This window comes from Citrobacter sp. FDAARGOS_156, assembly GCF_001559235.2.
Lineage (GTDB): Bacteria > Pseudomonadota > Gammaproteobacteria > Enterobacterales > Enterobacteriaceae > Citrobacter > Citrobacter youngae.
Genome location: NZ_CP014030.2, coordinates 2,248,053 through 2,304,651 on the forward strand (window position 1 = coordinate 2,248,053; position 56,599 = coordinate 2,304,651).

Sequence of the window (56,599 nt, forward strand, 5' to 3'; positions counted from 1 at the left end):
GATGTTCACTGCCACGGAGTGGGTCATTTCTGCATTATCGTCATCTTCTCTGACTTCTCTTAGCTTCTGTTGCGCCGAATGATCCTCGCGTAGCAATGTGCTGGTGGCGTCGACATTGGCTTCAATCTCATGAAAACCATTTGTCTTTAGCCAGTCTGGTTGAATACGTTGTACCAGCCAGGGTACGTCGCGTTGGGCCCAGAGCAGCTTACCGTTTTCATTATAAATCAGCGACATTGTAGGGCTTTGCATATCGAGATTTTCAGGTAGCTCGACATTGATTTTGCCGTTTTCCCATTTCGCCAGGGTATAGAACAGATTACTTTCGCCACGTAGCAGACGAAATGTTGTTTTATCAAAGCTGACGCTATAGCCAACCAAAGCCACCATGCCGTAAGCCAGCGAGAGGACCAGTACAACGCCTGCGGTTGCCAGCAAAAAGCGCAGCCGCAGTGATAACGGGAAAAAATGACGCAGTAATTTATTCATCAGCGCAGTTCAAAAAGATAACCTTGCCCACGTACCGTGGTGATCACATCGTCCGGATATTGCGCCTGAATTTTCTTGCGCAGACGTCCCATTAAGACATCAATGGTGTGACTTTCACGCAGTTCAGCATCCGGGTAGAGCTGTAACATAAGCGAATCTTTACTAACGACTTTGCCGCTATTACGGATCAGCGTCTCCATAATGGTGTATTCGAACGCCGTGAGTTTGATCACTTCATCGTTCACGGACAGTTCGCGGCGAGAAAGGTCCACCTGAAATGGCGGAAGCGAGATTATCTGCGAGGCCAGACCACTATTGCGGCGCATCAATGCCTGCATTCTTGCAACCACTTCTTCAATGTGAAACGGTTTTGTGACGTAATCATCTGCACCGGCACTGAGCACTTCCACTTTGTCCTGCCAGCCTTCACGGGCGGTTAACACCAGAATGGGCAATGAAACGTCATTACTGCGCCAGCGGCGGATCAGTGACAGTCCGTCTTCATCGGGGAGTCCTAAATCGACGATCGCAATATCCGGCAAGTGTTCATTAAGAAAATAGTCTGCTTCCTTTGCATCTTCTGCATCATCCACCTGGTGGCCTAAATCCTGTAGCTGAACCTTAAGGTGGTGGCGTAATAATGCATTATCCTCAACAACCAGCACGCGCATCATTGTTTCTCCCTAAATTCATGGTACGAATAGTTTAACGCTGATTATGTGGCAGTGGGGATAAACATTTAATAAACCGGGGGAAGGGATGTTAATGCGGCGATAAAAAGCCGGAATCGCTTACGCTTATCCGGCTTCTGTTCAGCATCTGGCGGAGTGCAGATTACTTCAGTTCATCAACCATGGTGATGGCGCGACCAATGTAATTGGCCGGCGTCATGGCTTTCAGGCGGGTTTTCTCGTCTTCCGGCAGCGCCAGACCATCGATAAACTGCTTCATGCCTTCAGCGTCAACGCGCTTGCCGCGAGTCAGTTCTTTCAGCTTCTCGTACGGTTTTTCAATGCCATAGCGACGCATCACGGTCTGGATCGGCTCTGCCAGAACTTCCCAGTTATGATCCAGTTCATCCAGCAGATGATCGCGGTTCACTTCCAGTTTGCTCACACCCTTCAGCGTGGACTGATAGGCGATCAGCGCATAGCCAATGCCCACGCCCAGGTTACGCAGAACGGTTGAATCGGTCAGGTCGCGCTGCCAGCGGGAAACCGGCAGTTTGCTCGCCAGGTGTTGCAGAACCGCGTTAGACAGGCCCAGGTTACCCTCAGAGTTTTCGAAATCGATAGGGTTTACTTTGTGCGGCATGGTGGAAGAACCAATTTCACCGGCAACAGTTTTCTGCTTGAAGTGACCCAACGCAATGTAACCCCAGACGTCGCGATCGAAATCGATCAGAATGGTATTAAAACGGGCGATGCAATCAAACAGCTCAGCAATGTAGTCGTGCGGCTCAATCTGCGTGGTGTAGGGGTTCCACTGGATGCCCAGCGAGGTGACGAACTCTTCGCTAAACTGATGCCAGTCAACTTCCGGGTAAGCGGCGATGTGGGCGTTATAGTTACCCACAGCACCGTTGATTTTACCGAGGATTTCAACCTGGTTGAGCTGGCGATACTGACGTTCCATGCGGTACGCCACGTTTGCCATCTCTTTGCCCATCGTTGACGGGGTGGCAGGTTGACCGTGAGTACGGGAGAGCAGGGGAATATCGCGATATTCAACAGAAAGCGCGGTGATGCCATCAATCAGTTGGCGCCAGTACGGCAGGACTACTTCGTCGCGCGCCGTTTTCAGCATCAGCGCGTGAGACAAGTTGTTGATGTCTTCTGAGGTGCATGCGAAGTGGATAAACTCGGAAACAGCGTGCAGTTCCGGGATATCCGCCACTTTTTCTTTCAGGAAATACTCAACTGCCTTCACGTCATGGTTGGTCGTACGCTCGATGGTTTTGATACGCGCAGCATCTTCTTCATTGAAGTTAGCGACGATCGCATCAAGGTAACCGATTGCGTCGGCAGCAAAAGCAGGAACTTCCTTGATCGCTGCGTGCGCGGCCAGTTTTTGCAGCCAGCGTACTTCAACCTGTACACGGAATTTCAGCAAACCGTATTCGCTGAAAATCCCGCGCAGCGCGCTGACTTTATCGCCGTAGCGTCCATCGACAGGGGAAACGGCGGTCAGTGAGGATAATTCCATAGATCACAACTCCGGGGTTAAATGAGCAAGAATTTGTTTTGCCTGAGTCGTCAGGCGATTACGAGAAAACATGAGTTGCAGACGGCCGCCACCTACCTGATGCCAGAGCACGGTAGCGCGAATGCCAGCCAGCAATGAAGCGCGTACTTTGGCCTGAACCTGTGGGCTCTGCAGGATAGCCGGGGAGCCAGTGACCTGAATACGCGGGCCGAGTGGGCTGATGACGTCAACATAAATGCCGGCCATCGCACTCATCAGTGTTTCTGACTGCAAATCAAAATGGTCCAGTTGGCGCTGCAAGCCGTTGATACGGTCTCCCAGCGTGTCCATGGCGCCTTTGGCGGCTGAAAGCTTACGCTCCAGCACCATCAGGCTTAATGTATAGCGGGTAAGTTCCGCGTTCAGCCCCTGACGGCTGCTGGCGTTGAGCACACCGAGCATCGTTTCCAGACCGAGACGCAGGTTGGCCTCGCTGCCGCCAAACACGCCCAGCGTAGAGCTGGGATTCATGTCAATGACGCTGTTCAGTGAAACGTGTAATGCATCGGCATCACAATGCCCCTGGTGCGCCAGTTCTTGCACCAGGCGTGCCGACTGACAAATGCCTGCCAGGGCGAGGGTGATGTCATAATAATTCTTTGCCACGTTCACTGCTTCCTTGTATCAAATGTGTAAATAATTATACCGGCAGAGGCAATCGTTGTTCGATAATGCCGCCGCCGAGGCACACTTCGCCATTGTAAAAGACCGCCGACTGACCCGGCGTTACTGCCGCGACGGGTTCATCGAAAATGACTTCAATACGCTCGGCATCCAGTGCCTTAACGGTGCACGGAATGTCGGTCTGACGATAGCGGGTTTTCACCGTGCAGCGCATGGTGCCGGTGAACGGTTGACGGTCGACCCAATGTAATTGCTGTGCAATCAGGCCAACGGACATGAGGCGCGGGTGTTCATGACCCTGAGCGACAACCAGAATGTTGTTCTCAACGTCTTTATCCACGACATACCATGGATCTTCGGTACCTTCTTTTGTTCCGCCAATACCCAGACCTTTACGCTGACCCAGGGTGTGATACATCAGCCCCTGATGCTGGCCAATTTCTTCACTGTCAACGGTAATGATCTTGCCGGGTTGTGCCGGCAGGTAACGACCGAGGAACTCACGGAACTTACGTTCACCGATGAAGCAGATGCCGGTGGAGTCTTTTTTCTTCGCAGTAACCAGACCCAGATCTTCGGCAATTTTACGTACCTGCGGTTTTTCCAGTTCGCCAACCGGGAACAGGCTTTGCGCAATTTGCTCATGGCCGAGGGTATAGAGGAAATAGCTTTGGTCTTTATTGCCATCAAGCCCACGCAGCAGTCGACTTTTACCGTCGACATCCGCGCGACGCACGTAGTGACCGGTGGCGATGTAATCGGCACCTAAATCTTCAGCGGCAAATTCGAGGAAGGCTTTAAATTTAATTTCTTTGTTGCACAGAATATCCGGGTTCGGCGTACGGCCCGCTTTGTACTCTTCAAGGAACAGTTCAAAGACGTTGTCCCAATATTCTGCGGCAAAGTTGACGGTATGCAGCTCAATGCCGAGTTTGTCACAGACAGCCTGAGCATCCGCAAGATCGGCGGCTGCTGTGCAATATTCCTCGCCATCGTCCTCTTCCCAGTTCTTCATGAACAGGCCTTCTACCTGATAACCCTGTTGTTGCAACAGCCAGGCAGAAACGGAGGAATCGACACCGCCGGACATGCCGACGATCACTTTTTTTGGGCTTTCAGACATAGGAATACTCACGACATTGAACTTCAAGGCGGCATATTCTAGCACGCAGCCCCTTACTTGACACCCTCTGTAAACGGCCAGTTAAATTCACCGATCATCGCCAGCGGGTAGCGTTGTCCGCTCTGGTAGCAGCGAATGCTCTCCGCAACCAGCGGTGAGCGCAGGTTTGGCGCGCAGAGAACCTCTTCTGCGCTGACCCAGTGACAGCAATCTATATCGCTGTCATGAGGTTCGGTAGCGCACATATTGGCAAGCTCGATAGAAAACAGAAAACGTAAAAAGGGCGTTTTATCCGGCGCAATCCATTGATGCATTCGAATGAAATGTTGTGGCTGTGCGTGGATACCTGTCTCTTCCCAGAGCTCGCGCGCGGCGGCCTGCACTAACGTCTCATCCGCTTCCAGATGTCCTGCTGGTTGATTCCACAAGGCTTTGCCATTGATTGTTTCCTCAACGACCAAAAACTTATCTTCTGCATGCACAATGCAGGCGACCGTGACGTGCGGTTTGAACATACCTGTTCCTTATTCAGTTAGTTACATCCCGCCATTGACCATTGGCGAGATTATCCAGTGTGTAATCCCCCATGGCGTAGCGAATGAGACGCAGCGTCGGGAATCCAACGTGGGCTGTCATGCGGCGAACCTGGCGGTTGCGGCCTTCATATAAGATCACTTTCAGCCAGGTGGTGGGGATATTTTTCCGCTCCCGAATGGGCGGGTTTCTCGGCCACAGCCATGCAGGCTCTTCTACCACTTCAATACCTGCTGGCAGCGTGGGACCGTCATTGAGCGTTACCCCGGTACGCAGCGCATTCAGCGCTTCTGTCGTCGGCTCGCCTTCAACCTGGACGTAATAAATTTTCCCGGTGCGCTTTCCGGGTTGTGTTAAACGGGCCTGCAGCGCACCGTCATTGGTCAGCACCAAAAGCCCTTCACTGTCCCGGTCGAGTCGGCCCGCAGCATAGATTCCCGGCACGGGAATAAAATCTTTTAACGTGCTTCTGCCTGCCTCGTCCGTAAATTGCGGCAAAACATCGTAGGGTTTATTGAACAAAACCACGCGTTTTGGCTGGTTTTCTTTACGCTGCCTGGTGACTTGTCGTGAGCTGAATCGCTCAACCCGGTGATTTCTAAAAGAAGTTTTTTGCATGGTATTTTCAGATTATATCAATTGCCGCATTATAGCCTAAGAACGAGTGTCTTTCATGGCGGCAAACATTAGGGTAGTATTGACATGCTCATTACAAAACATTAACAAAAAATTGCTCTAACGCATTCGTGCAGCAGGACGCAAACGCACATGCAGCGCGATGACAGACGAGCAGAACCAGAAGCGCTCGAAGGAGAGGTGAATGGAAAGCAAAGTAGTTGTTCCGGCGGAAGGTAAGAAGATCACCCTGCAAAACGGCAAACTCAACGTTCCTGAAAATCCGATTATCCCGTTCATTGAAGGAGACGGTATCGGCGTTGATGTAACCCCACCGATGATCAAAGTTGTCGATGCTGCTGTCGAGAAAGCCTATAAAGGCGAGCGTAAAATCTCCTGGATGGAAATCTACACCGGTGAGAAATCCACTCAGGTTTATGGCCAGGACGTCTGGCTGCCTGCTGAAACCCTTGATCTTATTCGTGAATATCGTGTTGCCATCAAAGGCCCACTGACCACTCCAGTTGGCGGCGGTATTCGCTCTCTGAACGTTGCCCTGCGTCAGGAACTTGACCTGTATGTCTGCCTGCGTCCGGTGCGTTATTACCAGGGTACGCCTAGCCCGGTTAAACACCCAGAACTGACCGACATGGTCATCTTCCGTGAAAACTCAGAAGATATCTATGCGGGGATTGAGTGGAAAGCGGACTCCGCTGATGCTGAGAAAGTGATTAAATTCCTGCGCGAAGAGATGGGCGTGAAGAAAATCCGCTTCCCGGAACATTGCGGTATCGGTATCAAGCCGTGTTCCGAAGAAGGGACCAAGCGTCTGGTTCGTGCAGCGATTGAGTACGCCATCGCTAACGATCGTGATTCTGTTACCCTGGTTCATAAAGGTAACATTATGAAATTCACCGAAGGCGCGTTCAAAGACTGGGGTTACCAGTTGGCGCGTGAAGAGTTCGGTGGTGAACTGATTGATGGCGGTCCGTGGGTTAAAATCAAGAACCCGAAAACTGGTAAAGAGATCGTGGTTAAGGACGTTATCGCCGATGCGTTCCTGCAACAGATCCTGCTGCGTCCCGCTGAGTACGATGTTATCGCGTGTATGAACCTGAACGGTGACTACATCTCCGATGCGCTGGCAGCACAGGTTGGCGGTATTGGTATCGCACCGGGTGCCAACATTGGTGACGAATGTGCGCTGTTTGAAGCAACCCACGGTACTGCACCGAAGTACGCAGGCCAGGATAAAGTGAACCCAGGTTCCATCATCCTGTCTGCAGAAATGATGCTGCGTCACATGGGTTGGGTCGAAGCGGCTGACCTGATCGTTAAAGGTATGGAAGGCGCGATTAACGCGAAAACCGTAACCTATGACTTCGAACGTCTGATGGATGGCGCTAAGCTGCTGAAATGTTCAGAGTTTGGTGACGCGATCATCGAAAACATGTAATCCAGATTCTGGGTTGTGTGAGAACGGGAACCGGGTGGTTCCCGTTTTTTTTCAATGGAATTCGGTGGCGATTAAAACCGCTTTAAACCTGCCGGGGCTCTACGCCAGATTTGTATTTTTTACTCTCATGGTATTTGTGATTAGTGTTGGCGAACACAAATTGATATTTACGTCTGGTCTGTAAGCTCAATGACGCGGTTCTTGCCAGGATATCTCGACCCGACAAGCAATCATATTTTTTATAGATGAGCTGCAAAACCAGGTTCTGGTGATTCATTGCACAGCACTCATTCGATGAGAGGCGTGAAACCCTCTGCCGGAAAAACAATATCCTGCTGTTGCCTGAAAAAATAGACCTTTATATTTATGTGTGTTTATTTTTACTACTTAAACAGGTAGCTTATTTTTTGTACGGTGGTAGCGAAATTTACTGTGTCGCAAATAACAGTAATGGCCTTTTTTAAGCAATGTCAAAAAATAAATTTAGATTAACTCTTTGATTTTAATGGGCTAAAAGATGGGGAAGCTTACAGTATCAATAATCGCTGGGCAGCATGTGTAAATAGCATAATAACTAAATTATAATTCTCTTACATTCGATAGATTGGTGAGGTTAGAATGCGGTTAATTGTCATGTTGTTAAGCTTTGTCGTCACTACCCAGGTCTGGGCCGGTGAACTTTCCAAACCTGTCGGTAAAGTCCTTTTAACAGTATCCGGTAATATAGAAAATACCAATGAAGACGGGAAAGCCATTTTTGATATCGCCAGTCTCGAGAATCTGGGCACGGTAAGTTTCCAGACCTCCTCACCCTGGTATAATGGACGCACTACCTTTACGGGTATCTCGCTGCAAAAGCTCATGGATTATGTCGGGGCAAAAGGTTCTGTTGTTAAAGTCACTGCGCTCAATGACTACACCACCGTTATCCCACTCAGTGATTTCAAAAAATATAATGTTATTCTTGCTCTAAAAATCAACGGAGAATATATGCGCATCCGTGATAAAGGCCCACTATTCATCGTGTATCCCTATGACAGCATTCCTGAACTGAATAATCAGATTTTTTATTCAAGGTCAGCATGGCAGGTCAGCTCAATGAAAATTGAGTAGGGGTTCAGAGGACCATCATGAACAGAATACTGGCTGGCATTATATTCTTCCTTTTTATATCTACCGGATATATATCTTTTCTTGTGCACGAAAGACAACAAGAACTACAGAAACTGACTCACTACACCGACTCATGGTCTGCTGTTCAAATGGTATCAGAATATTACCGATTTGAATCGTGGCTTGGTCTCTACATTAGTGATGATACGATGACGCTCGATGCTGTGCGCCTGCGTCTCGATATTATGCTCAGCCAGAGCGATTTAATAAAGGAAGGTGATTTAGGGCATTATATAGAGAGCAATCAAGCGCATTATGAACTGGCTATACAGCTTGAAAAAATGCTTAATTATCTGGATGTTCATCTTGAGAAAATGAATCGTTCAGAACTCAAGGCATACCTGAAAGAAATGCATGCGCTTGATGCACCGCTAGCCCGTCTTTCATCCGGTGCGTTAGATAAAGATGTTAGCTCGATTAATAATACAAATATTAACATTCAAACCCTGTATTATATTTATTCAGCTATTTCAGTATTGCTTATAATATTGAGTGCGATACTGGGGGTTCTGATTTTTTTTCAGAACAGAAACATTTTGAGAGCACATCTCCAGGTTAAGTGCCTTGCTGAGGAACTTCAGGAATCTAAAGAAAAACTGCAGATCCAGAATGCAAAACTGGAGTATGACGTCTATCACGACTCTCTCACCGAGATGAACAATCGCCAGTTGTTCTGGGGGGATTTAAATAAAACCATCGAGATGGCAGAAAAAAACAATGACTCTGTGACGGTGATGTTGTTCGATTTAGATCGATTCAAAGAGGTAAATGATACGTATGGCCATGATGCCGGTGATATGTTATTACGTCAGATATCCCATCGTTTGATTTCTATGAGCCAGGGTTCCGACACGCTATATCGTTTAGGCGGCGATGAGTTTGCTTTTCTTTCGAGCGGTCTGACAGAGAGTCATGCTGTTTCCCGAGCCCAAAAAATATGTGATTTTATCAACCAACCCTACACTATTTATAACGCAATTATAAATATAACCACTTGTGTTGGTATTGTTATCTCTGAAACTGAACGCCGTTCCGACTATCTTTATAAATTTGCCGATCTGGCGCTTTATGAAGCGAAAAATGAAGGCTCGGGTAAAATAAAAGTCTTCCGACAGCGGATGTTAGAAAAGCTGCAAGAAAGCAGAACTCTTGAGCATGATATGGCAATGGCCATAGTGAATAAAGAATTCGTGGTTTATTATCAGCCTATTGTCGATTCTTTCAGCCAGGAAATTTACAGCTATGAAGCCCTTATTCGTTGGATACATCCTCTAAAAGGGCTTCTGTCGCCGGATAGTTTTATTCCTGTTGCAGAAAAAACAGGAATGATTAACGAGATGGGAAAATCTGTGCTTGAAATTGCATGCAGGGAAGCAGCGTCCTGGACCGTACCGGTTAAAATTTCAGTCAATGTTTCACCTGTCCAGCTAAGCAGCAAGGCCTTTGCCGGAATCGTGCTGTCCATTCTGAAAGAAACCGGACTTCCGGCAGACCGTCTCGAGCTGGAAGTGACGGAATCCTCTCTCTTTACGGAGAGCAATACGCCGATGAATACGCTTAACAAGCTCAGAGCTCTGGGGGTAAAAATCTCCATCGATGATTTTGGTACCGGATACTCTTCTCTTTCGCGACTGAGTCGGCTTGCTTTCGATAAAATCAAAATAGACAAGTCCTTTGTGCATTCGATATCTACGCAGGAAGACGCCCTTAATATCATCAGGCTTATTACTGGTATGGCGAAATCGCTGAATATGAAAGCTGTTGCAGAAGGTGTCGAAACAGAGGAACAGCTGGCGAGCCTTCAGGCTTTGGGCTGCGATTTCGCGCAAGGGTATCTGTTTGGTAAACCGCAGCCGGGTATCAATGGGAAAATCAGAAACGGTTAAATAACGCCCGTTCCTCGTGCCCTGGCGATATGCTAAATCAGCGTAACGACAACGTACTTGCCAGCGCTAAGACGTTGGCAATTGCCGCTTTCGCTTGCGGACTGTTTTTCCAGCATGTCGAGCCGACCATTGACGCCGCTTGCTGGGTAATATCGTCGACAGTAGAGTTTTTAAGATCGGCAAGCGAGTGGAAACCAAGTTGCTCAAGCCGCTCGATGACTTTGGGGCCAACGCCTTTTAATGACAGAAGTGCCTGACGCTCAGTGGTTGAAAAGGGCATTGTCTCTCCTTACGTATGCGCAATACTGACAATCCGCTTACGAATACACGCTGATAGCGGCCAGGCTATCAGTTATAGCCTGGCCAACAGAGGTAAGCAAAACTAGAACTGGTAGTTTAAGGATACCCAGTAGTTACGGCCCGGGTTGACGTATCCGGTCGTGGATTGTGCAGTCTGATAGTAGTCGCCTGCATAAGTACTATTGCGGCCAACCTGATACAGCGTGACGTCACTAAAGTCTTTATCCAGCACGTTGTTCACCGCCGTATTCAGCGTCAGTTCTTTGGTCAGTTTATAAGACATCCCCATGTCCAGAACGGTCCAGGCTTTTAAATTTGCACCTTTGTCGTCATACACCGCCTTTTGGACGGCGCTGAGGTTGTCGTAATTCTCCGTATAGCGTGGAGCCTTACCGCGGTAGCGAGCGCTCAGCCAGGCGTTCATATCTTCCGTTGCCTGCCAGTTCAGACGGGCGTTCGCCATGTGTTTCGGGGTATAACTCAGTGGCGCGCCTTTATTCTCGCCATCTTTTTGCTTGCTCTGGGTATAGGTGTAGTTGAGAGATAAACTCAGCGAGTCCGACCATAGCGGGAATGTACTGGCAAACTCGATACCATCGGTTCTTGCTTTACCGCTGTTGGTGTAGCTGTTGGTATTATCATCGATAGAATACGAAACGATTTTATTTTTGTATTCAGTATAGAAACCCGTGACGTTGGCGTTCAGCCCAGCGTCATTCTCATAGTAAAGCCCGGTTTCGTAACTGGTACTTTCTTCAGGTTTAAGGTTCGGGTTCCCGACGGTATTGACCGTCCCCTGTGCCGTTACGCCACTGATGCCATTATGAAGTTGGCTGAGCGATGGCGCTTTATAACCCGTTGTGATGCCGCCTTTGAGGGTCCACTCATCGGATACGTCCCAGACCATATAGGCACGTGGGCTGAGGTGCCCGCCAAAGACGTCATTATGTTCATAGCGAGTCCCCACGGTTAAGGCCAGAGAATCGAGGATATGCCATTCATCTTCAGCATAGGCCGACCATGTTTTCTGGTGGAATGTCTCGCCGGTATTGGCCAGCACGACACCGTCCTTCATGCGGGCATCCCAGTATTCTCCCCCGAGAGTCAACAGGTGCGAGTCACCTAACGGCGTCAGCAGCATGGAATCCAAAATAACGTTGGTGTTCTTCAGTTCACGTGCGTCGCCGGCCCGGCTCGCGTTCTCTGGTGTCAGTGCCGAGGAGACCAACTGGCGGCCTTTGTTCTCGGTTTCATTCCAGCCTACAGAGGATTTCCAGGTACCAAATGTTAATGCGGTATCGTGGCCGAGCGTCACTTTGTTACGCTCATAACGCAGCGTCTTATCATATCCGCCGGTCAGATTGCCAAGCTGTCCATCATCGTTATCGTAGCGTTGTCTGGCGGAATCGAGATCTAGCCACAACGTATTGCTGTCACTGGTTTTCCAGTCCAGGCGAGTGCCGATATTGTAATTCTCAGATTCCGTAGGATACGGCACGCGGGTGGAAGAGGTATCGCTCAGCGAAGTGACACTGGAGCCTTGACGCTGCGTGGTGCTGCCGCGAACTTGCATATCCAGTACACCGGCGATCAATGGGCCGCTTGACCAGAAGTTGGCGACAGTGCTGTTACCCCATTTATTACTTTCTTGCAGGTTAACGCCGGTATTAATGGACGTGCTCCATTTATCGGTGCTCTTTTTGGTGATGATATTGACAACGCCGCCAATGGCATCGGAACCGTATAACGTCGACATCGGACCGCGGATCACTTCAATATGGTCGATTGCCGCCAGTGGAGGCATAAAGCTGGTATTCATAGCTGAAAAGCCATTCGGTGTCACGTCGCTGCTACCATTTTGACGGATACCGTCAATCAAGAGCAGGGTATAGCTGGCGGGCATACCACGGATGCTAATTTCCAGACCGCCGGTTTTACCCGTGCTACTTTCGACATCCACACCTTCCACAGAACGCAGAGCTTCACCTAAATCGTTATATTTATTGGTTTGTAACTCTTGCTGTGAAATAACGGAAACGCTGGCAGCCGCATTGGTGATCTTTTTTTCGTAACCAGAAGCGGTTACTACCATCACGTCTTCAGCGAAGACAAAGGGGCTGGTAAACCCTATACAGGACAGAACGACAGAGGCAACAGGTTTTAAACGCATAGTCAAACTTCCTTTGTTAAAAATTCAAAGGCAGTAAGATAATTGATGAAAATGATAATACAAATAATTATCATTATATATTTACATAACTTGTCACTTACTGTGTCTTTCTTTAATAAATATACATAAATTGTCATGAATTTGAGGTAGGTAAAAACCGAAGCTGGTGAATAGTTTTTCCTGTAACTATTGCTTCTTATTTAATATAAAGGCGAGTAAATACGGTGATTTTGCTTAGGCACTTCAGCGAAGTGAGAGGTGAAAGTACCGGGTATTAGAAAGTCGTATGATGTTTTTTAAAAATCGTCATACTTTTCTGCGCTGCATCATTTTTTTCGACATTGCTGTCCGCCATAATCCCTTCCCCAGGAGACCGTCTAACGTAAATTGTTCGTTAAACGCGATAAAAATAACGTAAATCTGGATAAGAGAATGATTAAAGGCAAGCTGGCACTGCTGACGTGCGCACTGACTCTCGCATTAACCTCACCACTCCTCGCTGCGAAAAATGCAGACGAAGGCCAGACGTTAAAACTGGCCATTGGGCCCGAGCCGACGGAGGGATTTGACCCGATGTTGGGCTGGAGTCATGGCAGCTATCTGTTGTTGCATGCACCTGTGTTAAAGCAAAATGCGGATATGAGCTGGGGAAACCTGCTGACGGAAAAAGTGGTGACCAGTGCCGACGGCAAAACCTGGACGCTGACGCTTAAGCCCGATCTCAAATTCTCTGATGGTTCGCCGCTAACGGCTGAAGATGTGGTCTTCACCTATAACAAAGCCGCAAAAAGTGGTGGGAAAATTGACATGGGGAATTTCACCCATGCCCGCGTGATAGACAACCGCACGGCAGAAATTACGCTTAGCCATCCGCAGAGCACTTTTGTGAACGTGCTCGGTTCGTTAGGTATTGTTCCGGCAAAACAGTATGACGAAAAAACATTTGCCAAAAATCCGATTGGCGCAGGTCCTTACCGCCTGGTGAGCTTTCAACCTGGGCAGCAACTGATCGTGGAAGCAAACCCGTGGTATGCCGGTAAGAAGAATGATTTCAACCGGCTTGTGTTTGTATTCCTCGATGAGGATAACGCATACGCCGCAGCGCGTAGTGGCCAACTGGGACTGGTACGTATTGCGCCGTCGATGGCGGTGGCGCCCGCACAGCAGAATTTAAAACTGTGGGTTCGCGACAGTGTAGAAAACCGCGGTATTGTTTTCCCAATGGTTCCGGCTGGGAAGAAAGATGCTAATGGTTATCCGGTTGGGAACGATATTACAGCCGATATTGCTATCAGGCGTGCGATCAATTACGCCATTGACCGTAAGCAGCTTGCCGGGCAGGTTATGGAGGGGCATGCGATCCCCGCGTATAGCGCGGTTCAGGGGTTGCCATGGCAGGGGACTTCGGTGGCATTCAAAGATGGCGACGCTGAAAAAGCCCGGACGATTCTGGATCAGGCCGGCTGGAAAGTGGGCAAAGACGGCGTACGGGTGAAAGACGGTAAAGAGGCGCGTCTGACGTTGTGGTACGCCAGCGGCGACAGTACGCGCCGGGATTTAGCCGAGGCCGTACGTGCGATGCTGGAGCCAGTGGGTATTCAGATTTCGCTGCAGTCGGGTAGCTGGGAAACCGTCGAACGTCATATGCATGCTAATCCTACGTTGTTCGGCTGGGGGAGCCTGGATCCGATGGAGCTTTTCCATCACTACAGCGGGCAGGCGGCGGGTGTGGAGTATTACAACCCGGGCTACTACAGCAATCCGGTGGTCGAGCAACATCTCAAGCAGGCCATTGATGCACCAGACTGGCAAAAAGCGTTGCCTTTCTGGCAACAGGTTGAGTGGGATGGTAAACAAGGCGCAGGCGTACAAGGGGATGCCGCATGGGCATGGCTGCTGAATATTCAGCACACCTATCTGGCGAATCCGTGCATCGATCTGGGCAAAGGTGCACCGGAAATTCACGGTAGCTGGTCACTGCTCAATAATCTGGACGAATGGACCTGGACCTGCCGTTGATGAAGTCTGTTTTAGGCCATGTATTACGGCTGATAGTGTTGTTAGTGCTGGTCGCGGCTGGCACTTTCATTTTGCTCAGCTTTTCGCCGGTCGATCCAATCCGGGCCTATATTGGCAACGATTTGCTGCATGTTCCGCCGGAGCAATATGCACGTATTGCTGCTCGTTGGGGCCTGGATCAACCCCTGTGGGAGCGTTTTTTCCACTGGTTCTTACGCGTGCTACAGGGCGACCTTGGTTACTCGATGTTGTTTAATGCCCCTGTTGCCAGCGTGATTAAGGAGCGGTTTGCGACCTCGTTTGCGCTGCTGAGCGGTGCGTGGCTGGTTTCCGGTTTATTGGGAACGACAATGGGGTTTGTTGCCGGCCGCTACCTGAACCGTTGGCCGGATAAAGCCATCTGCCGACTTAGCTATCTGCTTTCTTCCTTACCGACCTTTTGGATTGGCATGCTGCTGTTGGCAGTATTTGCGGTACGCTGGCCGCTGTTCCCGGTCTGTTGTGCGTGGGAACCGGGAAATAACAGCGATATGGCAACGCTGACTGAACGTCTGCGCCATTTGGTTCTCCCTGTTTGCGCACTTAGCCTGCTGGGGCTGGGGCAAATTACGTTGCACACGCGGGAAAGTATCGCCAGCGTGATGAAAAGCGAATTTGTTCGTTTTGCGCGTTCGCAGGGTGACAAGGGGTGGTCGCTGTTGCGTCACCAGGTTCTGCGACACGCCATCACGCCAGCGCTATGTCTACAGTTTGCCTCGTTGGGCGAACTGTTGGGCGGTGCGTTGCTGGCTGAGAAAGTTTTTGCCTATCCGGGGCTGGGGCAGGCTACCATCGATGCCGGATTACGCGGTGACCTGCCGTTACTGATGGGGATTGTCTTGTTCAGTACCGTGCTGGTGTTTATTGGTAACTCTCTCTCTGCCTGGTTTGTCCATGTTCTGAATCGCGCGCTGGAGCGACCTGATGCTCTATAACCCGACGCCGACGCTTGTTCGTCTTCTGCTATCCGTGAGCGGCCTGTTATTTATTGCAGTATATGGCGCAGCTATGCTGGATAATCCGTTGAACGTGAATCTTCTTGTGCGTCATCTTCCGCCTGATGCGCTGTACTGGTTTGGTACCGACAATCTGGGGCGCGACCTGTGGGTTCGTTGCTTTCAGGGGGCGCTAACCAGCCTGCAAATCGGTATTGGCGCGGCGCTGTGCAGCGGATTCATTGCGTTACTGATGGCGGCGATTTCCCGTCTGCACCCACGCCTGGATGTCGTCATGCGTCTGATCACCGATGCGATGTTGTCCATGCCGCACCTTCTGCTGCTGATTTTGATCTGTTTTACCTTGGGCGGCGGGAAAAGCGGGGTGATTATGGCGGTTGCGCTCACACACTGGCCGCGGCTGGCATTGATTTTACGTGCTGAAGCGGAACGCGTTGCCCACAGTGATTACCTGACACTCACCTGGCGACTGGGGCATGGCCACTTTTACTGCTGGCGGCATCACTATTTACCTGCGCTATTGCCCCAGTGGTTAACGGGAACGTTGCTGATGTTCCCTCATGCGGTATTGCACAGTGCAGCGTTAAGTTTCCTTGGCTTCGGGCTGGCACCCCACGAACCTTCGCTGGGACTGTTGCTGGCAGATGCGCTGCGGTTTATCAGTCATGGCGACTGGTGGCTGGTGCTGTTTCCAGGGCTGATGCTATTTCTCCTTGTGATGCTATTTGATCAACTTGCCCGGGCGGTACATCGTTTATGGTTGAGAGGTGATGCATGTTGAGTTTGCGACAGATTTCGCTGGAAGTGGCGCGTTATCGCTGGTACGGCGCAAAAAAATGGTCCTCGTTGCTGCAGGATGTCTCTTTTGATGTTGCGCCGGGCCAGATGGTGGCGTTAGTGGGAGGCAGTGGTGAGGGTAAGAGCCTGCTGCTGCAATGCTTACTCGATCTGTTGCCGGAAAATTTGCGCTTTCATGGCAATATCACCCTTGATGGGAAAATGCTGGATAACAATGACATCAGGGCATGCCGTGGCAGTACGTTTAGTTATGTTCCGCAAGGTGTGCAGGCGCTGAATCCGCTGCTGTCTATTGAAAAGCATTTACGAAGAGCCAGCCAGCTTTCCGGTCAGGCGTGGAATGCAGGGCAAATTGAACACTTGCTCGAACGTCATCATCTGGAAACCACCGTGTTAGAGGCTTTCCCGCGTCAGCTTTCGGGAGGAATGGCCAAACGCATTCTGGCGTGTCATGCCGCGCTCAGCCAGGCTCGTTATATTCTTGCTGATGAGATTACCGCCTGGCTTGATGCGCCTCTGGCAAATCAACTGCTGGAACAGCTACGCGGCCTGTGTGAGCGGGGCGCGGGCGTTTTATTGGTGACACATGATCTCACTCTGGCTGCACGTCACGCAGATCGCATTGTCGCGCTGCATCAAGGAACGGTGTCGGATAATGTCAGCCGGGAACAGCTTTTACGCGGTGAAATTAGTGAACATCTAAAACGGCAATGGCGAGCGCTGCCCGAAAGAAATCAACTTTTTGGAGAGCGGTATGCTGTGCTGTCGTGATGTGTTCATTCGTCAGGGAGGTAAAATACTGTGGCAAAATCTCTCGTTCTCGTTGTCACCAGGGGAGCGCATTGGGATTTGCGCACCCAGTGGAACCGGAAAAACAACGCTGGGACGTGTGCTTGCGGGGTGGCAAAAGCCGACCTCCGGCGACGTTCTGGTTGATGACCAACCGTTGCCGCGCCATCAATATTGCCCGGTGCAGCTTGTACCGCAGCATCCGGAATTAACCTTTAACCCCAGACGGAGTACCGGTGATGCGGTTCATGATGCATGGCGGCCAGATGCAGAAACGCTTGCCCGACTGCATATTAAGCCGGAGTGGCTAACGCGTCGTCCCGGACAACTTTCGGGCGGTGAGCTGGCGCGAATTGCCATACTGCGGGCGCTCGACCCGCGTACGCGTTTTCTGATTGCCGATGAAATTACCGCCCAGCTCGATCCTTCCATTCAAAGGGATATCTGGGCGCTGCTGCTTGAAGAATGTCAGCGTCGGCCATTGGCTATGCTGATTATCAGCCATCAGCAGGCATTGCTTGATCAGCTTTGTTCCAGCAAGCTCATTGTAGCGTGAAATGAGACAAGGGCTTGCAGCTGGTCTATTGATTTAATTGATACGTTATATTATAACATTTCACTCGCAAATGATTTGAGGGTGAAATTTTGGCTATGCATTTGGAAAAATTGGCAGTCGTTCTGGGGATGCTTTTTGTTAGTAGCCAGGTACTGGCGCATGGTCACCATTCCCATGGTGCACCAATGACCGAAATAGAACAAAAGGCGGCAGAAGGCGTTTTTGATGACAAAAATGTGCAGAACCGTACGCTCGCCGACTGGGATGGCATGTGGCAGTCTGTCTATCCATATCTGGTGAGTGGCGAACTGGATCCGGTATTCAAAAAGAAAGCGGAGAAAGACAAGAGCAAAACGGCAGAGCAGGTTAAAGCCTATTACCGCAAGGGCTACGCGACCGATGTTGACACTATTGGTATTGAAAACGGCGTAATGGAGTTTCATACCGGTAAAAAGGTGGCATCGTGTAAGTATGATTATGCCGGATATAAAATTTTGAACTATACGTCAGGCAAGAAAGGTGTGCGTTATCTGTTCGAGTGTAAAGACGCTGGCAGCGACGCGCCGAAATACGTGCAATTCAGCGATCACATTATTGCGCCACGTAAATCGAGCCACTTCCATATTTTTATGGGTAATACCTCGCAGGCTGCCTTGCTTGAAGAGATGGATAACTGGCCAACCTATTACCCTTATCAGCTCAAGGGAGAAGAGGTGGTGGATGAAATGCTGCACCATTAATCCCGACTGAAACTGTTCACAAAAACCCGCCGATGTTGGCGGGTTTTTGTGTATTACACTGACAGGAACATTATTTCCCGGATGTCAGCGTGTTGTAGCTGGTCATCAGGTTGCGATAGTCAGGAATATGGTTGGAGAACAACGTTCCCAGCCCTTCAATATCGTTGCGCCAGTCACGGTGTAATTCGCAGGCCAGACCGAACCACGTCATTAATTGTACGCCGGCAGACGACATACGATTCCATGCGGAATCACGGGTCAGCGGATTAAACGTACCGGATGCATCAGTGACCACAAACACGTCGAAACCGGCTTCAATGGCAGAAAGCGCAGGGAATGCGACGCAGACTTCGGTCACCACCCCGGCAATAATTAGCTGTTTTTTGCCTGTCGCTTTGATCGCGTTAACAAAATCTTCGTTATCCCAGGCATTAATCTGGCCAGGACGTGCGATGTAAGGGGCATCCGGGAACAGTTCTTTCAGCTCAGGAACCAATGGACCGTTAGGACCCGTTTCAAAGCTGGTAGTCAGAATCGTCGGGAGTTTGAAATATTTCGCCAGATCGCCTAATGCCAGAACGTTGTTTTTAAACTTGTCTGGATCGATGTCACGGACCAGCGAAAGTAAACCCGTTTGGTGATCGACCAGTAGTACGGCAGCCTGATCTTTATCAAGACGTTTATAAGCAATAGTCATTTTTCTTTCTCCATGTGATGAGAGGGGGCCTTGCGGGCTGAATCTACTGATAAACATTAGTGGCTAAACGGGGCATTGGGTAGGCGCAAAAGTGGGTTTCATCGTTGCAAATCTGGAACGAATAATGATGTTGCAATCGGACTGAAACAGAATGCTATATTCTAAAGCTTCTCTTTCCATCCCCTGGCGCATTCGTTAGCATATTGTCTCGCAGCAAGTGCATGTGTTTTTTCAGGAAGAGGTTAACGTGTTCGCAGAGTATGGAGTTCTGAATTACTGGACGTATCTGGTGGGTGCTATTTTTATCGTGCTGGTACCGGGGCCAAATACGATATTTGTGCTGAAGAACAGCGTCGGTCGTGGAGTGAAGGGTGGTTATTTGGCAGCAAGCGGTGTGTTTATCGGTGATGCCGTATTGATGTTTCTGGCCTATGCTGGCGTAGCTGCGCTTATCAAAACAACACCCGTATTGTTCAATATTGTTCGTTATCTCGGCGCGTTTTATCTGCTGTATCTCGGTGCGAAGATCCTGTATGCCACACTGAAATCGAAAGCCAGCGACGCTGCGCCAGAAGAAGTTCCGTTTGGTGCGATTTTCAAACGTGCATTAATTTTGAGTCTGACGAATCCTAAAGCCATTCTGTTTTATGTATCGTTCTTCGTACAGTTTATTGATGTCAACGCGACTCACTCAGGGTTGTCGTTCTTTATTTTGGCGATGACGCTTGAAATAGTGAGCTTTTTCTATCTGAGCTTCCTTATTTTCTCCGGTGCGTTTGTGACACAGTATATTCGTACGAAGAAAAAACTGGCTAAAGTTGGGAATTCCCTCATTGGCTTGATCTTTGTCGGTTTTGCCGCACGTCTGGCGACGCTTCAGTCGTAACGCTATTGGCCCGCTGTTGACGGCGGGCTTTCAGTATTAAGCTGTTCCCTTCATTGAAAAATGGGATTGTTATAACCAATAAATGGTATTTTAAATATATATTTTGAAGCGTACCCTGTTCACAGCAGCGATTCAATAAGACTCGCTGGTTGTCGACTGGAAAAGGGAAGAAAAATGCTTCAAATTCCACAGAATCATATTCACACACGCTCAACGCCGTTCTGGAACAAAGAAACTGCACCTGCCGGAATTTTCGAACGCCACCTTGATAAGGGTACCCGTGCCGGGGTTTATCCTCGACTTTCTGTGATGCAGGGGGCGGTCAAATATCTCGGATTTGCAGATGAACACAGCCCGGAGCCAGAAGAGGTGATGATTATCGAAGCCGGTCAGTTCGGCGTTTTTCCACCGGAGAAATGGCATAACATCGAAGTAATGACCGACGATACCTACTTTAATATCGACTTTTTCGTGGCGCCCGAAGTGTTGATGGAGAGCGCAAATCAACGAAAAGTTGTGCGTACCGGCAAGGAGTAAATCATGGGTAAAGCAACCTACACCGTTACAGTCACCAATAACAGCAATGGCGTGTCTGTCGATTATGAAACTGAAACGCCGATGTCGCTGTTGATTCCGGATGTCGCCGCTGAAGTGGTTAAAGACCTGGTCAATACGGTTCGTTCATACGATACCGAGAATGAGCACGAAGTCTGCGGCTGGTAGATGTTAGCCTCTGCCTCTGATTGAATATTTTCGTTTTTGATTTATAAACCGCACTGCGTTTTGATGGCGCAGTGCGGTTTTTTTGTCCGTGTTAAACCTGGACATATCCGGAAAAAGATTTCTTAAGAATACCTTAAGAAATCCGCATTGATTGCTAATGTTGGATCATTCACAGGGGTTATGATCGTGAAACAGTCACAATACAGAACCTCGCTTATGAAACTGAATACCCGACTAACATTACCCATTTTCATTCTTGGGCTGGTCATCGTAGCGATCCCGTTCACTGCGAACTGGAATCTACCTTTGCTCAACGGTACTGTCGTCAGATGGATTGAGAATGGCCAGGCGTTATGGCTGCTGTTTGGTGCGCTTTTTACTCTCAGCTACATCCGGCCTTTATCACGTCCGGAAGGCGAGAAACAATTTTGGCTTTGGGCGGCTGTGTGGTGGTTGGTGTTGCTGGGTCGCAGTACCAGTTGGGGCCGTGATTATTTTCCGGAGCACCCTAAACTCCTGTTCAGAGCTATCTCAGTGGTATTGATTGCGATGATTATTTTGCCTGTTCTGATATCAAAACACTTACGCCAGGATATTGCCCGTCGCTTACGCAATGAACCGCTGCCGCTATGGCTGTTAGCGATCACCACCTGTGCATTTTTGATCTCCGATACGGTAGAGCATCATCGTCTGCTGGCCCCTATCTTTTTGCACAATGCGCAGTACGGCGATCTCATTGAAGAGCTGTATGAACTCCCGTTTATGGCGGGATTGTTTCTGATGAACCTCGGTTTTATGCAGCGGGACAAGCAGGTGGAATCAGCTGCCATTCGCTTTAGTGAACCACAGCTGGCGAAATAACGAGAAAAAGCCTGAGTCTGGGAAGTCAGACTCAGGCGGCCTGGGCGGTGACTTACTCAATGGCCTCGCACAGGCGTGATTTCATGTCGCTATACGTTTGTGCGGCATACTTCTCTGCCCATCCTTGATCGCTAATGTGCTCAATATTGACGGCACAATATTTGGTTTCCGGGGTCTTCGAGATGGGGTCCAGATTATCCTGGGTCAACTCATTACACGCGCCAATCCACCATTGATAGGTCATATACACCGTTCCGGTGTTGATGCGTTCAGAGACATCAGCCCGACTGATAACCTTGCCACGACGCGAACTGACCCATACCAGGTCACGATGACGAATACCTAATTTTTCTGCATCATGGGTATTGATTTGCACATACCCAGGCTCATCGGCCAGGGCCTGCAATGCTGCGCAGTTGCCGGTCATCGAGCGGCACGAATAGTGGCCGACTTCGCGCACAGTGCATAATACCATTGGGTACTTTTCATCAGGTACTTCTGCAGGAGCACGCCACTGTGCGGCAAACAATTTACCTTTGCCATTGGCGGTATCAAACTGGCTGTGTGCATACAGATACGGCGTACCTGGGTGATCGAGTTCCGGGCATGGCCACTGTACATGACCCATATCACCCATTTTTTCGTAAGTCACGCCGTAGAAGAGCGGGCATAGCTCGCGCATCTCATCCCAGATTTGCTGGTTACTTTGATACTGCATCGGATAGCCCATTGCGGTGGCCAGCAGACTGATGATTTCCCAGTCGCGTTTGACATCCCCCGTAGGTTCAATCGCCTGTTCAAACCGCTGGAATCCGCGGTCGGCGCAGGTAAAGACTCCGCCATGTTCGCCCCAGGAGGTGGCCGGCAGGAGGACGTCGGCCATTTCCGCTGTCTTGGTCATGAAGATATCCTGCACGACAATAAAATCGAGCGCGTTAAACCCTTCGCGGACCAGACCTAAATCGGCCTCGGTTTGCAACGGATCTTCCCCCATGATGTAGTAGGCTTTAATTTTGCCTTCGATAGCCAGATGCGGAACTTCGGTGATGCGCGTCCCAACCTTGTCATCCATCTGATTAACGTCAATCCCCCAGGCGTTGGCGAATTTCTCCCTGACGGTGAAATCGGTCACGTCCTGATACCCTGGGAACTGGTTAGGCAGCACCCCCATATCGCACGCGCCCTGCACGTTATTTTGCCCACGCACCGGCCCAACGCCGACGTTAGGGCGTCCCAGGTTGCCGGTCAGCAACGCCAGGCTCGACAAGCCACGAACCACGTCAACGGCCTGACCAAATTGGGTGACGCCCATTCCCCACATCACAGTTGCCGAGGGCGCTGCGGCAAAAGTACGCATCGCCTGACGAACCTGCTGTGCGGGAACACCCGTTAAATGTTCAACGGCTTCAGGCGCATAGTCCTTCACGGTTTCCCAGTATGTTTCCAGTCCTTCCGCATGCTTTTGCACATACTCGCGATCGTAAAGTTGCTCTTCGATAAGCACATGGCCAAACGCGTTGACCAGCGCCATATTACAACCGTTTTTCAACTGCAAATGTTGGTCAGCGATACGAGCAGTTTCAATACGACGTGGGTCGCAGACAATGATTTTTGCGCCGTTCTGGCGAGCTTTAATGACCCGGCGAGCCACAATCGGGTGCGAGTCGGCACAGTTGTAACCAAAGATCAGCAGGCATTTTGAGTTTTCAATGTCGCTGATGGAATTGCTCATGGCGCCATTGCCTAACGTTTCCTGTAACCCGGCAACGGAAGGGCCATGGCAGACACGGGCGCAGCAATCGACATTATTGGTATGGAGAACACCACGCGCGAATTTTTGCATCACGTAGTTGGTCTCATTCCCTGTTCCACGTGAAGATCCGGTGGTCATGATGGCGCGAGGACCATAGGTATTTTTGATATCGGATAAGCGTTTTGCGGTGTAACGAATGGCTTCATCCCAGCTAACGGGAGTGAATTTCCCACCTTTTTCATAACGGATCATCGGACGAGTCAGACGGGGAGTAAGAAGGCGAGTGTCGTTAAGAAAGTCCCAGCCATAGTAGCCTTTCAGGCATAACTGGTTTTGGTTCGTTACACCCTCTGCGGCTTCGGCGCGGATGATTTTGTTATTTTCAACAACAAGCTTGAGCTTGCACCCGGCCCCACAGTAAGGGCATACACTGGTGATTTTTTTCATCAATAACAGACCTGTTAAATGCTGAAATAGCGCGAATTGTAAGCGGAGCCACGCGATACGCATCGCGGACTACGATTTGTCATAGTGACAGGCTGTTTAAGCATAAAGTGTGCCAGAAGTGGAAACCCAGCAATGGCAGGGGCTGAGGGGGAGTCAGTAGACCTGAATGACTGACGATTCGACATTAATGACGAGCTACGTCAGGGCAAATGCCGCCATCGAATGGTTTAACCTTATGAAAGATCAGAAAAAGATGAAAATAACAGGTGATATTGATCACAAATTTTAATTTTTCAGCGCTATGCTATGCTTTTATACAACGAGTGAATCGTTAACTTAAAAACATAAGCGAGGGATATTATGGGCATTATTTCATGGGTGATTTTCGGTCTTATCGCGGGGATTTTGGCAAAATGGATTATGCCGGGTAAAGATGGCGGCGGATTCTTTATGACCATTATCTTAGGGGTTGTTGGTGCGGTAGTGGGCGGTTGGATCAGTACCTTCTTTGGTTTTGGTAAAGTCGATGGGTTCAACTTTGGCAGTTTCGTCGTAGCCGTTATTGGTGCGATTGTGGTGTTGTTTATCTACAGAAAAATCAAAAGCTAAGCAAACATACTGACAATAAAGGCCACTGATAAGTGGCCTTTATTGTCAGATTACCACCAGCCCAGTTCCGTTCCCAGCACGACAATAATGGCCACGCCAATCATAATAAGCGTTGTTTTTTTCATCGTTATGCTCCTGGTGAGGCGTAGCCGCCAATAAAGAACCAGGACAGGAAAACGACAGCGGAAATGAAGATAATAACGGGGAAAATAATACCGAGTCGCATACGCTTATCTGCCAGAATAATTTAAAGACGATTAAGCATAACAGGGCTTAATGTACGACAAAAGCGGTTTTATCCTGGCGTTTCTTATCCTGATACATCGCACTGTCTGCAAGATGAAGTGCACAGTTGACGTCTGTCTCCAGCGGGTCAATTTCTACAACTCCCAGACTGGCTCCCGGATAATACAGACAGATATCACCCAGGTCATAGTCACCGCAAATTAGCTGCTGTAAGTGGTTTTTCACGCTTTGCAAACGAACACACGGCGACATTTCGATTCCCCCTGACAGGCTGGCGACTAAAAATTCGTCACCGCCCAGACGACCAAGAATATCATTCTCACTGCATCCACGGCGTAAACGCTGGCCAATTTGGATCAAAAACTGGTCACCGACTTCGTGCCCAAAACGATCGTTGATCAGTTTGAAATCATCTAAATCAATATAGGCGACAATAATTTTGTGCCTCAGGTGGCGTGCCAGCGAGAAGAGGGTTTCGATATTTTCAAATATTGCCCGACGGTTAGGTAGCCCGGTCAGAACGTCAGTGTAGGAGTGGGCGATCAGCGCAGCATTCGCTTCACGTAATTGAGCAACCAGCGATTCTTTCTGAATAGACTGCGCTATCAGGCCCGCGAACAGATGCAGTACCTGTTCACCTCGTTCACTAAGCGGTTGTTGCTGACGACTGGTGGCGCAGAGGGTGCCATAGAACGTGCCATCGGGCAGGTGGACAGGAGTACTCAGAAAGGTTGTGATCTCCAGCGCGCGTGCGGCGGTACATTCTGGCCAACGCGCGGGAACGTTATCGCTATACAGACAGTTTGCGTCTATTGCGCGCTTGCAGAGTGTCTCATCCCACGGCACTGACAGCCCTTCGGGGATCTGCATTTGCTTACTATTACGCGCATACAGAATATGCTGCAGACGCGCATCTAAATCGACCTTAGTAAGATAGGTCGACTCCATCTCAGTCACTACCTCCAGCATCTCCAGAAGTTGCCGAACCAGACTCTCAACAGACTGCTCTGTGGCTAATGATTGTGAGACTCGGGCAAGGATCATGTCTGACATGAGAGGCAAATACTCCAGAATGCTGATAAGTCCTGTATTGCCCGCATAATAGAACATCGGAGGGAAAGATGAAACACGCTATCCGGGTCAAAATGTAGACATGGGATTGAAACTCGTCAGTAAAACATGGAGATAGGTGGGGAGTCGGGGTACTCTTCCAGTGTAACGTTTTTAACAGGAGTGAATATGAAACTTGCCTCTATTGTTGTGCCCGGCATTTTGGTGCTGGCGGGGTGTTCCACATCACCTGAAGCACCAGTACCACCGAAAATTGGCATGGCGAACCCGGCATCCGTATATTGTGAGCAAAAGGGCGGCGTGCTGGTTGCGGTGCAGACACCGCAAGGCGTAAGGTCGGATTGCAAACTACCCGGTGGCGAAGTTATTGATGAATGGGCGCTTTGGCGCAGAGATCATCCGGCAACGGGCAAATAACCCGCTGTCACAATTGACGTAACCACTCAGCCAGAACCAGCGCATGGTTTTGCTGTGTATCCTTCGCTGCATACAGCAGCGTTAACGGCTGTTGCCGGGCAATGTCCGCGAGTCGCTTGCCTTCCTGCTGTTGCTGGGCAAGTTCTGCGCGGTATTGCTCGGAGAAATGAGCAAAATCGATGATATCTGCGTGGAATGCCTTACGTAAATCAGATGAGGGCGTCAGCGCTTTATCCCATTCATTGAAAACAAGATCGGTTTTTTTCACCCCGCGCGGCCACAGCCTGTCGACCAGAACACGATAGCCATCACTTTTTTCTGCCGGGTCATACACGCGTTTACACTGAATATTCATCTCTTAATCCGCTCCGTTAAGCTACTGAACTCGTCTTCACTACGGCTAAATAAGATCGTAAAACGTGACCATTATAGCATTTTGGCCACATAGACTCTCAATTTAAGGGATTGTGGTAACAACAAAAAATCGGTAGGCTGAGGCTCCTTATGTTGTCCCTCATTGTCTGGACATAAGGAAAGTTAATGGAAATTTCCCCTGTTAAAGATACGCTTCGCATTGCGCTGGTGGGCGATTACAGCCCCGATATTGTGGCGCACCAGGCTATTCCCCTTGCCATCGATGATGCTGCTGCCGTTCTGGAATTAGTGGCTGATTATGACTGGCTCACCACATCTGATATTAGTAGCGGCGAAGATTTAGTCGGCTATGATGCCATCTGGGTGGTCCCTGGCAGTCCTTACCAGCACCCGGAAGGCGCGCTGACGGCAATACGTTACGCCCGCGAAAACAGCATTCCATTTTTGGGCACTTGTGGCGGTTTTCAGCATGCCATTCTCGAGTATGCTCGCAATGTGCTGGGCTGGCGTGATGCTGCGCATGCGGAAACAGAGACCTCGGGCCGTATGGTGATTGCACCGCTGACCTGCTCGTTGGTCGAAAAGACGGATGATATTGAACTGCGCGCGAATACGCTGATCGCCAGAGCCTACGGACGGGATGCCATTACAGAGGGGTATCACTGTAACTATGGCGTGTCGGAAACTTTTGCCGCTGAGCTTGAAAGCGGCGATCTGCGAGTGACGGGCTGGGATGACTCTGGAGATGTTCGCGCTATTGAACTGGTGACACATCCGTTTTATGTCGGGACGCTTTTTCAGCATGAACGAGGGGCACTGGCAGGAAAGCCTGTACCGCTCGTCCAGGCACTGCTGCGCGCGGCCAGAGGATAACAACTGGGCAGGTTGCTTATTCACCTGCCCGGTGTATTACGTGCTGGCGATCTCTTTGTCGCGTCCTGAACAGACGCCAAACACGGCCATGATGAGAGCGAGCAGTGCGACGCCAACCAGCGGGATCTGCCAGCTATCGTTAAGATCGTGAATTTTCCCCATCACCGGCGGCCCACATGCGGCCAGCAAATATCCGACAGATTGCGCCATGCCTGATAGCGCGGCAGCCTGGTGCGCTGAGCTTGCACGTAGCCCGATAAAGGTGAGACCGAGGATCATCGTGGCACCGGAACCAAAGCCAAACAGCACGGTCCACAGGGCCGCCTGCCCGGGCATAACAGCAAACCCTGCAGCGCCAACAGCGCACATTAACGAGACCAGTGCGGCGATAGTACGCTGATCTTTAAACCGATACAGAACGAGGGGGATCAGTAGCCCGGGAGCTGCGGTCGCCAGTTGCAGCAAACCATGCAGCGATCCCGCCTGTGCCTCACTGTAGCCGTGGCTGATCATAATGGCGGGTAACCAGCCGATAATGACATAATAGATGAGTGAGTTGATGCCCAAAAACAGCGTGACCTGCCAGGCGAGACTGGAGCGCCAGATCGCGCGGGAGTGCAACGCTCGCGAATTACTGAGGCTGGCATTGGCCGTCTGGCGCCATTGAGGTAACCAGATCAATAACGCCAGCAGCGGAAAGATCATTAACATCATCAGTGCGCCGCGCCAGCCAAAGCCATTTAACGCCAGCGGCACGACCATTGCCGACCCCAGCGCTGCTGCAGCGCCCATCGTTAACGAATACGCCCCGGTAAGCTTTGCCACATGCTGTGAAAAATCACGCTTAATGAGTCCCGGCAAAAGGACATTTCCCAGTGCGATGCCACAGCCAATGACTGCCGTCCCACCAAACAAGGCTCCGGATGAAGGGAGCGAACGTATAGCAATACCCACACAGATCAGCAGCATGGCTGCTAACAGGCTGCGCTCAATGCCCCAACGGCGCGCAACGGCGGCAGCGAGGGGGGATACCAGCGCGAAGGCCAGCAGCGGCAGGGTAGTCAGAAGTCCCGTCTGGGCGGTACTCAGGCCGTAGTCGGCGCGAATGGTATCCAGCAATGGGGCTGTACCGGTAAAGGTGACGCGTAGTGTGGTGGCAATCATCAGGATCCCCGCGATCAGCAGCGCTGCGCTTTTGCCGCGGGAGGAAGGTGTAGTAATCATTTTTTTCTCATATCGTCAGGCGAGGCGATACTTTAGCGTTTTTACACTATGGATGAATCAAGCTAAAATGACAGTTTATCGCTAAAATAGGACATTCTTATGTTGGGGCTGAGACTGGATGGGTATCAACCCGATCTTTACCACGATGCCGCCGTGGCTTTTTGTATTCAGGCTCAGGAAGATGAACTTTTCAGCCCACTGCATCAACACCGCAAAGGTCAGTTAATCCTGGCGTTGCATGGTGCAATTACCTGCGAAGTGGAGAACGCCATGTGGATGGTGCCGCCGCAATATGCGGTGTGGATCCCTGGCGAAATTCCACACAGCAACCACGTTACCGTGGGCGCGCAATTGTGTTTTCTGTTTATTGAGCCGCAGGCTGTCGTGATGCCTGAATGTTGCTGCACGCTGAAAATCGCTCCGTTATGTCGGGAACTTATTCTTGCGCTGGCGAACAAAACGGATGCCCAGCTCTGTGAACCAGCTACCCAGCGGTTAACGCAGGTGTTGTTTGACGAACTCCCGCAGCAGCCACAGGAGCAAATGCAGTTACCAGTATCCGATCACCCGAAAATTCGCAAGATGGTGGCGACGATGGCGCAGGAACCTGCACAATGGCAAACACTGGGGCAGTGGGCCAACGTGTTTGCCATGAGTGAGCGTAACCTTGCTCGTCTGGTTGTCAAAGAAACAGGATTAAGCTTTCGCCGCTGGCGTCACCAGCTACAGCTGATCCTGGCGCTGCAAGCTCTGATCGACGGGCACAATGTACAGCAGGTTGCTCAAATGCTCGGTTACGATTCAACGACCGCGTTTATCACCATGTTCAAAAAAGGCCTGGGACAAACGCCAGGCCGTTATCTGGCAGGATTGACTACTGCTTCCCAACAATCAACGAGACCAGACCTGCCGCAATGAGCGGTCCCACTGGCACCCCGCGAAACAGCGCCACGCCCAGAACCGTGCCCACCAGTAAACCGGCGACGAGTTGAGGCTGGCTACCCATCAGCGTGACGCCGCGCCCGCCAAGCCAGGAGACAACAACGCCGACGGCGATAGCGACCAGCGACTTCCAGTTTACAAAGGAGTGAATAAGCGTAGAGGGGGGCAGCGTTCCGCTGGCGATCGGCGCCATGACGCCAATGGTCAGAATAATAATCCCAACGGTAAGCCCCTGCTTTTCAATCCACGGGAAGAATGTATTCAGCGGAGTAACACGGACGATTATCAGCACCAGAATTGAAACGGCGACAGTGGTGTTGTGGCTGACAAAGCCCAGAGCTGCCAGTCCGAGGAGGATCAGCAGAGTGACATCAAACATCGTAGTTTCCTTGCCAAAAGAAAAAATAAGCCTGCTTACTGTACGCGTAAACGCGTGACGGAACAGGCTTTTTTTAATGATTATGATTTTTTTTGGGCTAACGCACGATGCGACGTTTTTTACTGCTAACGCAGACCGTTATTGTTCGCGGCGGAAAGGGATTAATTCAGGTTGCGCGATACGCAGGTAATCTGCGGTATCCATGATCACAGATTTTTCCAGCAACCCGGCATTAAACGCAATTTCATGAAAACGCTCAAACAATAGCGGATCGGCGACCAGCTTGAGATTCGGGTGGAAGCTAAACGGCGGGATCGCGCCAAATACACAGCCGGTAAGTTCATCGACTTCCGCCGGGCTGGCAAGCGATGCTCTTAACCCACCAATATGACCCGCTAACAAACTGAGATCGGCCTGCTGGTCAGCGGGCAAAATTGCCAACACATGCTGATTAACGCCGTTGCCTTTGACCTTACAGACCAGGGCTTTTGCTCCCTGGCCGAGCGCGGTACCACGAGTTTCAGAAACTGCCTCACATTTGCCGACGGCTTCATGGCTTACCACGCGGTACGTTGCGCCTTGCTCTGACAACAGCGAAATTAAACGCTGATGCGTTGCGTTACCTTTGTTCACTTCCGTCATGACTTACTCCTGGTACAACAATGAAAATCCTGCAGAAAAATAATCACGCACCGGCGCGTTTTTTCTGTTTGTTCAGATAGAGCTGTGCATCAGATGCTTTGTAAGCATCATCAATAGTGTCGTTCGGCTGCATATTATAAACCCCGGCGGAGAAGCTGATGGAAATATCATGCGCAATAATTTGTAAGTTATAGCGAATTCTCTCTAGCAGGCGGGGCGTTAAATCACTGGGATGGTCGATGAGGATGATACAAAACTCATCGCCGCCGAGGCGGATGGCGTAGTCGCTTTTGCGAATGGAACTTTGAATGGCTTTGGCCAGATGAGTGATAATCCGATCACCTTCTTTATGCCCTAACGTATCATTGATGACTTTCAGCTTATCGCAGTCGATGGCGATAAAGGTGACGAGAGTGCCCGTATTGACCAACTGCTGCAAACGTTGTTCGAGCGTCGGGGTTAAAACTTTCCGATTGTAGAGTCCGGTCATGGCGTCACTGATATTTTCGCGCGTGACGTTGTGATACAACCGAAAATGCGTTCTGACCAAATTCAACAGCAAAATTGTTGCCAGCAGATAGAAAGCGAAGATTTTCCAGGATGAGACAATAAAGTACATTAAATCAAGCGTTAAAGTGATGCGTATGCCGCCTGGAATGTCCTTCTCGTAGTGAACATAGTGAAACAGGTTAGTCTCACTTTGGTGAACGAGAATCTCTTTACCGGAGCTGGTATCCGAGAGCGTAACGTTAAGATAGCGCCATACCAGAGGCCGGTCGCTGGTATAAAAGATATTCTTTAAATTCTCTTTGTTGATATCCACCATTACTACACCTTTTAACTTACCGGTAGAGTAGACCGGCGTTAAAAAGCTCATCACCTTTTTCCCGGTCAGGTTATCCAGATAAATACTGGAGATCACCGTACGCCCCGTGAAAATACCGTCAATATCATTCTGGTCGATGCCCAGGGTGCCTTTTTGCAAAAACGTCCAGTTATGTATCGCAAATTGGCGCGAGTCGATTCGATCATAGAAATAGACGTAGTTATTTTTGAGGTCGACGTAATATCGGAATTTATACTCCAGCGTACCTAATCCCTGACCGTAATCTTTCTGCTCACGATTAGCGTTTACCGCCTTATCAAAAGAGGGCAGCAGGAATATGTCTTCAAGTTGTTCGCTACATTTCGTTGAGGTGGTTTGCAGCGTCCCGTGTAATGGCGGGTAGTTATGCTCTGTGAGATTGAGTCCATGAGTGCCGTTAACGCTGTCGAAAGCGGTGCAAAGTGCTTTTTGCTGTTCGACAGACGCGGGTTCATGGGGGGATGAAAATGTGCGCATCAGATGGGCGGCAATACTTTGATTAGTATACTTATCATAAAGAAACGATGAGTCGGCTTTCTCATTGATATAGCGCATGTACGCATTCATCGCTTTATCGCTGGCAATGAGCTCATAAACCAAAAAAGAAGACGTCAAAACAATTACGCTAACGGAGATAAAGAGCCTGAGCGCTTTATGATGCAATTTCATAATGATTTACAGCCCTGTAAGTCTGATACTTCAGTCTATCACACGGTATAGCTCCTCTCTAACGCTACGCGGAAGGACATTTTGTAATAAAAAACATTCGTACTCTTCACCTTTAACTCTTAATGTTGTATTTATAATGCAACTTATAGAAAAGGAGACAGGCAGATGAGCACGACTGAAAAAGCGGGCCATACGTTCTTAGCCAGCCTGGGCAAAACCCGTCTGCGTCCGGGGGGCATTGAAGCAACAGAGTGGTTGTTCAGCCAGTCACAGCTGGCGCCCGACAGCCAGGTGCTGGAAGTGGCCTGCAATATGGCCACCACGGCGATAGAGATAGCACAACGCTTTGGTTGTACGGTCTACGCTATCGATATGGATAAAACCGCGCTATCAAATGCCAGAAATAATGTGGCAGCAAATGGGCTGGAAAATCACATTCATGTGATGGCTGCGAATGCCAGTACCCTTCCTTTTGCGGATAACAGCTTCGATGTGGTGATTAACGAGGCCATGCTAACAATGTATGCCGATAAAGCGAAGGCGAAATTAATTGCCGAATATTATCGCGTGTTGAAACCCGGCGGTCGTCTGTTAACCCACGACATTATGTTCACCACTCAAAGACTGGACGCGAGCGAGCAGGGCAAGCTTGTGGAGGTGGTGAAATCAAACGTGAGTCCGATGACCAGACAAGGCTGGCGTGAGTTATTTCTCAACTGCGGTTTTGAACAGGTCATGCAGCAGAATGGCGCTATGTCGCTGATGTCGCCAGGAGGATTAATTCGTGATGAGGGAGTTACTGGGGCGATTAAAATTATGTTCAACGGTTTACGCACTTACGAAAATCGCCGTCGGTTCCTGAAAATGTTTCGCTTCTTCCGTTCGCAACGTCATCAGCTAAACTACATTGCCTGCTGCTCTGTTAAGGGAAAATAAAAACAGGATGAGGCACTATTTATAAAATCAGTCAGCACATATACGCGCTGACTGATTTGTTTAGGCTAATTATTGCTGGTCGTACTTTGCTTATGGAACAGTTCGCGGAATACCGGGTAAATATCATCCTGATCGCGAATATGCTGCATCGCAAAGTTATCAAAGGTTGATTGCAGATGTTCGTATTCACGCCACAAGGTCTGGTGCGCACGGCGAGTGATTTCGATATAGCTGTAATATCTCACCACTGGCAGCAGTTTTTTCGCCAGGATTTCATGACACAGTGGTGAATCATCTGCCCAGTTATCGCCATCCGATGCCTGAGCGGCATAGATATTCCACTGGGCAGGGTTGTAGCGATCTTTTACCACTTCATCCATTAACTTCAGGGCGCTGGAAACTATGGTTCCCCCCGTTTCCTGAGAGTAGAAGAACTCGTGTTCATCAACCTCTTTCGCCTGAGTATGATGACGAATATAGACAACCTCCACGTTTTTGTAAGTGCGGCTCAGGAACAGATACAGCAGGATATAAAAACGTTTTGCCATATCTTTAGTCGACTGATCCATTGAGCCGGAGACGTCCATCAGACAGAACATCACCGCCTGGCTGGAAGGATCGGGTCGTTTCTCATAATTCTTGTAGCGCAAATCAAAAGTATCTATAAACGGCACGCGTTCGATTTTTGCCCGTAGTTCGGCAATCTCTTTGCGTAACCTTTCCTCTTCCAGCAACTGCGCGGGTTCACTTTTGGCGATGGTTTCCAGATCGGCCTCAAGCGCATGCAGTTCACGACGTTTACCCGCCGTCATTGCTGTGCGACGCGCCAGTGAGTTTTGCAAGGAGCGCACCACGCTGATATTGGCGGGCACACCGTTGGAGGTAAATCCTGCACGGTGCGTTTTAAACTCCGTTAACTGACGTTGCTGATTCTGCTTCAGGTTAGGCAGCGCTAAATCTTCGAACAGCAGATCAAGATATTCATCTTTAGATATCTGAAAGACGAACTCATCCTGACCCTCGCCATCCTGACTGGCCTGGCCTTGTCCGCTACCTGAACCGCCGCCGCCCCCCTGCGGACGTTCGATACGGTCATTCTGTACAAAATGATCATTACCTGGATGCACGCGATGACGCAGGCCACCGCGCCCCTGATGAAACATCGGTTCGCTAATATCATCGGTCGGAATAGAGACAGATTCGCCGCTATCTACATCGGTCACCGAACGCTTGTTAATGGCCTCGGAGATCGACTGTTTAATTTGCGATTTATAACGGCGCAAGAAGCGTTGGCGATTTACCGTGCTCTTGTTCTTGCCGTTAAGACGCCGGTCAATAAACCAGGTCATATGCCCCCCGTACTGCCAACTGTTCGCCATGTCTGTAAGTGCCGGATGGCGCTGGCGCTATCCGGCCTACGGAACATTATTTTGCAAGCCCGGTAAGCGCATGCACCACCGGGCACTTATGTTAAGACGATTTACGTACGCGCAAATACCATTCGCACAGTAAACGTACCTGTTTACGCGTATAGCCTTTTTCCATCATACGGTCGACAAAATCGTCGTGCTTTTTCTGCTCGTCAGTCGAGGTTTTAGCGTTAAACGAAATGACCGGCAGCAACTCTTCGGTATTCGAGAACATTTTCTTCTCAATAACCGTGCGCAGTTTTTCGTAACTGGTCCAGTTTGGATTGCGACCGCTGTTATTCGCTCTGGCACGCAGAACAAAGTTGACGATCTCGTTACGGAAATCTTTCGGGTTGCTGATACCCGCCGGCTTTTCAATTTTCTCCAGTTCTGAGTTCAGTGACTCGCGATCGAACAGCTGACCGGTATCTGGATCGCGATACTCCTGATCCTGAATCCAGAAATCCGCATAGGTCACATAACGGTCAAAAATGTTCTGTCCGTATTCGGAATAAGATTCGAGATAAGCCGTCTGGATCTCTTTGCCGATGAATTCAGCATATTTCGGGATCAGATAGCCTTTCAGGAACTCAAGATAACGCTCAGCCTGCTCCTGCGGGAATTGCTCGCGTTCGATTTGCTGCTCCAGTACGTAGAACAGATGAACCGGGTTAGCTGCCACTTCGGCATGGTCAAAGTTAAAGACGCGAGAGAGGATCTTAAACGCGAAACGCGTGGACAGACCGTTCATTCCCTCATCAACCCCGGCGTAATCCCGATACTCCTGATAGGATTTCGCTTTTGGATCGGTATCTTTCAGGCTTTCGCCATCGTAAACGCGCATCTTCGAGTAAATGCTCGAGTTCTCAGGTTCTTTCAGGCGAGAAAGAATGGTAAAGCGAGAGAGGGTTTCCAACGTGCCCGGTGCGCAAGGCGCATGGGTCAGCTCACTATGGTTAAGCAGTTTTTCGTAAATTTTGATCTCTTCAGAGATCCGCAGGCAATAAGGCACTTTGACGATGTAAACACGGTCAAGGAACGCCTCATTGTTTTTGTTATTACGGAACGTTACCCATTCAGATTCGTTCGAGTGGGCAAGAATAATCCCGTTAAACGGCAGGGCGGAGATACCTTCTGTCCCGTTGTAGTTTCCTTCCTGGGTGGCAGTCAGCAGAGGATGCAGCACTTTAATCGGTGCTTTAAACATCTCTACGAATTCCATAATCCCCTGGTTGGAGCGGCACAGCGCACCTGAGTAGCCATAGGCGTCAGGATCGTTCTGGGCGTGGTGTTCGAGTTTACGAATATCCACTTTCCCGACCAGAGCGGAAATGTCCTGGTTGTTTTCATCACCAGGCTCCGTTTTAGCGATGGCGATTTGCTCGAGAATAGACGGCCAGACTTTGACGACGCGGAATTTAGTGATGTCCCCGCCGAAATCATGCAAACGCTTCGCAGCCCACGGCGACATGATTGTACCGAGATAGCGACGCGGAACCCCATACTCTTTTTCCAGGATCTGCGCGTCTTCCTGCGGATTAAACAGGCATAACGGATGATCGTTAACCGGGCTACGTTCACCATTGGCGCTGAGGACATAAATGGGCACTCTTTGCATCAGCGATTTCAGTCGCTCTGCAAGCGATGATTTTCCGCCTCCCACAGGCCCCAGCAGATAGAGGATCTGCTTCTTCTCTTCCAGCCCCTGAGCCGCATGTTTCAGATAAGAAACAATCTGTTCAATCGCGTCTTCCATGCCGTAAAACTCTTCAAAAGCGGGATAACGTGCAATCACCCGATTCGAAAAGAGTCGAGAAAGTCGAGGTTCGTGGGCAGTGTCAACCATGACAGGCTCACCAATAGCCATTAATAGCCGCTCTGCCGCGTTGGCATAAGCACTGCGATCTTGCCGACAAGTGGTAAGAAACTCCTGCAGCGTGAACTCTTCGTCCTTGGCAGCTTCATAACGCTGGCGATAGTGATCGAATATATTCATGGTATGCCGTCCTTTCGTTTTTTAGCACATGTTAAGAGCCGTTCATATGAATAGTAGAGGCCCCTGAAGAGGTAAACTGAACGACGTCGCTGCTGAAGAAATAAGCAACTCTCATGCCATTTCGATGGTCAGGAGATCAACGTATTCGGTGATACACCTTCTAAATTTAAGCGTAGATGGCATTTGCAAAACTTGCCTGTACGCGCAAATGAATTTCAATGGCATATCAATAACTCATCAGCAAAAAAAGCACATGTTATGTAAAGAAATGGGGCTGAATTCATGTGGTGTTCACCGTACTGCAAGCAAAATGTCATCACTCGTTGAGAAATTAGGGGGTTACATTGGGCAGGTAATACGTAAAATAGTTGGGCTGAAGCGTATTGGCGGTTACACTTTCGTCGCTAAACATTTGAATAAGGAATTATGGATTGTGACCAAACTCAAACTTCTGGCACTTGGCGTGCTTATTGCCACGTCCGCGAGCGTCGCGCAAGCAGAAAGCAACCTGACGCTGGGCGCAGGCGTTGGTGTGGTTGAACACCCTTACAAAAACTACGATAGTGACGTTTACCCGGTCCCTGTTGTGACCTATGAAAGCGACAACTTCTGGTTCCGTGGTCTGGGCGGCGGTTACTACCTGTGGAATGACAATACAGATAAATTATCTGTGATGGCGTACTGGTCGCCACTGTACTTCAAGCCGGGCGACAGCGACGATAGCCGTCTGCGCAATCTCGATAAGCGCAAGAGCACCATGATGGCCGGGCTTTCTTACGTGCATAACACACAATATGGTTTCCTGCGTACCAGCCTCGCGGGAGACGCACTGGATAACAGTAATGGTATCGTATGGGATCTGGCATGGCTGTACCGTTATACCAACGGGGGCCTGACGCTGACACCGGGGATTGGTGTTGAGTGGAACAGTGAAAACCAGAACCAGTACTACTACGGTGTATCGCGCCACGAATCGTCCCGCAGTGGTTTACGCAGCTACGATCCTGAAAGCAGCTGGAATCCGTACCTTGAACTTAGCGCCAACTATAATTTCTTAGGCGACTGGAGCGTGTACGGTACTGCGCGTTACACCCGTTTGTCTGATGAAGTGACAGACAGCCCGATGGTAGACAAATCCTGGACGGGTCTGATCTCAACGGGTATCACCTATAAGTTCTGATGCATTTCCAATGCTGAACATGAGCCCGCGTTATGCGGGCTTTTTTATGCCTGACGGGAATGAATGTTGATCTCAAGCATGAGAATTCACGATTTCTGCTGATTCTGCCTTATGCGATGCTGCAACGAATAATTAACGTGTTTTACCTGGCGTAGTTACCAAAAAGGAACGTATTATTTAATTAGTCTGATATCGATTTTCTTACAGCGTAAGAAATACAGGTGTCGCAGAACCAATCATCGTTAGCGACTAACAAAATCTACTACGGCAATATACTGAAAATGCACTGTTTTGTTATTACTCCTGGATCTCAATTAACCTTGCAAAACGTGTTGAAAGTATCTGATAACTATTTTTATCGTTTAATTTAACCATGAAAGTCATCTTTCATGTGAAAACTAAAAAACTAAACGTTTAATTTTTATTTTACATTCTTTAGGTAATTATCTGAAAAAATTTAAATTGACATTAAATATTCTATTGCAGATATTACTCAAACGTTGAAAATAGTGAGCGTAATTCTTTCTTGCAGAAATATAATCTGCGATGAAGGTTTTTGAGAATAAACCTGGTATAGATAATGAAAAAATTAATCATGATAGTTGTGATGGGTGGGGTTCTGGCGGGTTGTTCTACCGAGGCCTCTCGCATGAATGACTGTGAGAACAAGGGCGTCAGTCGGGATGCATGCTACGTTGTTGAGCAGAATCGTCAGGCTACAATCAATGCTGCAGCGGAAAAACAGGCTATGGAAAATGCACAGAACCTGTACATCACAAATGACGGTAATTCCAGCCATCATCATAATCACAATAAATATTAAGGTTTTACTCATGAATAAATTAATTATTACCGCTGCGCTGGTGGCATCAACTGTTGTCCCTGCTCATGCTATTAGCGAGGCTTACCGTCGTCAGTTGCAACATGATCATAAAACCATGGTTAGTGAAGCGAATGTTCCGGTTAACGCCAGTATGGTAAAATCTATACATGTGAATAAACTGGGGGTTGATTTTAAACGTGGTACCGATGGCATTGCCTACATTAATGGTAGCCCGGCAGCCAATGATGAAAATAATGCAGATGCGCAAACTTACAGTGCAGGCCTGATTTCGGTTATTGTGTATAAGAACGGAAAAATAAACGCCATGAAAGAAGGTAAATATTTAGGCCGTTTAAAATAATCTCAGTACAGCTAACAAGTTATCTGTCTGAGCCCGGAAATAAATACTGTTCCCGGGTTTTTTATTGTGTCTGATTAACGACGAGCCCTCCAAACGAGGATGGTGCAATTTGTGCACCATCACAGGACACATCACCCATGTTTTGCTTTACTGTGGTGCATGTGCTCAGGGGGAACTATGACAGTAAAACAAGTGATGTTTACAAAACAGGTATCACTTCCTGCTATTGGGCAGGGAACATGGAACATGGGGGAGAACCCCTGCCGTCGTCGTGATGAAGTCTCGGCGTTGCAGGCTGGCCTGGATCTGGGGCTGCGTCTGATTGATACGGCAGAAATGTATGCTGATGGTGCAGCAGAAGAGATTGTTGGCGAAGCCTTAGCGGGACGGCGCGATGGTGCATTTTTGGTTTCAAAAGTTTATCCGTGGAATGCCGGAGGCCAGAAAGCGATTGCTGCCTGTGAAGGCAGTCTGCGCCGGCTGAAAACAGACTATCTGGATCTCTATTTGCTGCACTGGACGGGGGACTTTACTTATGAAGAAACCGTCAGCGCCATGGAAAAACTCATCGCTCAGGGGAAAATTCGTCGGTGGGGTGTTTCGAATCTCGATTATGACGAGATGCAGGCGCTATGGCTGGTTGCAGGTGGACGACAATGCGCCACTAACCAGGTGCTATATCATTTAGCGTCGCGCGGCATTGAATATGACTTGCTGCCATGGTGTCAGCAACAGCAGATGCCGGTCATGGCTTACAGTCCGCTGGCCCAGGCGGGACGGTTGCGCCGTGGTCTGCTCACTCATTCGGTGATTAGCGACATTGCACGTGCACACGATGCCAGTACCGCCCAGATCTTACTGGCGTGGGTTATTCGTCAACCGGGCGTGATCGCGATTCCAAAAGCGGCAAGCGTAGCGCATGTCGAACAAAATGCCGCCGCGCTGAATATCACGCTCTCGGTTGATGAACTGAAGTTGTTAGATGAGGCATATCCGGCGCCAAAAGGTAAAACGGCGCTGGATATGGCCTGATTTGCCTGATGGCGCTGCGCTTATCAGGCCTACGGCTACGAGCGGTTTGTAGGCCGGATAAGGCGTTAGCCGCATCCGGCATGATGCGCAGAGTTGTCTTAGCGTTTAGCAACACGAATAGTCTGCGCGAGGCGAGATGGTTTTTCTGCGGTGGTTTTCTGCGGAGCGGTCGCGTAAGCCGTTTCTACACAAACAAACGTTTTGTAACCGTCATCCGGCATGTCGCCCATGCTAATGGACAGCGCCGGGCCCGGGTTCCAGCCGACAACGTTCAGATGGTGGTGGTGCACGACATCGATATTGCGCTTGAGCGAATCATCATGGATGACGCTACATGCTTCCGGGTTCAGATAAACACGGTCAGTACGATCCGGGAAGGTCTGAATGCCGTCAGCCAGCACATCTTCTTTCGCATCGTTCACTTTATCGATCAGGCGATCGCCAAGACCACTGACTTTCACTGCGGCAATATCACCCACGTTGAAGTAGGTATGCAGTGCCGAGGTGGTTTCAAACTCACCGTGGGCTTCCAGTTCGATTTCACAGGTAGCACCGACCTTAAAGCGGGTAAGCAGGGTAAAGTCGTGTGGCCATAGCTGACGCGTTTCAGCGTTGCTCTGCAGTTCAAACGTCAACACCACGCCATTGTCGTCTTCGTTATGCGCTTTCAGCGTCCATGGCAGGTTACGGGCAAAACCATGCGAAGGCAAACCCTGTTGAGCCGCCGGGCCAAACCACGGCCAGCAAATGGGGACGCCGCCACGCAGCGCTACGCCTGTTTTGAACGGGGTATTGTTACTTAGCCACAGGACTTCCTCTTCGCCGTTTGGTTTCCAGGAAAGAAGATGTGCGCCCTGCAGCGCGAAAGAAGCTTTAACCTGTGGGTGATCGACAACAAGAACCTCAAGTTCATCAAGCTGACGGCGGGAGAGGACAGGGGTAAGCTGTTCAATGACCGGGAGAGCGAAAATTTTGTTAATCATGATGCAATCCTTGGTATGTAAATATTTTGGTCATAAAAAAAGGCGACCGAAGTCGCCTTTTTGGATCAGATACTCATCTCAACTTATTTGGAGATGTGAGCAATCAGGTCCAGAACTTTGTTGGAGTAGCCGGTTTCGTTGTCGTACCAGGATACCAGTTTCACGAAGTTGTCGTTCAGTGCGATACCAGCTTTAGCATCGAACACGGAAGTGCAAACTTCACCGTTGAAATCGGTAGATACGACGTCGTCTTCGGTGTAACCCAGAACGCCTTTCATCGGGCCTTCGGAAGCAGCTTTGATTGCTTTCTTAATTTCTTCATAAGAAGCAGCTTTTTCCAGACGAACGGTCAGGTCAACAACGGATACGTTCGGGGTAGGAACGCGGAACGCCATACCGGTCAGTTTGCCGTTCAGTTCTGGCAGTACTTTACCTACAGCTTTAGCAGCACCGGTAGAGGACGGGATGATGTTCTGGGATGCGCCGCGGCCGCCGCGCCAGTCTTTGTGAGACGGGCCATCAACGGTTTTCTGAGTAGCGGTGGTCGCGTGAACAGTCGTCATCAGACCTTCGATGATGCCGAAGTTGTCGTTGATAACTTTAGCCAGCGGAGCCAGGCAGTTAGTGGTGCAGGAAGCGTTAGAAACGATGTCCTGACCTTCATATTTGTCAAAGTTTGCGCCTTTAACAAACATCGGAGTGTTATCTTTGGACGGACCAGTCAGAACCACTTTTTTCGCGCCAGCAGTGATGTGCTTACGAGCAGTTTCGTCTGTCAGGAACAGGCCAGTAGCTTCAGCAACTACGTCAACACCAACTTCGTCCCATTTCAGGTTAGCCGGATCACGTTCAGCGGTAACACGGATTTTTTTACCGTTTACGATCAGATGACCGTCTTTCACTTCAACGGTACCGTTGAAACGGCCGTGAGTGGAGTCATATTTCAGCATGTAAGCCATGTAGTCAGCGTCTAACAGGTCGTTGATTGCAACGATCTCGATGTCAGAGCGTTCTTGAGCAGCACGGAAAACAATGCGACCGATACGGCCAAAACCGTTGATACCTACTTTGATAGTCATATATTCCACCAGCTATTTGTTAGTGAATAAAAGGTTGCCTGTAAAATTACAAAAACCTTACGCAGCGTCAAGCGGAATCGTGTCAATCATTGCGACAAATCAATCTGCTGCCTAAGCTTTGCGCAACTGACTCGCCTCACTCTTCCTTTGGGCTTGAAACCACATGGGGTCGGCGGCCCGAATTTTAAAGGGCAATTAAGATAAAAACGTGATTCTTATCACGAATTGCAGGCTGCCATTTCGCAAGGATCAAGTTTAGAACAAAAGTTCGCACTCCGGTGTTAATGTTTTGTTAGAATCTGTCTCGCAATGTGAGTTTAGATAAAGTGAGATGTGAGCAAATGGCTAATCAACCTTCTCCAGAAGAACTGAAAAAAAATTTAACCGAAATGCAGTTCTACGTGACGCAGAATCACGGGACAGAACCGCCATTTACCGGGCGTTTGCTGCATAACAAGCGTGACGGCATCTACCACTGTCTGATCTGCGACAAACCGCTATTTCGTTCCGAGACAAAATATGACTCTGGCTGCGGCTGGCCCAGCTTTTACGAGCCCGTCAGTGAAGAGGCTATCCGTTACATAAAAGATACTTCACATGGCATGCAGCGCATTGAAATTCGCTGTGGTAACTGTGATGCGCACCTCGGACACGTTTTTCCGGATGGTCCGAAACCTACCGGTGAACGTTACTGCGTTAACTCAGCGTCTTTGAACTTCACCGATGGTGAAAACGGCGAGCAAACCAAGGGCTAAAGAAACGATTCAGCAAATTATTCTACGGAGAGTGGATTTAACATGAATCTTGATGAGATGATCAACAGCATGACGCCGGAAGTTTATCAGCGCTTATCGACTGCCGTTGAACTCGGTAAATGGCCGGATGGCGTGGCGCTAACGGCAGAACAAAAAGAGAACAGCTTACAGCTGGTGATGTTATGGCAAGCGCGAAACAATATTGACGCACAGCATATGACGATCGATACCAACGGTGAGATGGTGATGAAGAGTAAGCAGCAGCTTAAAATGGAATTTGGGATTACGCCCGAACCGATTGCGACGTTTAAATCCTGATTAACCTGGCCCGGCAAACATCGGTGTCGGGCCCGCAGTTGATGTTATTTCTTGTTCATCATCGCCTTCAGATCGGCAAACGGATTGTATTTCGCCTCGCCGACGTCTTTCTGCGCATCTTCCCCCGCCACTACAGTGGAACCATACTGATCAACCTCAGTGTATTTCGAATGCTCATGATCGTGACAGTACAGGCATAACATCTCCCAGTTGCTACCGTCTTCCGGGTTATTGGAGTGATCGTGATCGATGTGATGTACCGTCAGCTCGCGCAAATTTGAATACACGAACTCACGGGAACAACGTCCACAAACCCAGGGGAAGAGCTTTAGCGCCTTTTCCCGGTATCCAACTTCCAGACGGGCGTAATTTTTAGGGATAAAAGCCATAAAAGCGCATGCCTCCAGTAGAAAATGAAGAGCTGCGCCAAAGGCTGGCGCAGCAGAATGGGCTAATCATAACCTATTGTGTCAGGCGTTGGGATCAGTGTTTGATGCCTAACGAATCGGCTAACTGCTTCGCCAACTGGTTTTGGTCATCTGCACCGTATTCCCAGAACATGGCGCCTCCCAGTCCCTTGCTCTTGATGTAGTCAGCCTTGATCTCTACCGAGCGCGGGTTTTCATAAGAGAGGGCAAAAAGTGCTTTTCCATCTGCAGACTGCACCGATATCCACGGCACTTTTGCTTCATCATCCCAATGCTGGCTAAAGCGTTTTTGCGGATCGTTGATCAACTTCGTCACAATATCGTTGTACTTCACATAGGTATCTTTACTCAGATCGACGCCCAGTGATTTGAACAACTCAATTTGCGCAGGCTCGAAATAGGGCTGGGTAACAGGATTTTTCTGCGCGTCAGGTTTGCTCCAGTCAATACCTGGCTCAACGGCGCGTTTTGGTACGCGTCCATAAAAACCGATGCCCAGGTTCATTTGACTCGCTTTTAGACCGGCAGCAAGGTAGTTGTCGACGACAAAATTGGCGCTGTACCTATCCGCTGCGGCGACCGTTGGCCATTGTGTCGAATCGTACAGATTCGAGTTGAAATACTGAGTACCGTAGGCCATGTCATAGGTCATCAGGTTGATGTAATCGAGCGATGGCGCAATGGCTTTCACATCCACCCAGCTTTTCGGACTTTCCGCATTCGCACCCACGGCGATGGTTAGCAGTTTTTTATGACCCAACGCGGCACGCAGCTCTGTTAACAGCGCGGTAAAGTTCGCGCGGTCGGCTGGCTGGCTTTCAACCAGTCCCCAGGCGCCGTTGACCGGATATTCCCAGTCAAGGTCGATGCCATCCAGTCCATATTTCGCAATTATCTCCTGCGCAGACTGAATAAACACCGCGCGCGATTCTTTCGTTGCTGCAGCCCCAGAGAATCCGCGTGCGCCCCAGCCGCCGACGGAAAGCAGAACTTTCAGGTTCGGATTCTGTTTACGCAGCTGTGGAATTTTCAGCAAATCATCCTGCACTTTCTGTGAAAGCCAAATTTGATGGAGCTTGCTGGCATCTTTTAAGGCGTCATTGGTCTCGTCTTTTTCATTGTTATAGACAAGGCCAAACGAATAGTTGAGATGGGTTATCTGGCGAACATCCAGTTTATTGATATCGCCACCAGGACCCGCGGTGACGTCACCACCACCATTGAAGTAGCCAACAGACATCAGCGAACTGGCGGAAACAACGCTCGCGCAGAGCAGGGGTAATGCTGCCAACAAAGGCAAAAGTTTCATCGGTGTTCCTCTTTGACATTTAAACAAGCAAACACGCCACGGAAATGGCGTGGCGAAAAAAACAGCACTTGCAGGTTAACAGTTTCATAACAGAAAAAATGCGAAGGGGTTCACGGCATTTTAGCCAAGCGGCTGCAATGTGCCGTTGGCTTTCGATTCAATCTGGCACTTATTTGTGATCTAAGTTGTGAAATGCAGATCATAATCTGTGTTTTAAAGATTTTGTGTTGACCACAAAAATTATATGGATAAGTATGATGCCAGGTGATGCAAAACTAAACACAAAGGAAAATTCAATGAAAGCACTGGCAAGATTTGGCAAGGCCTTTGGCGGCTACAAAATGATTGATGTCCCGGAACCGGTATGCGGCCCGGATGACGTAGTGATTGAAATCAAAGCTGCAGCTATCTGCGGCGCGGACATGAAACACTACAATGTCGACAGTGGATCCGACCAGTTCAATTCGATTCGTGGTCACGAATTTGCCGGCCAAATTGTGCAGGTTGGCGATAAGGTTAAGGACTGGAAAATCGGTCAGCGAGTGGTTTCTGACAACAGCGGGCATGTCTGCGGTGTTTGTCCGGCTTGCGAACAAGGTGATTTTCTTTGTTGTACAGAAAAAGTGAATTTAGGTCTGGATAACAATACCTGGGGAGGTGGGTTTTCGAAATATTGTCTGGTTCCTGGGGAGATCCTCAAAATTCACCGTCATGCGCTGTGGGAAATCCCAACAGGCGTTGATTATGAAGAGGCGGCTGTACTCGACCCCATCTGCAATGCCTACAAATCTATCGCTCAGCAATCCAAATTTCTTCCGGGTCAGGATGTAGTGGTTTTTGGTACCGGCCCGCTGGGACTTTTTTCGGTACAAATGGCGCGCATTATGGGGGCCGTTAATATCGTGATGGTCGGGCTGGAAGACGATGTCGCAGTGCGTTTCCCGATAGCCAAAGAAATGGGGGCCACGGCTGTCGTCAACGGTTCGACCGAAGATGTGGTTGCACGTTGTCAGGAGATCTGCGGGAAAGATAATCTGGGACTGGTCATCGAATGTTCCGGTGCCAATATTGCCCTGAAACAATCTATCGAAATGCTGCGTCCTAACGGTGAAGTTGTCCGCGTGGGGATGGGCTTCAAACCTCTCGATTTTTCTATTAACGACATTACTGCGTGGAATAAAAGCATCATTGGTCATATGGCCTACGATTCCACTTCCTGGCGCAATGCTATTCGCCTGCTCGCTAGCGGTGCGATAAAAGTCAAACCGATGATCACTCACCGTATCGGCTTATCGCAATGGCGAGAAGGTTTTGACGCGATGGTCGATAAGACTGCGATTAAGGTCATCATGACCTACGACTTTGATGAATAACTCCATTTATTAAAGGAAGGTTCCCGGATGGAACAAATAGCAAAACCGCACTGCGGCGCGAGGTTGGACAGGCTGCCTGACTGTCGCTGGCATACGTCAATGTTTGCCATGGTTGCCTTCGGATTACTGGTTTGCTGGAGTAATGCCGTCGGCGGATTAATTCTCGCGCAGTTAAAAGAACTTGGCTGGACTGATAATTCCACCACCGCCACGTTCTCTGCCATTACGACGGCTGGAATGTTTCTCGGTGCGCTCGGCGGGGGAATTATTGGCGATAAAATCGGGCGTAAAAACGCATTTATTCTGTATGAAGCGATTCATATTATTTCTATGATCGTGGGTGCGTTTTCACCCAATATGACCTTTCTGATCGCCTGCCGTTTTGTAATGGGAGTTGGATTAGGCGCGCTGCTGGTCACCTTATTTGCCGGGTTTACCGAATATATGCCTGGCAGAAATCGTGGTACATGGTCGAGTCGGGTCTCGTTTATCGGCAACTGGTCTTATCCACTCTGTTCGCTGATTGCGATGGGGCTGACGCCACTTATCAGCGCGGAATGGAACTGGCGCGTACAGTTGTTGATTCCTGCGGTGCTGTCGCTCATAGCTACTGTTATTGCCTGGCGCAGTTTCCCTGAGTCGCCTCGCTGGCTGGAGTCTCGCGGGCGCTACCAGGACGCCGAAAAGGTGATGCGGGCAATTGAAGAAGGTGTCATTCGACAGACCAGTAAGCCACTGCCGCCAGTCGTGATAAAGGATGATGGCAAACAACCGCGTTCTGTACCGTACTCCGCCTTATTAACAGGTGTATTGCTGAAGCGGGTTATTTTGGGTTCTTTTGTTCTGATTGCCATGAACGTCGTTCAGTACACCTTAATTAACTGGCTACCGACAATATTTATGACTCAGGGTATTAATCTGAAAGACTCCATTGTCTTAAATACCATGAGCATGTTCGGTGCGCCGTTTGGGATTTTTATCGCCATGCTGGTCATGGATAAAATTCCGAGAAAAACAATGGGTGTGGGGTTATTAGTGTTAATTGCTGTACTGGGTTATATCTATTCGCTGCAAACCAGTATGCTGTTAATTACATTAATCGGTTTTTTCCTTATTACCTTTGTTTATATGTATGTTTGTTATGCCTCCGCTGTCTATGTTCCGGAAATATGGCCAACCGAAGCGAAACTTCGCGGTTCTGGTCTGGCGAATGCGGTAGGGCGTATTAGTGGTATCGCCGCGCCTTATGCGGTCGCGGTATTGCTTAACGGTTATGGAGTGACGGGTGTATTTGTACTGCTGGGGGCGGTCTCCATTATTGTCGCTGTCGCCATTGCTACCATCGGAATTGAAACCAAAGGCGTCTCTGTCGAAAGTCTCGGTATTGATGCAGTTACCAGCAAATAATATTGATGGGAAATAAAATGAAAAATTCAAAAGCGATATTAAAAACGCCGGGCACGATGAAAATTATTGCCGCCGATATCCCGGTGCCAAAAGAGCACGAAGTGCTGATCAAAGTTGAATACGTTGGCATTTGCGGTTCAGATGTTCATGGATTTGAATCAGGTCCTTTTATTCCGCCAAAAGATCCTCATCAGGAAATTGGTCTGGGGCATGAATGCGCCGGTACGGTGGTGGCGGTAGGGAACCGTGTAACCAAATTTAAACCGGGTGATCGGGTGAATATTGAACCCGGTGTACCGTGTGGTCACTGCCGCTACTGCCTGGAAGGGAAATACAACATCTGCCCGGACGTCGATTTTATGGCTACGCAGCCCAACTACCGCGGTGCGCTAACCCACTATCTGTGCCATCCGGAGAGCTTCACTTACAAGTTGCCCGATAATATGGACACCCTGGAAGGTGCGTTGGTGGAACCTGCGGCGGTGGGTATGCATGCTGCAATGCTGGCAGACGTTAAACCGGGTAAGAAAATCGTCATTCTCGGGGCGGGGTGTATTGGTTTAATGACTCTGCAAGCGTGTAAATGTTTGGGCGCAACCGAGATCGCGGTGGTTGATGTGCTGGACAAACGTCTGGCTATGGCCGAACAACTCGGGGCGACAACCGTGATCAACGCTGCAAAAGAGGACACCATTGTCCGCTGCCAACAGTTCTCTGGCGATATGGGCGCGGACATTGTTTTCGAAACCGCCGGTTCAACCATCACAGTTAAGCAGGCGCCGTATCTGGTGATGCGCGGCGGGAAAATAATGATCGTCGGTACAGTACCTGGTGATTCCGCAATTAATTTCCTCAAAATTAACCGTGAAGTGTCTATTCAGACCGTTTTCCGTTACGCCAACCGCTATCCGGTTACTATTGAAGCCATATCCTCCGGTCGGTTCGATGTGAAATCGATGGTGACGCATATTTACGATTATGCAGATGTTCAGCGCGCGTTTGATGAATCCGTTAATAACAAAAGCGAAATTATTAAAGGCGTAATTAAAGTAAATCATTAATTTATCGCAAAGGGAGAAATAACTATGCTGGCAGATATTAAATATTGGGAAAATGATGCCCAAAATAAACATTATGCGATTGCTCACTTTAACGTGTGGAATGCAGAAATGCTAATGGGGGTGATTGATGCGGCGGAAGAGTCGAAATCGCCGGTGATTATCTCCTTCGGTACTGGTTTTGTGGGGAATACCTCGTTCGAAGATTTTTCGCACATGATGGTTTCAATGGCTAAAAAGGCCTCGGTTCCAGTTATTACCCACTGGGATCACGGACGCAGCATGGAGATAATCCATAACGCCTGGACTCATGGCATGAATTCGCTGATGCGTGATGCCTCTGCCTTTGATTTCGAAGAGAATATTCGTCTGACAAAAGAGGCCGTGGATTTTTTCCATCCACTGGGTGTGCCGGTCGAAGCGGAACTGGGCCATGTGGGCAATGAAACGGTGTACGAAGAGGCACTGGCGGGTTATCACTATACCGATCCGAACCAGGCGGCGGAATTTGTCGAGCGTACCGGCTGCGATTCGCTGGCGGTGGCGATTGGTAACCAGCACGGCGTCTATACCTCAGAGCCGAAACTGAATTTCGACGTGGTTAAACGCGTGCGCGAAGCCGTATCCGTTCCGCTGGTGCTGCACGGCGCGTCCGGCATTAGCGATGCGGATATCAAAAAAGCCATTTCATTAGGTATCTCTAAAATCAACATTCACACCGAACTGTGCCAGGCTGCGATGGTGGCAGTACAGGAGAACCAGGACCAGCCGTTCCTGCACGTTGAACGTGAAGTTCGCAAAGCGGTAAAAGAGCGCGCACTGGAGAAAATTAAATTGTTTGGTTCTGACGGTAAAGCGGAATGACAACATGGATAATATCGAGGTTATTTGTATAGGGGCTGCTATTGTTGATATTCCTTTACAGCCTGTGAGTAAAAATATCTTTGATGTTGACTCTTATCCGTTAGAACGAATAGCGATGACAACCGGCGGCGACGCAATTAACGAAGCGACAATTATTTCTCGTCTCGGTCATCGTACAGCGTTAATGAGCCGGGTTGGGGCTGATGCAGCAGGTCATTTTATTCTCGACCACTGTCGTCGGGAGAATATAGATATTCAGAGCCTGAAGCAGGATGCCGCAATTGATACATCTATTAACGTGGGATTAGTCACCGCCGATGGCGAGCGTACTTTTGTGACTAACCGTAACGGCAGCCTGTGGAAGCTGAATATCAGCGATGTTGATTTTGACCGCTTCTCTCAAGCAAAGCTGCTGTCGCTGGCGAGTATTTTTAATAGCCCGTTACTGGACGGCGATGCACTGACGGCCATTTTCACTCAGGCAAAAGCGCATCGGTTAATTATCTGCGCGGATATGATTAAACCACGACTGAATGAAACGCTGGACGATATCCGTGAAGCGCTGAGCTACGTGGATTATCTGTTTCCCAATTTTGAAGAGGCAAAACTGCTCACCGGGAAAGAGACGCTTGATGACATTGCCGACAGTTTCCTGAACTGTGGAGTGAAAACCGTCGTGATTAAGACCGGCAAGAGAGGCTGCTTTATCAAGCGTGTCGATATGAAAATCGAAGTTCCAGCCGTTTCGGGAATTACCGCCATCGACACTATCGGCGCGGGAGACAATTTCGCCTCGGGATTTATTTCAGCGCTGCTTGAAGGCAAAACCCTGCGTGAGTGCGCGCTGTTTGCTAATGCAACGGCAGCCATATCGGTTTTGAGCGTAGGGGCCACGACGGGTGTGAAGAACAGAAAGCTGGTTGAACAACTTCTCGATGAATATGAAGGATAATAGCGGCAGATGAAAATGATTCCTTTAGGCAGTACGGATATTACGCTTTCCCGCATGGGATTAGGCACCTGGGCGATTGGCGGCGGTCCGGCGTGGAACGGCGATCTCGATCTGCAGGTATGTATTGATACCATTGTTGAGGCGCATCGCTGCGGTATTAATCTGATTGATACCGCGCCAGGCTACAACTTTGGCAACAGTGAAGTGATTGTCGGACAGGCACTGAAAAAGCTACCGCGTAACGATATCGTTGTTGAAACCAAATGCGGCATCGTCTGGGAACGAACAGGAAGTTTGTTTAACAAAGTGGGCGACCGGCAGTTGTATAAAAATCTCACGCCCGAGTCGATTCGCGAAGAGGTGGATGCCAGCCTGCAAAGACTGGGTATTGAAAGCATTGATATCTACATGACCCACTGGCAGTCGGTGGAACCCTGTTTTACGCCGATTGCAGAAACCGTCGATGCACTAAACGCACTCAAGAAAGAGGGGAAAATTCGTTCTATCGGTGCGGCGAACGTCGATGCGGAACATATCAGGGAGTATCTCAAACACGGTGAGCTGGATATCATCCAGGCCAAGTACAGCATCCTTGACCGGGCACTGGAAGCTGAACTGCTGCCGTTATGCCAGCAGCATGGCATCGTGGTGCAGGTCTATTCACCGCTCGAGCAGGGTCTGCTGACCGGTACTATCGCCAGAGATTATGTCCCGGGCGGCGCGCGGGCCAACAAAGTCTGGTTCCAACGGGACAATATGCTACGGGTGATTGACATGCTTGAGCAATGGCGGCCGTTGTGCGAAAAATACCGCTGCACAATCCCCGCGTTGGCACTGGCGTGGATTTTGAAGCAAAGCAATTTAATCACCTTGCTGAGCGGCGCAACCGCGCCTGAACAGGTTAGTGATAATGTTCAGGCGTTAACGATTTCCCTAACCGATGATGATTCTTCATTGATGAGGCGAATGGCTGAGGCGTTGGATACAAAATAAGCCAAATGGGAGTTACCTCTGTTTCTGTGTAAAATAGTATTAAAATCTGTGATTCAGACATGTTCTTTTGAAAATAAACATAGCCTGTGAGATACTTGGGTCTTATTATTACTTTGCAGGAAACAGAGGTGTCATCGTGGCGGCAAAAGACAGGATTCAGGCCATTAAGCAAATGGTGGCGAATGATAAGAAAGTAGCGGTATCTAATTTAAGTTCGATCTTTCAGGTGACTGAAGAAACGATTCGCCGCGATCTGGAAAAACTGGAAGATGAAGGTTTTTTGACCCGAACATATGGCGGTGCAGTGCTCAATACCACCGCGTTGTCCGACAATATCCATTTTTATAAGCGTGCAAAATCTTTTTTTGAAGAAAAGCAGATCATTGCCCGTAATGCATTACCGTTTATTAAAAATAAGACCACCATGGCTGCCGACTCCAGCAGTACCGCGATGGAATTATTAAAACTGTTGAAGGAAAGAAACGATCTGACGCTCCTGACCAACTCGGCCGAAGCTTTTCATGAGCTGGCACAGTCAGAGATTAACGTTGTTTCTACTGGCGGTGAATTAAATAAAAATACGCTGTCGCTTCAGGGAAGGATCACCAAGGAGATTATCAGCCGCTATCATGTTGATATCCTGGTGATGAGCTGCAAAGGTCTGGATATGCAGAGCGGGGCGCTTGATTCTAACGAAGCGGAAGCTGAAATCAAAAAGACGATGATCCGCCAGGCGACCGAAGTAGCTCTGTTAGTTGATCATTCGAAGTTCGATCGTAAAGCGTTCGTCCAGCTCGTGGACTTTAGCCATATTAATTACCTTATAACCAATAAGGCACCGGGTGCAGAGTGGATTGCATTTTGCAAAGAGAATAATATTCAACTCGTATATTAATTTTAACGTAGGGCGTGTCGATATTATTTTAGTTTGCACCTGGGCAATGCCATAAGAACCTAATGATGATGGATGGCGCGGCGAATTTTATTCTGCCGCGATCGCCATACTTTCTATTTAGCTTAATTTGAGGCATCCAGATGGAACAATGTGACCCTATCGGTGCAAGATTAGATCGCTTACCTTTATCTCGATTTCATTTTCGTATTTTCGGCATTATCAGTTTTAGTCTATTAGTCACCGGTTTTCTCAGCTATTCCGGGAATGTGGTATTGGCAAAATTAGTCAGTACCGGTTGGTCAAATAATTACCTCAACGCCGTGTTTACCTCGGCTCTGATGTTTGGCTATTTTATTGGCTCACTAACCGGTGGCTTTATTGGTGATTATCTTGGCCGACGCAAGGCGTTTCGCTTCAATTTGCTGATCGTCGGGGTCTCTGCCTGTGCGGCAACGTTTGTGCCTAACATGTACTGGCTTATCTTTTTCCGCTTCCTGATGGGGAGCGGAATGGGAGCGCTAATTATGGTGGGCTATGCCTCATTTACTGAATTTATTCCGCCCGGGGTGCGTGGGAAGTGGTCTGCTCGCCTGTCGTTTGTCGGCAACTGGTCGCCGATGCTGTCGGCGGCAATTGGCGTTGTGATTATCGCCTTTCTAAGCTGGCGGATGATGTTTTTACTCGGTGGCATGGCAATGCTCTTAGCATGGTATCTGTCGGGAAAGTACTATATTGAATCTCCTCGTTGGTTGGCTGGCAAAGGACAGAGAAACGAAGCTGAAAAACATCTTCTACAGGTGGAACTGCAAATTGAGAAAGAAAAAAACATTACTTTACCTTCCTGTCATAGCGATTGCCTGACGGCGGATATAAGCACGGAAAGTGATTCATTTTGGCTCTTGTTCAAAGGACCGATGCTGCGTTGTACGCTGGTGGCAATCACTGTGCTTATTGCGATGAATATTTCGCTCTATACCATTACGGTATGGATCCCGACGATTTTTGTTAATTCGGGAATCGATGTGACGAAATCTATTTTTATGACCGCGATAATTATGATTGGCGCACCCGTTGGGATATTTATTGCCACACTGATTATCGACCGTTTTCCACGACGATTGTTTGGTTCATTCTTGTTGATTATTATCGCGCTGCTCGGCTATTTCTATTCGATTCAAACCGAAGAGTGGGCTATTTTGAGCTACGGGTTGGTGATGATCTTTTTTTTGTATATGTATGTGTGCTTTGCCTCTGCGGTATATGTCCCCGAACTGTGGCCCACACACCTTAGATTGCGGGGATCGGGCTTTGTGAATGCCGTGGGAAGAATTGTCGCAGTATTTACGCCCTATGGCGTCGCTATCTTGTTGACACGCTACGGCTCGATTACGGTCTTTATCGTGCTAGGCATAATGCTGGTGCTGTGCGCCTTGATTCTTTTTTGCTTTGGCATCGAAACACGCAAAGTTTCGCTGGAAGAGATTTCAACGCTGGCCTGAGATAACGTGCCGACAGGGGAGATCCTGTCGGCATCAATTAGCGCTGGGTTTCCAGCCAGTCGTCCAACGTATACAGCGTTGCGCCCGCCGCCGCCATGTCCATAAAGGCGTTTGCACTGTCCTGGGGGTGAATATTGACGCCGCGGCAGCCATCGGTAATAACGCTGACGGTATAACCCAAATCGAGCGCATCCAGAACGGTAAATTTGACGCAATAATCAGTTGCCAGTCCCATAATGATGAGGTCGGTAACATGATGTTGCTGAAGCCACGCATTCAGTGCAGTAGCCTGGCGACGACCGTTATCAAAAAACGCACTGTAACTGTCGACCAGCGGGTTCTCGCCCTTGGTAAAGGTTTGAGATATCGCCCGCTGTTTCAGCAGTGGATGTAGGCTTGCTCCTTCACTGTGCTGTACGCAATGATCGGGCCAGAAGGTTTGCGCCAGGCCATCGAGTTGTCCCTGGCTGTAGGGGGCAACCTGATGCTGGCTGGCAAAGCTGCCGTGGTGAGCAGGGTGCCAGTCCAGGCTGGCAACGACCATGTCACCGCGTACGGCACACCAGTCAATCAGACGGTTGGCAATATCGATTGTGCTGTCACCTTGTGGGACCGCGAGGGCACCACCGGCACAAAAGTCATTTTGTAAATCGACCAACAGTAAGGCTCGGGCCATGGGCATAGACTCCTTTAATCGTCAGGCGTGAGCTCACCACGCAGATTTTGCGTCATCGCTTCACGGATCGTCTGCGTATCCAGTCCCTGACTCAGCAAATAGTGCAGTTTGGTGAGTGTGGCTTCGACGGTCATATCCGCGCCGCCAATCACGCCAGCATGCGCCAGCGCATTGCCTGTCGCGTAGCCCCCCATGTTCACCTTGCCGGACATACACTGCGTAAGGTTCACCACCACAATGCCACGCGAGCTCGCATCTTCAAGTTCTTGCAGAAACTCTTTATTTTGCGGCGCATTACCCACGCCGTAGGAACGCAAAATTAGCGCTTTTACCGGTTGTCGCAGGAAGTTGCGCACCACGTCAGCGGAGATTCCAGGATAAATGGTGACCACGCCAATCGGTTGCGGAGTGATAGGATGCACAATCAACTCACCTGTGCCGTGAGGTGCGGGCGGTGTTCCCAGGCGACGAATGTGGATCCCGGCTTCCAGCAGTGGTGCAAGGTTGGGGGAGGCAAACGCGTCAAAACCATCAGCATGCGCTTTAGTGGTCCGGTTGCCGCGAAATAATCGATTGTTGAAAAACAGGGTAACTTCATTGATCGGGTAATTTGCGGCAACGTACAACGCATTCAGCAAATTGATTTGTCCGTCAGAACGTAGCTCTGCTAATGGGATTTGTGACCCTGTCACAATGACCGGCTTGCCCAGATTCTCCAGCATAAAAGAGAGCGCCGAAGCCGTAAACGCCATGGTATCGGTGCCGTGCAGAATGACAAAACCATCGTAATCGTCGTAGTGCGCTTTAATGTCTTCCGCAATATGCTGCCAGTCTTCCGGCGTCATATCGGAGGAATCCATCAGCGGGGCGTATTCGTGGATGGTGAAGTCTGGCATCTCCGGACGGTGGAATTCTGGCATCAATGCCAGCTGGCGCTGCAGGTGACCGGAAACGGGAATATAACCCTGTTCTGAGCGCTGCATACCAATGGTACCGCCGGTATAGGCAACGTAAATTGATTTTTTCTGCATGACTTTTCTTCTGTCTCAAAGAAAACCCCTCTTCATCCCGAAGAGGGGTCAATAGTTAGCGAACGTTGGCGCAGGTCAGGCAAAACGCATAGCGGTTTTGCGGATCGTTGAATGCAGCCAGCTTATCGCTTTCGGCTTTTACTGCACTGGCCGCAGAGGCCAGCGGTGGTGGGAGCATAGCCTGAATGGCGTCAGGCAGCATGGCACGAACGGAGCCTGACATGCTGTCCATCACCATATCAACGAATGTCGGTTCGTCCTGATAATACTCAATGTGCCATTGTTTCAGTTTGGCCAGCTCAGCCGCTTTCGCCACGGCGTCATCAAAATCACCCAGACTGTCTACCAGACCGTTGGCTTTTGCATCCTGTCCGGTCCAGACGTGGCCCTGCGCGATTTTGTCAATCTGCTCAGGCGTTGTCTTACGCGCATCCGCAACCAGCGTGATAAAGCGTTTGTAGCCGTTCTCGATGCTAAGTTGCATCATTTGCTGCACTTCCGGCGGTAACGCTTTGGTGATGGAGATATCCGCCAGTGGGGACGTTGCAACACCGTCAGTATGCACGCCAATTGAATCCAGGCTGTTTTCTACCGTGTTGATAACACCAAAGATGCCGATGGAGCCGGTCAGGGTGCTGGGGTTTGCCACGATGTAGCTGGCAGGCGTAGAGATCCAGTACCCACCAGAGGCCGCCATGCCACCCATGGAAACGACAACCGGTTTGCCCGCCGCTTTTGCCGCTGCCAGCTCAGAACGGATTACTTCCGAGGCGCTGACGCTGCCGCCAGGGCTGTTAACGCGCAGAACAATGGCTTTCACTTTCGGATCAAGACGCGCTTCGCGGATCTGTGCGGCAGTGGTGTCGCCGCCCACATTCCCAGGGGTTTCTTCACCGTCCATAATCGCGCCATTGGCGAAGATAACGCCAATGCTGTCGCCGGTATCTGCCGGGGTTTTCAGCGTGTAATCGTAGTAGCTGACAGAGCGGTAGTTTTTATCCGCTTTACTCCAGCCAAACTGTTTGGTCAGCATTTTTTCGACTTCGGCGCTG

59 protein-coding genes and 1 pseudogene (2 of these 60 only partly in view) are annotated in these 56,599 nt (G+C 49.5%); 32 read left to right on the forward strand and 28 right to left on the reverse strand.

Going from position 1 to position 56,599, the window contains the following annotated elements; all coding sequences use genetic code 11:
* The 7 genes from phoQ to rluE all read right to left on the reverse strand — a co-directional run.
* On the reverse strand, nt 1–489 hold the 5' end (the start) of the coding sequence (gene phoQ / locus AL515_RS10830) for a two-component system sensor histidine kinase PhoQ (RefSeq protein WP_048211949.1). 975 nt of this gene lie to the left of the window's left edge; only the first 489 of its 1,464 coding nucleotides appear in the window; it begins with the start codon at nt 487–489; the stop codon falls past the left edge of the window.
* Nucleotides 489–1,160 (reverse strand): two-component system response regulator PhoP, encoded by a 672-nt coding sequence (gene phoP, locus AL515_RS10835; RefSeq protein WP_061068817.1) that lies wholly within the window; start codon nt 1,158–1,160, stop codon nt 489–491. The genes phoQ and phoP overlap by 1 nt, the downstream gene beginning before the upstream one ends.
* Nucleotides 1,161–1,323: 163 nt before the next feature.
* Nucleotides 1,324–2,694: an adenylosuccinate lyase gene (purB, locus tag AL515_RS10840; protein WP_005120992.1), complete on the reverse strand. Its 1,371-nt coding sequence runs from the start codon at nt 2,692–2,694 to the stop codon at nt 1,324–1,326.
* 3 nt (nt 2,695–2,697) lie between these two features.
* A complete protein-coding gene (gene hflD, locus AL515_RS10845) occupies nt 2,698–3,339 on the reverse strand; it encodes a high frequency lysogenization protein HflD (RefSeq protein WP_061068818.1) in 642 nt (213 codons plus the stop codon).
* A gap of 34 nt (nt 3,340–3,373) precedes the next feature.
* A complete protein-coding gene (gene mnmA, locus AL515_RS10850; RefSeq protein ID WP_061067743.1) occupies nt 3,374–4,480 on the reverse strand; it encodes a tRNA 2-thiouridine(34) synthase MnmA in 1,107 nt (368 codons plus the stop codon).
* Between the two features lie 53 nt (nt 4,481–4,533).
* Complete coding sequence (locus AL515_RS10855) at nt 4,534–4,995, reverse strand: NUDIX hydrolase (RefSeq protein WP_048211947.1); 462 nt, start codon at nt 4,993–4,995, stop codon at nt 4,534–4,536.
* Nucleotides 4,996–5,008: 13 nt separating this feature from the next.
* Nucleotides 5,009–5,632 carry a 23S rRNA pseudouridine(2457) synthase RluE gene (gene rluE, locus AL515_RS10860; RefSeq protein WP_048211946.1) on the reverse strand — a complete coding sequence of 208 codons (624 nt, stop codon included), beginning with the start codon at nt 5,630–5,632 and terminating at the stop codon, nt 5,009–5,011.
* 202 nt (nt 5,633–5,834) lie between these two features.
* Here rluE and icd point away from each other — a divergent pair, with 202 nt between their 5' ends.
* From icd to AL515_RS10880, 3 genes are all read left to right on the forward strand, one after another.
* Nucleotides 5,835–7,085 carry an NADP-dependent isocitrate dehydrogenase gene (gene icd, locus AL515_RS10870; RefSeq protein ID WP_003030769.1) on the forward strand — a complete coding sequence of 417 codons (1,251 nt, stop codon included), beginning with the start codon at nt 5,835–5,837 and terminating at the stop codon, nt 7,083–7,085.
* A gap of 618 nt (nt 7,086–7,703) precedes the next feature.
* Nucleotides 7,704–8,198, forward strand: a complete 495-nt coding sequence (locus tag AL515_RS10875) for a molybdopterin-dependent oxidoreductase (protein WP_048211945.1) — start codon at nt 7,704–7,706, stop codon at nt 8,196–8,198.
* Nucleotides 8,199–8,215: 17 nt separating this feature from the next.
* Entirely contained in the window at nt 8,216–10,144 is a 1,929-nt protein-coding gene (locus AL515_RS10880; protein WP_048211944.1) for a putative bifunctional diguanylate cyclase/phosphodiesterase, read from the forward strand.
* A 37-nt stretch (nt 10,145–10,181) separates the two neighbouring features.
* On the opposite strand, the gene AL515_RS10885 is transcribed toward AL515_RS10880, so the two are convergent.
* Together AL515_RS10885 and AL515_RS10890 are read right to left on the reverse strand one after the other, a co-directional pair.
* Nucleotides 10,182–10,424, reverse strand: coding sequence for a helix-hairpin-helix domain-containing protein (locus tag AL515_RS10885; protein ID WP_048211943.1), 243 nt, complete (start codon nt 10,422–10,424; stop codon nt 10,182–10,184).
* A gap of 102 nt (nt 10,425–10,526) precedes the next feature.
* Nucleotides 10,527–12,614 (reverse strand): TonB-dependent receptor, encoded by a 2,088-nt coding sequence (locus AL515_RS10890; protein WP_061067744.1) that lies wholly within the window; start codon nt 12,612–12,614, stop codon nt 10,527–10,529.
* A gap of 432 nt (nt 12,615–13,046) precedes the next feature.
* On the opposite strand from AL515_RS10890, the gene AL515_RS10895 reads away from it, so the two are divergent.
* From AL515_RS10895 to zinT, 6 genes are all read left to right on the forward strand, one after another.
* Nucleotides 13,047–14,633: an ABC transporter substrate-binding protein gene (locus AL515_RS10895; protein ID WP_061067745.1), complete on the forward strand. Its 1,587-nt coding sequence runs from the start codon at nt 13,047–13,049 to the stop codon at nt 14,631–14,633.
* Nucleotides 14,633–15,607, forward strand: coding sequence for an ABC transporter permease (locus tag AL515_RS10900; RefSeq protein ID WP_061068819.1), 975 nt, complete (start codon nt 14,633–14,635; stop codon nt 15,605–15,607). The genes AL515_RS10895 and AL515_RS10900 overlap by 1 nt, the downstream gene beginning before the upstream one ends.
* Entirely contained in the window at nt 15,597–16,409 is an 813-nt protein-coding gene (locus AL515_RS10905; RefSeq protein ID WP_061067746.1) for an ABC transporter permease, read from the forward strand. Before AL515_RS10900 ends, AL515_RS10905 begins: the two co-directional genes overlap by 11 nt.
* Nucleotides 16,403–17,197 carry an ATP-binding cassette domain-containing protein gene (locus AL515_RS10910; RefSeq protein WP_061067747.1) on the forward strand — a complete coding sequence of 265 codons (795 nt, stop codon included), beginning with the start codon at nt 16,403–16,405 and terminating at the stop codon, nt 17,195–17,197. The genes AL515_RS10905 and AL515_RS10910 overlap by 7 nt, the downstream gene beginning before the upstream one ends.
* Complete coding sequence (locus tag AL515_RS10915; RefSeq protein WP_048211938.1) at nt 17,181–17,771, forward strand: ATP-binding cassette domain-containing protein; 591 nt, start codon at nt 17,181–17,183, stop codon at nt 17,769–17,771. The genes AL515_RS10910 and AL515_RS10915 overlap by 17 nt, the downstream gene beginning before the upstream one ends.
* A 95-nt stretch (nt 17,772–17,866) precedes the next feature.
* Complete coding sequence (gene zinT / locus AL515_RS10920) at nt 17,867–18,511, forward strand: metal-binding protein ZinT (RefSeq protein WP_161958604.1); 645 nt, start codon at nt 17,867–17,869, stop codon at nt 18,509–18,511.
* 70 nt (nt 18,512–18,581) lie between these two features.
* Here the strand turns inward: zinT and ycaC are convergent, their stop codons facing one another.
* Nucleotides 18,582–19,208: an isochorismate family cysteine hydrolase YcaC gene (ycaC, locus tag AL515_RS10925; RefSeq protein ID WP_005120379.1), complete on the reverse strand. Its 627-nt coding sequence runs from the start codon at nt 19,206–19,208 to the stop codon at nt 18,582–18,584.
* Between the two features lie 247 nt (nt 19,209–19,455).
* Here ycaC and leuE point away from each other — a divergent pair, with 247 nt between their 5' ends.
* From leuE to AL515_RS10945, 4 genes are all read left to right on the forward strand, one after another.
* Entirely contained in the window at nt 19,456–20,094 is a 639-nt protein-coding gene (gene leuE / locus AL515_RS10930) for a leucine efflux protein LeuE (RefSeq protein WP_048212597.1), read from the forward strand.
* 174 nt (nt 20,095–20,268) lie between these two features.
* Nucleotides 20,269–20,631, forward strand: a complete 363-nt coding sequence (gene yeaR / locus AL515_RS10935; protein ID WP_045441926.1) for a DUF1971 domain-containing protein YeaR — start codon at nt 20,269–20,271, stop codon at nt 20,629–20,631.
* A 3-nt stretch (nt 20,632–20,634) separates the two neighbouring features.
* On the forward strand, nt 20,635–20,817 hold the full coding sequence (locus AL515_RS10940; protein ID WP_048211936.1) for a DUF1869 domain-containing protein: 183 nt from the start codon (nt 20,635–20,637) through the stop codon (nt 20,815–20,817).
* 216 nt (nt 20,818–21,033) lie between these two features.
* Nucleotides 21,034–21,678, forward strand: a complete 645-nt coding sequence (locus AL515_RS10945) for a hypothetical protein (protein ID WP_061068820.1) — start codon at nt 21,034–21,036, stop codon at nt 21,676–21,678.
* A gap of 52 nt (nt 21,679–21,730) precedes the next feature.
* On the opposite strand, the gene fdhF is transcribed toward AL515_RS10945, so the two are convergent.
* Nucleotides 21,731–23,878 (reverse strand): formate dehydrogenase subunit alpha, encoded by a 2,148-nt coding sequence (gene fdhF, locus AL515_RS10950; protein WP_048212596.1) that lies wholly within the window; start codon nt 23,876–23,878, stop codon nt 21,731–21,733.
* Between the two features lie 360 nt (nt 23,879–24,238).
* Here fdhF and AL515_RS10955 point away from each other — a divergent pair, with 360 nt between their 5' ends.
* On the forward strand, nt 24,239–24,487 hold the full coding sequence (locus AL515_RS10955) for a GlsB/YeaQ/YmgE family stress response membrane protein (RefSeq protein WP_005120370.1): 249 nt from the start codon (nt 24,239–24,241) through the stop codon (nt 24,485–24,487).
* 50 nt (nt 24,488–24,537) lie between these two features.
* On the opposite strand, the gene yoaJ is transcribed toward AL515_RS10955, so the two are convergent.
* The 3 genes from yoaJ to AL515_RS10970 are packed head-to-tail and all read right to left on the reverse strand — an operon-like array spanning nt 24,538 to nt 25,786.
* Nucleotides 24,538–24,612 (reverse strand): protein YoaJ, encoded by a 75-nt coding sequence (yoaJ, locus tag AL515_RS10960; RefSeq protein WP_099530266.1) that lies wholly within the window; start codon nt 24,610–24,612, stop codon nt 24,538–24,540.
* A 2-nt stretch (nt 24,613–24,614) separates the two neighbouring features.
* Nucleotides 24,615–24,713, reverse strand: a complete 99-nt coding sequence (locus AL515_RS10965; protein ID WP_086523648.1) for a YoaK family small membrane protein — start codon at nt 24,711–24,713, stop codon at nt 24,615–24,617.
* A gap of 47 nt (nt 24,714–24,760) precedes the next feature.
* On the reverse strand, nt 24,761–25,786 hold the full coding sequence (locus AL515_RS10970) for a sensor domain-containing diguanylate cyclase (protein WP_061067748.1): 1,026 nt from the start codon (nt 25,784–25,786) through the stop codon (nt 24,761–24,763).
* A 186-nt stretch (nt 25,787–25,972) separates the two neighbouring features.
* Between AL515_RS10970 and AL515_RS10975 the strand changes: the two genes are divergently transcribed.
* Nucleotides 25,973–26,221 carry a putative hemolysin gene (locus AL515_RS10975; RefSeq protein ID WP_005120367.1) on the forward strand — a complete coding sequence of 83 codons (249 nt, stop codon included), beginning with the start codon at nt 25,973–25,975 and terminating at the stop codon, nt 26,219–26,221.
* A gap of 7 nt (nt 26,222–26,228) precedes the next feature.
* On the opposite strand, the gene AL515_RS10980 is transcribed toward AL515_RS10975, so the two are convergent.
* A complete protein-coding gene (locus tag AL515_RS10980; RefSeq protein WP_061067749.1) occupies nt 26,229–26,576 on the reverse strand; it encodes a DUF488 domain-containing protein in 348 nt (115 codons plus the stop codon).
* 185 nt (nt 26,577–26,761) lie between these two features.
* Between AL515_RS10980 and AL515_RS10985 the strand changes: the two genes are divergently transcribed.
* The gene (locus AL515_RS10985; protein WP_061067750.1) at nt 26,762–27,469 is read left to right on the forward strand and encodes a CTP synthase C-terminal region-related (seleno)protein; all 708 of its coding nucleotides are present in this window, start codon (nt 26,762–26,764) and stop codon (nt 27,467–27,469) included.
* A gap of 36 nt (nt 27,470–27,505) precedes the next feature.
* Here AL515_RS10985 and AL515_RS10990 read toward each other — a convergent pair whose 3' ends face one another.
* On the reverse strand, nt 27,506–28,693 hold the full coding sequence (locus AL515_RS10990; protein ID WP_061067751.1) for a CynX/NimT family MFS transporter: 1,188 nt from the start codon (nt 28,691–28,693) through the stop codon (nt 27,506–27,508).
* 99 nt (nt 28,694–28,792) lie between these two features.
* Between AL515_RS10990 and AL515_RS10995 the strand changes: the two are divergent.
* Nucleotides 28,793–29,585, forward strand: a pseudogene (locus AL515_RS10995) (AraC family transcriptional regulator); the annotation flags it as partial.
* On the opposite strand, the gene AL515_RS11000 reads toward AL515_RS10995, so the two are convergent.
* The 3 genes from AL515_RS11000 to dgcJ all read right to left on the reverse strand — a co-directional run bounded on the left by AL515_RS11000 (nt 29,568) and on the right by dgcJ (nt 32,190).
* On the reverse strand, nt 29,568–30,014 hold the full coding sequence (locus tag AL515_RS11000) for a DUF441 domain-containing protein (RefSeq protein ID WP_042308914.1): 447 nt from the start codon (nt 30,012–30,014) through the stop codon (nt 29,568–29,570). The pseudogene AL515_RS10995 and the gene AL515_RS11000 overlap by 18 nt on opposite strands.
* 138 nt (nt 30,015–30,152) lie before the next feature.
* Nucleotides 30,153–30,656, reverse strand: coding sequence for a YbaK/prolyl-tRNA synthetase associated domain-containing protein (locus tag AL515_RS11005; protein WP_061067753.1), 504 nt, complete (start codon nt 30,654–30,656; stop codon nt 30,153–30,155).
* 43 nt (nt 30,657–30,699) lie between these two features.
* Nucleotides 30,700–32,190, reverse strand: a complete 1,491-nt coding sequence (gene dgcJ, locus AL515_RS11010; protein WP_061067754.1) for a diguanylate cyclase DgcJ — start codon at nt 32,188–32,190, stop codon at nt 30,700–30,702.
* A 165-nt stretch (nt 32,191–32,355) separates the two neighbouring features.
* On the opposite strand from dgcJ, the gene AL515_RS11015 reads away from it, so the two are divergent.
* A complete protein-coding gene (locus AL515_RS11015; RefSeq protein WP_048211927.1) occupies nt 32,356–33,126 on the forward strand; it encodes a class I SAM-dependent methyltransferase in 771 nt (256 codons plus the stop codon).
* A gap of 65 nt (nt 33,127–33,191) precedes the next feature.
* Here AL515_RS11015 and AL515_RS11020 read toward each other — a convergent pair whose 3' ends face one another.
* The gene (locus AL515_RS11020; protein WP_048211926.1) at nt 33,192–34,475 is read right to left on the reverse strand and encodes a YeaH/YhbH family protein; all 1,284 of its coding nucleotides are present in this window, start codon (nt 34,473–34,475) and stop codon (nt 33,192–33,194) included.
* A 121-nt stretch (nt 34,476–34,596) separates the two neighbouring features.
* Nucleotides 34,597–36,531, reverse strand: a complete 1,935-nt coding sequence (yeaG, locus tag AL515_RS11030) for a protein kinase YeaG (protein WP_005120355.1) — start codon at nt 36,529–36,531, stop codon at nt 34,597–34,599.
* A gap of 433 nt (nt 36,532–36,964) precedes the next feature.
* On the opposite strand from yeaG, the gene AL515_RS11035 reads away from it, so the two are divergent.
* The 4 genes from AL515_RS11035 (at nt 36,965) to AL515_RS11050 (ending at nt 39,927) form a co-directional block, all read left to right on the forward strand.
* Entirely contained in the window at nt 36,965–37,711 is a 747-nt protein-coding gene (locus AL515_RS11035; protein WP_048212595.1) for a MipA/OmpV family protein, read from the forward strand.
* Nucleotides 37,712–38,291: 580 nt separating this feature from the next.
* A complete protein-coding gene (locus AL515_RS11040) occupies nt 38,292–38,534 on the forward strand; it encodes a hypothetical protein (RefSeq protein ID WP_061067755.1) in 243 nt (80 codons plus the stop codon).
* A 10-nt stretch (nt 38,535–38,544) separates the two neighbouring features.
* On the forward strand, nt 38,545–38,895 hold the full coding sequence (locus AL515_RS11045; RefSeq protein WP_048211923.1) for a hypothetical protein: 351 nt from the start codon (nt 38,545–38,547) through the stop codon (nt 38,893–38,895).
* Nucleotides 38,896–39,072: 177 nt separating this feature from the next.
* A complete protein-coding gene (locus tag AL515_RS11050; RefSeq protein ID WP_061067756.1) occupies nt 39,073–39,927 on the forward strand; it encodes an aldo/keto reductase in 855 nt (284 codons plus the stop codon).
* Nucleotides 39,928–40,025: 98 nt separating this feature from the next.
* On the opposite strand, the gene AL515_RS11060 is transcribed toward AL515_RS11050, so the two are convergent.
* Both AL515_RS11060 and gapA read right to left on the reverse strand, forming a co-directional pair.
* The gene (locus AL515_RS11060) at nt 40,026–40,910 is read right to left on the reverse strand and encodes a D-hexose-6-phosphate mutarotase (protein WP_105242166.1); all 885 of its coding nucleotides are present in this window, start codon (nt 40,908–40,910) and stop codon (nt 40,026–40,028) included.
* 83 nt (nt 40,911–40,993) lie between these two features.
* Nucleotides 40,994–41,989, reverse strand: a complete 996-nt coding sequence (gene gapA, locus AL515_RS11065) for a glyceraldehyde-3-phosphate dehydrogenase (RefSeq protein WP_003030697.1) — start codon at nt 41,987–41,989, stop codon at nt 40,994–40,996.
* Nucleotides 41,990–42,330: 341 nt separating this feature from the next.
* On the opposite strand from gapA, the gene msrB reads away from it, so the two are divergent.
* Together msrB and AL515_RS11075 are read left to right on the forward strand one after the other, a co-directional pair.
* Nucleotides 42,331–42,744: a peptide-methionine (R)-S-oxide reductase MsrB gene (gene msrB, locus AL515_RS11070; RefSeq protein WP_061067757.1), complete on the forward strand. Its 414-nt coding sequence runs from the start codon at nt 42,331–42,333 to the stop codon at nt 42,742–42,744.
* 42 nt (nt 42,745–42,786) lie between these two features.
* Entirely contained in the window at nt 42,787–43,062 is a 276-nt protein-coding gene (locus tag AL515_RS11075; RefSeq protein WP_048211919.1) for a YeaC family protein, read from the forward strand.
* A gap of 44 nt (nt 43,063–43,106) precedes the next feature.
* Here the strand turns inward: AL515_RS11075 and yajD are convergent, their stop codons facing one another.
* Entirely contained in the window at nt 43,107–43,451 is a 345-nt protein-coding gene (gene yajD / locus AL515_RS11080) for an HNH nuclease YajD (RefSeq protein WP_003030690.1), read from the reverse strand.
* A 94-nt stretch (nt 43,452–43,545) separates the two neighbouring features.
* A complete protein-coding gene (locus AL515_RS11085; RefSeq protein ID WP_061067758.1) occupies nt 43,546–44,799 on the reverse strand; it encodes a glycoside hydrolase family 18 protein in 1,254 nt (417 codons plus the stop codon).
* 296 nt (nt 44,800–45,095) lie between these two features.
* Between AL515_RS11085 and AL515_RS11090 the strand changes: the two genes are divergently transcribed.
* The 8 genes from AL515_RS11090 (at nt 45,096) to AL515_RS11130 (ending at nt 53,840) form a co-directional block, all read left to right on the forward strand.
* Nucleotides 45,096–46,172 (forward strand): zinc-binding dehydrogenase, encoded by a 1,077-nt coding sequence (locus AL515_RS11090; RefSeq protein ID WP_061067759.1) that lies wholly within the window; start codon nt 45,096–45,098, stop codon nt 46,170–46,172.
* Between the two features lie 27 nt (nt 46,173–46,199).
* Nucleotides 46,200–47,579, forward strand: coding sequence for an MFS transporter (locus AL515_RS11095; protein ID WP_061067760.1), 1,380 nt, complete (start codon nt 46,200–46,202; stop codon nt 47,577–47,579).
* A gap of 17 nt (nt 47,580–47,596) precedes the next feature.
* Entirely contained in the window at nt 47,597–48,640 is a 1,044-nt protein-coding gene (locus AL515_RS11100) for an NAD(P)-dependent alcohol dehydrogenase (RefSeq protein ID WP_061067761.1), read from the forward strand.
* 24 nt (nt 48,641–48,664) lie between these two features.
* Nucleotides 48,665–49,501, forward strand: coding sequence for a ketose-bisphosphate aldolase (locus tag AL515_RS11105; RefSeq protein WP_061067762.1), 837 nt, complete (start codon nt 48,665–48,667; stop codon nt 49,499–49,501).
* A 4-nt stretch (nt 49,502–49,505) separates the two neighbouring features.
* On the forward strand, nt 49,506–50,453 hold the full coding sequence (locus AL515_RS11110) for a carbohydrate kinase family protein (RefSeq protein WP_048211913.1): 948 nt from the start codon (nt 49,506–49,508) through the stop codon (nt 50,451–50,453).
* Between the two features lie 9 nt (nt 50,454–50,462).
* Nucleotides 50,463–51,446 (forward strand): NADH-dependent methylglyoxal reductase, encoded by a 984-nt coding sequence (ydjG, locus tag AL515_RS11115; RefSeq protein WP_061067763.1) that lies wholly within the window; start codon nt 50,463–50,465, stop codon nt 51,444–51,446.
* Between the two features lie 136 nt (nt 51,447–51,582).
* Complete coding sequence (locus AL515_RS11125; protein WP_048211911.1) at nt 51,583–52,341, forward strand: DeoR/GlpR family DNA-binding transcription regulator; 759 nt, start codon at nt 51,583–51,585, stop codon at nt 52,339–52,341.
* Nucleotides 52,342–52,481: 140 nt separating this feature from the next.
* Nucleotides 52,482–53,840 carry an MFS transporter gene (locus AL515_RS11130; protein ID WP_048211910.1) on the forward strand — a complete coding sequence of 453 codons (1,359 nt, stop codon included), beginning with the start codon at nt 52,482–52,484 and terminating at the stop codon, nt 53,838–53,840.
* A 37-nt stretch (nt 53,841–53,877) separates the two neighbouring features.
* On the opposite strand, the gene pncA is transcribed toward AL515_RS11130, so the two are convergent.
* The 3 genes in view from pncA to sppA are tightly spaced (at most 55 nt apart) and all read right to left on the reverse strand, a layout consistent with a single transcriptional unit that may run on beyond the window.
* On the reverse strand, nt 53,878–54,516 hold the full coding sequence (gene pncA / locus AL515_RS11135; protein ID WP_061067764.1) for a bifunctional nicotinamidase/pyrazinamidase: 639 nt from the start codon (nt 54,514–54,516) through the stop codon (nt 53,878–53,880).
* 14 nt (nt 54,517–54,530) lie between these two features.
* Nucleotides 54,531–55,547 (reverse strand): asparaginase, encoded by a 1,017-nt coding sequence (gene ansA / locus AL515_RS11140; RefSeq protein ID WP_105242168.1) that lies wholly within the window; start codon nt 55,545–55,547, stop codon nt 54,531–54,533.
* Between the two features lie 55 nt (nt 55,548–55,602).
* A protein-coding gene (gene sppA / locus AL515_RS11145) for a signal peptide peptidase SppA (protein ID WP_061067765.1) crosses the window boundary here: on the reverse strand, nt 55,603–56,599 show its 3' portion. Its footprint extends 860 nt past the window's final position; 997 of the gene's 1,857 nt are visible here — the last part of the coding sequence; its start codon lies beyond the right edge, outside the window — the gene reads right to left on this strand; it ends in the stop codon at nt 55,603–55,605.

Excerpts from the sequence above, each read along its gene's own strand:
- AL515_RS10905 (WP_061067746.1), top strand. The coding sequence starts at position 15,597 with ATGCTCTATAACCCGACGCCGACGCTTGTTCGTCTTCTGCTATCCGTG.
- AL515_RS10885 (WP_048211943.1), bottom strand. The coding sequence starts at position 10,424 with ATGCCCTTTTCAACCACTGAGCGTCAGGCACTTCTGTCATTAAAAGGC.
- AL515_RS10965 (WP_086523648.1), bottom strand. The coding sequence starts at position 24,713 with ATGCGACTCGGTATTATTTTCCCCGTTATTATCTTCATTTCCGCTGTC.
- AL515_RS11085 (WP_061067758.1), bottom strand. The coding sequence starts at position 44,799 with ATGAAACTTTTGCCTTTGTTGGCAGCATTACCCCTGCTCTGCGCGAGC.
- yajD (WP_003030690.1), bottom strand. The coding sequence starts at position 43,451 with ATGGCTTTTATCCCTAAAAATTACGCCCGTCTGGAAGTTGGATACCGG.
- AL515_RS11015 (WP_048211927.1), top strand. The coding sequence starts at position 32,356 with ATGAGCACGACTGAAAAAGCGGGCCATACGTTCTTAGCCAGCCTGGGC.
- rluE (WP_048211946.1), bottom strand. The coding sequence starts at position 5,632 with ATGCAAAAAACTTCTTTTAGAAATCACCGGGTTGAGCGATTCAGCTCA.
- phoP (WP_061068817.1), bottom strand. The coding sequence starts at position 1,160 with ATGCGCGTGCTGGTTGTTGAGGATAATGCATTATTACGCCACCACCTT.
- AL515_RS11130 (WP_048211910.1), top strand. The coding sequence starts at position 52,482 with ATGGAACAATGTGACCCTATCGGTGCAAGATTAGATCGCTTACCTTTA.
- AL515_RS10875 (WP_048211945.1), top strand. The coding sequence starts at position 7,704 with ATGCGGTTAATTGTCATGTTGTTAAGCTTTGTCGTCACTACCCAGGTC.
- AL515_RS11020 (WP_048211926.1), bottom strand. The coding sequence starts at position 34,475 with ATGACCTGGTTTATTGACCGGCGTCTTAACGGCAAGAACAAGAGCACG.
- mnmA (WP_061067743.1), bottom strand. The coding sequence starts at position 4,480 with ATGTCTGAAAGCCCAAAAAAAGTGATCGTCGGCATGTCCGGCGGTGTC.
- fdhF (WP_048212596.1), bottom strand. The coding sequence starts at position 23,878 with ATGAAAAAAATCACCAGTGTATGCCCTTACTGTGGGGCCGGGTGCAAG.
- msrB (WP_061067757.1), top strand. The coding sequence starts at position 42,331 with ATGGCTAATCAACCTTCTCCAGAAGAACTGAAAAAAAATTTAACCGAA.
- AL515_RS11095 (WP_061067760.1), top strand. The coding sequence starts at position 46,200 with ATGGAACAAATAGCAAAACCGCACTGCGGCGCGAGGTTGGACAGGCTG.
- AL515_RS10855 (WP_048211947.1), bottom strand. The coding sequence starts at position 4,995 with ATGTTCAAACCGCACGTCACGGTCGCCTGCATTGTGCATGCAGAAGAT.
- AL515_RS10955 (WP_005120370.1), top strand. The coding sequence starts at position 24,239 with ATGGGCATTATTTCATGGGTGATTTTCGGTCTTATCGCGGGGATTTTG.
- AL515_RS10980 (WP_061067749.1), bottom strand. The coding sequence starts at position 26,576 with ATGAATATTCAGTGTAAACGCGTGTATGACCCGGCAGAAAAAAGTGAT.
- icd (WP_003030769.1), top strand. The coding sequence starts at position 5,835 with ATGGAAAGCAAAGTAGTTGTTCCGGCGGAAGGTAAGAAGATCACCCTG.
- AL515_RS10985 (WP_061067750.1), top strand. The coding sequence starts at position 26,762 with ATGGAAATTTCCCCTGTTAAAGATACGCTTCGCATTGCGCTGGTGGGC.
- AL515_RS10910 (WP_061067747.1), top strand. The coding sequence starts at position 16,403 with ATGTTGAGTTTGCGACAGATTTCGCTGGAAGTGGCGCGTTATCGCTGG.
- AL515_RS10895 (WP_061067745.1), top strand. The coding sequence starts at position 13,047 with ATGATTAAAGGCAAGCTGGCACTGCTGACGTGCGCACTGACTCTCGCA.
- AL515_RS10940 (WP_048211936.1), top strand. The coding sequence starts at position 20,635 with ATGGGTAAAGCAACCTACACCGTTACAGTCACCAATAACAGCAATGGC.
- AL515_RS10970 (WP_061067748.1), bottom strand. The coding sequence starts at position 25,786 with ATGTCAGACATGATCCTTGCCCGAGTCTCACAATCATTAGCCACAGAG.
- AL515_RS10900 (WP_061068819.1), top strand. The coding sequence starts at position 14,633 with ATGAAGTCTGTTTTAGGCCATGTATTACGGCTGATAGTGTTGTTAGTG.
- AL515_RS10890 (WP_061067744.1), bottom strand. The coding sequence starts at position 12,614 with ATGCGTTTAAAACCTGTTGCCTCTGTCGTTCTGTCCTGTATAGGGTTT.
- ycaC (WP_005120379.1), bottom strand. The coding sequence starts at position 19,208 with ATGACTATTGCTTATAAACGTCTTGATAAAGATCAGGCTGCCGTACTA.
- AL515_RS10990 (WP_061067751.1), bottom strand. The coding sequence starts at position 28,693 with ATGATTACTACACCTTCCTCCCGCGGCAAAAGCGCAGCGCTGCTGATC.
- AL515_RS11090 (WP_061067759.1), top strand. The coding sequence starts at position 45,096 with ATGAAAGCACTGGCAAGATTTGGCAAGGCCTTTGGCGGCTACAAAATG.
- AL515_RS11005 (WP_061067753.1), bottom strand. The coding sequence starts at position 30,656 with ATGACGGAAGTGAACAAAGGTAACGCAACGCATCAGCGTTTAATTTCG.
- AL515_RS11105 (WP_061067762.1), top strand. The coding sequence starts at position 48,665 with ATGCTGGCAGATATTAAATATTGGGAAAATGATGCCCAAAATAAACAT.
- yeaG (WP_005120355.1), bottom strand. The coding sequence starts at position 36,531 with ATGAATATATTCGATCACTATCGCCAGCGTTATGAAGCTGCCAAGGAC.
- pncA (WP_061067764.1), bottom strand. The coding sequence starts at position 54,516 with ATGGCCCGAGCCTTACTGTTGGTCGATTTACAAAATGACTTTTGTGCC.
- AL515_RS11100 (WP_061067761.1), top strand. The coding sequence starts at position 47,597 with ATGAAAAATTCAAAAGCGATATTAAAAACGCCGGGCACGATGAAAATT.
- dgcJ (WP_061067754.1), bottom strand. The coding sequence starts at position 32,190 with ATGAAATTGCATCATAAAGCGCTCAGGCTCTTTATCTCCGTTAGCGTA.
- ansA (WP_105242168.1), bottom strand. The coding sequence starts at position 55,547 with ATGCAGAAAAAATCAATTTACGTTGCCTATACCGGCGGTACCATTGGT.
- AL515_RS11110 (WP_048211913.1), top strand. The coding sequence starts at position 49,506 with ATGGATAATATCGAGGTTATTTGTATAGGGGCTGCTATTGTTGATATT.
- ydjG (WP_061067763.1), top strand. The coding sequence starts at position 50,463 with ATGAAAATGATTCCTTTAGGCAGTACGGATATTACGCTTTCCCGCATG.
- AL515_RS11040 (WP_061067755.1), top strand. The coding sequence starts at position 38,292 with ATGAAAAAATTAATCATGATAGTTGTGATGGGTGGGGTTCTGGCGGGT.
- AL515_RS11045 (WP_048211923.1), top strand. The coding sequence starts at position 38,545 with ATGAATAAATTAATTATTACCGCTGCGCTGGTGGCATCAACTGTTGTC.
- AL515_RS11060 (WP_105242166.1), bottom strand. The coding sequence starts at position 40,910 with ATGATTAACAAAATTTTCGCTCTCCCGGTCATTGAACAGCTTACCCCT.
- zinT (WP_161958604.1), top strand. The coding sequence starts at position 17,867 with ATGCATTTGGAAAAATTGGCAGTCGTTCTGGGGATGCTTTTTGTTAGT.
- AL515_RS10945 (WP_061068820.1), top strand. The coding sequence starts at position 21,034 with ATGAAACTGAATACCCGACTAACATTACCCATTTTCATTCTTGGGCTG.
- AL515_RS10975 (WP_005120367.1), top strand. The coding sequence starts at position 25,973 with ATGAAACTTGCCTCTATTGTTGTGCCCGGCATTTTGGTGCTGGCGGGG.
- AL515_RS10880 (WP_048211944.1), top strand. The coding sequence starts at position 8,216 with ATGAACAGAATACTGGCTGGCATTATATTCTTCCTTTTTATATCTACC.
- purB (WP_005120992.1), bottom strand. The coding sequence starts at position 2,694 with ATGGAATTATCCTCACTGACCGCCGTTTCCCCTGTCGATGGACGCTAC.
- AL515_RS10915 (WP_048211938.1), top strand. The coding sequence starts at position 17,181 with ATGCTGTGCTGTCGTGATGTGTTCATTCGTCAGGGAGGTAAAATACTG.
- AL515_RS11000 (WP_042308914.1), bottom strand. The coding sequence starts at position 30,014 with ATGTTTGATGTCACTCTGCTGATCCTCCTCGGACTGGCAGCTCTGGGC.
- AL515_RS11050 (WP_061067756.1), top strand. The coding sequence starts at position 39,073 with ATGACAGTAAAACAAGTGATGTTTACAAAACAGGTATCACTTCCTGCT.
- yeaR (WP_045441926.1), top strand. The coding sequence starts at position 20,269 with ATGCTTCAAATTCCACAGAATCATATTCACACACGCTCAACGCCGTTC.
- gapA (WP_003030697.1), bottom strand. The coding sequence starts at position 41,989 with ATGACTATCAAAGTAGGTATCAACGGTTTTGGCCGTATCGGTCGCATT.
- AL515_RS11075 (WP_048211919.1), top strand. The coding sequence starts at position 42,787 with ATGAATCTTGATGAGATGATCAACAGCATGACGCCGGAAGTTTATCAG.